General features: G+C 60.6%; 54 protein-coding genes and 4 tRNA genes (1 of these 58 cut by a window edge). 54 read left to right on the top strand and 4 right to left on the bottom strand.

Annotated elements, in window-relative coordinates:
- Positions 1 to 193 precede the first annotated feature (193 nt).
- From AWB66_RS24005 to dsbD, 49 genes are all read left to right on the top strand, one after another.
- Positions 194 to 279 (top strand) — tRNA-Tyr (locus tag AWB66_RS24005).
- A gap of 30 nt (positions 280 to 309) precedes the next feature.
- Positions 310 to 383: transfer RNA gene (locus AWB66_RS24000), tRNA-Gly, on the top strand.
- Between the two features lie 14 nt (positions 384 to 397).
- Positions 398 to 472, top strand: a tRNA-Thr gene (locus AWB66_RS23995).
- 63 nt (positions 473 to 535) lie between these two features.
- Entirely contained in the window at positions 536 to 1,726 is a 1,191-nt protein-coding gene (gene tuf, locus AWB66_RS23990) for an elongation factor Tu (RefSeq protein ID WP_087632573.1), read from the top strand.
- A gap of 67 nt (positions 1,727 to 1,793) precedes the next feature.
- Positions 1,794 to 1,869 (top strand) — tRNA-Trp (locus tag AWB66_RS23985).
- A gap of 34 nt (positions 1,870 to 1,903) precedes the next feature.
- The gene (secE, locus tag AWB66_RS23980) at positions 1,904 to 2,284 is read left to right on the top strand and encodes a preprotein translocase subunit SecE (RefSeq protein WP_087632582.1); all 381 of its coding nucleotides are present in this window, start codon (positions 1,904 to 1,906) and stop codon (positions 2,282 to 2,284) included.
- Between the two features lies 1 nt (position 2,285).
- Positions 2,286 to 2,843, top strand: coding sequence for a transcription termination/antitermination protein NusG (gene nusG / locus AWB66_RS23975; RefSeq protein WP_035935568.1), 558 nt, complete (start codon positions 2,286 to 2,288; stop codon positions 2,841 to 2,843).
- 148 nt (positions 2,844 to 2,991) lie between these two features.
- A complete protein-coding gene (gene rplK / locus AWB66_RS23970; RefSeq protein WP_087632581.1) occupies positions 2,992 to 3,423 on the top strand; it encodes a 50S ribosomal protein L11 in 432 nt (143 codons plus the stop codon).
- On the top strand, positions 3,424 to 4,119 hold the full coding sequence (rplA, locus tag AWB66_RS23965) for a 50S ribosomal protein L1 (protein ID WP_087632580.1): 696 nt from the start codon (positions 3,424 to 3,426) through the stop codon (positions 4,117 to 4,119).
- Positions 4,120 to 4,411: 292 nt separating this feature from the next.
- A complete protein-coding gene (rplJ, locus tag AWB66_RS23960) occupies positions 4,412 to 4,909 on the top strand; it encodes a 50S ribosomal protein L10 (protein ID WP_087632579.1) in 498 nt (165 codons plus the stop codon).
- Positions 4,910 to 4,992: 83 nt separating this feature from the next.
- The gene (rplL, locus tag AWB66_RS23955) at positions 4,993 to 5,364 is read left to right on the top strand and encodes a 50S ribosomal protein L7/L12 (RefSeq protein ID WP_087632578.1); all 372 of its coding nucleotides are present in this window, start codon (positions 4,993 to 4,995) and stop codon (positions 5,362 to 5,364) included.
- 366 nt (positions 5,365 to 5,730) lie between these two features.
- Positions 5,731 to 9,837 (top strand): DNA-directed RNA polymerase subunit beta, encoded by a 4,107-nt coding sequence (gene rpoB / locus AWB66_RS23950; protein WP_087632577.1) that lies wholly within the window; start codon positions 5,731 to 5,733, stop codon positions 9,835 to 9,837.
- Positions 9,838 to 9,858: 21 nt separating this feature from the next.
- On the top strand, positions 9,859 to 14,097 hold the full coding sequence (rpoC, locus tag AWB66_RS23945; protein ID WP_087632576.1) for a DNA-directed RNA polymerase subunit beta': 4,239 nt from the start codon (positions 9,859 to 9,861) through the stop codon (positions 14,095 to 14,097).
- A gap of 187 nt (positions 14,098 to 14,284) precedes the next feature.
- Positions 14,285 to 16,132: a DNA helicase RecQ gene (gene recQ / locus AWB66_RS23940; RefSeq protein WP_087632575.1), complete on the top strand. Its 1,848-nt coding sequence runs from the start codon at positions 14,285 to 14,287 to the stop codon at positions 16,130 to 16,132.
- A gap of 221 nt (positions 16,133 to 16,353) precedes the next feature.
- Positions 16,354 to 16,734 carry a 30S ribosomal protein S12 gene (rpsL, locus tag AWB66_RS23935; RefSeq protein ID WP_006998493.1) on the top strand — a complete coding sequence of 127 codons (381 nt, stop codon included), beginning with the start codon at positions 16,354 to 16,356 and terminating at the stop codon, positions 16,732 to 16,734.
- A gap of 176 nt (positions 16,735 to 16,910) precedes the next feature.
- Complete coding sequence (rpsG, locus tag AWB66_RS23930; RefSeq protein WP_006053291.1) at positions 16,911 to 17,381, top strand: 30S ribosomal protein S7; 471 nt, start codon at positions 16,911 to 16,913, stop codon at positions 17,379 to 17,381.
- A gap of 121 nt (positions 17,382 to 17,502) precedes the next feature.
- On the top strand, positions 17,503 to 19,605 hold the full coding sequence (gene fusA / locus AWB66_RS23925) for an elongation factor G (RefSeq protein ID WP_087632574.1): 2,103 nt from the start codon (positions 17,503 to 17,505) through the stop codon (positions 19,603 to 19,605).
- A 51-nt stretch (positions 19,606 to 19,656) separates the two neighbouring features.
- Positions 19,657 to 20,847 (top strand): elongation factor Tu, encoded by a 1,191-nt coding sequence (tuf, locus tag AWB66_RS23920; RefSeq protein ID WP_087632573.1) that lies wholly within the window; start codon positions 19,657 to 19,659, stop codon positions 20,845 to 20,847.
- 139 nt (positions 20,848 to 20,986) lie between these two features.
- Positions 20,987 to 21,298, top strand: coding sequence for a 30S ribosomal protein S10 (rpsJ, locus tag AWB66_RS23915; RefSeq protein WP_006998489.1), 312 nt, complete (start codon positions 20,987 to 20,989; stop codon positions 21,296 to 21,298).
- 187 nt (positions 21,299 to 21,485) lie between these two features.
- Positions 21,486 to 22,145: a 50S ribosomal protein L3 gene (gene rplC / locus AWB66_RS23910; RefSeq protein WP_087632591.1), complete on the top strand. Its 660-nt coding sequence runs from the start codon at positions 21,486 to 21,488 to the stop codon at positions 22,143 to 22,145.
- Positions 22,145 to 22,765, top strand: a complete 621-nt coding sequence (rplD, locus tag AWB66_RS23905; RefSeq protein WP_087632572.1) for a 50S ribosomal protein L4 — start codon at positions 22,145 to 22,147, stop codon at positions 22,763 to 22,765. Before rplC ends, rplD begins: the two co-directional genes overlap by 1 nt.
- Complete coding sequence (gene rplW, locus AWB66_RS23900) at positions 22,762 to 23,076, top strand: 50S ribosomal protein L23 (protein WP_060858186.1); 315 nt, start codon at positions 22,762 to 22,764, stop codon at positions 23,074 to 23,076. Before rplD ends, rplW begins: the two co-directional genes overlap by 4 nt.
- A 2-nt stretch (positions 23,077 to 23,078) precedes the next feature.
- On the top strand, positions 23,079 to 23,906 hold the full coding sequence (rplB, locus tag AWB66_RS23895; RefSeq protein WP_087632571.1) for a 50S ribosomal protein L2: 828 nt from the start codon (positions 23,079 to 23,081) through the stop codon (positions 23,904 to 23,906).
- 10 nt (positions 23,907 to 23,916) lie between these two features.
- A complete protein-coding gene (gene rpsS, locus AWB66_RS23890; protein WP_035554748.1) occupies positions 23,917 to 24,192 on the top strand; it encodes a 30S ribosomal protein S19 in 276 nt (91 codons plus the stop codon).
- Positions 24,193 to 24,204: 12 nt separating this feature from the next.
- Positions 24,205 to 24,534: a 50S ribosomal protein L22 gene (gene rplV, locus AWB66_RS23885; RefSeq protein WP_087632570.1), complete on the top strand. Its 330-nt coding sequence runs from the start codon at positions 24,205 to 24,207 to the stop codon at positions 24,532 to 24,534.
- Between the two features lie 11 nt (positions 24,535 to 24,545).
- Entirely contained in the window at positions 24,546 to 25,349 is an 804-nt protein-coding gene (rpsC, locus tag AWB66_RS23880) for a 30S ribosomal protein S3 (protein WP_087632569.1), read from the top strand.
- Positions 25,350 to 25,351: 2 nt separating this feature from the next.
- A complete protein-coding gene (rplP, locus tag AWB66_RS23875) occupies positions 25,352 to 25,768 on the top strand; it encodes a 50S ribosomal protein L16 (RefSeq protein ID WP_031361576.1) in 417 nt (138 codons plus the stop codon).
- 10 nt (positions 25,769 to 25,778) lie between these two features.
- Positions 25,779 to 25,973, top strand: a complete 195-nt coding sequence (gene rpmC, locus AWB66_RS23870) for a 50S ribosomal protein L29 (RefSeq protein ID WP_087126354.1) — start codon at positions 25,779 to 25,781, stop codon at positions 25,971 to 25,973.
- Positions 25,970 to 26,242 carry a 30S ribosomal protein S17 gene (rpsQ, locus tag AWB66_RS23865; RefSeq protein WP_035933074.1) on the top strand — a complete coding sequence of 91 codons (273 nt, stop codon included), beginning with the start codon at positions 25,970 to 25,972 and terminating at the stop codon, positions 26,240 to 26,242. The genes rpmC and rpsQ overlap by 4 nt, the downstream gene beginning before the upstream one ends.
- A gap of 288 nt (positions 26,243 to 26,530) precedes the next feature.
- Positions 26,531 to 26,899, top strand: a complete 369-nt coding sequence (rplN, locus tag AWB66_RS23860) for a 50S ribosomal protein L14 (protein WP_006052212.1) — start codon at positions 26,531 to 26,533, stop codon at positions 26,897 to 26,899.
- A 9-nt stretch (positions 26,900 to 26,908) separates the two neighbouring features.
- Complete coding sequence (gene rplX, locus AWB66_RS23855) at positions 26,909 to 27,217, top strand: 50S ribosomal protein L24 (RefSeq protein ID WP_062638156.1); 309 nt, start codon at positions 26,909 to 26,911, stop codon at positions 27,215 to 27,217.
- 14 nt (positions 27,218 to 27,231) lie between these two features.
- Complete coding sequence (gene rplE, locus AWB66_RS23850) at positions 27,232 to 27,771, top strand: 50S ribosomal protein L5 (protein ID WP_035933066.1); 540 nt, start codon at positions 27,232 to 27,234, stop codon at positions 27,769 to 27,771.
- A 7-nt stretch (positions 27,772 to 27,778) separates the two neighbouring features.
- The gene (gene rpsN, locus AWB66_RS23845) at positions 27,779 to 28,084 is read left to right on the top strand and encodes a 30S ribosomal protein S14 (RefSeq protein ID WP_087632568.1); all 306 of its coding nucleotides are present in this window, start codon (positions 27,779 to 27,781) and stop codon (positions 28,082 to 28,084) included.
- Positions 28,085 to 28,098: 14 nt separating this feature from the next.
- Positions 28,099 to 28,494 (top strand): 30S ribosomal protein S8, encoded by a 396-nt coding sequence (rpsH, locus tag AWB66_RS23840; protein WP_087632567.1) that lies wholly within the window; start codon positions 28,099 to 28,101, stop codon positions 28,492 to 28,494.
- A gap of 18 nt (positions 28,495 to 28,512) precedes the next feature.
- Complete coding sequence (gene rplF, locus AWB66_RS23835) at positions 28,513 to 29,046, top strand: 50S ribosomal protein L6 (protein WP_087632566.1); 534 nt, start codon at positions 28,513 to 28,515, stop codon at positions 29,044 to 29,046.
- 12 nt (positions 29,047 to 29,058) lie between these two features.
- Complete coding sequence (gene rplR / locus AWB66_RS23830) at positions 29,059 to 29,424, top strand: 50S ribosomal protein L18 (RefSeq protein WP_087632565.1); 366 nt, start codon at positions 29,059 to 29,061, stop codon at positions 29,422 to 29,424.
- 14 nt (positions 29,425 to 29,438) lie between these two features.
- The gene (gene rpsE / locus AWB66_RS23825; protein WP_031361566.1) at positions 29,439 to 29,957 is read left to right on the top strand and encodes a 30S ribosomal protein S5; all 519 of its coding nucleotides are present in this window, start codon (positions 29,439 to 29,441) and stop codon (positions 29,955 to 29,957) included.
- Positions 29,958 to 29,971: 14 nt separating this feature from the next.
- Positions 29,972 to 30,154, top strand: coding sequence for a 50S ribosomal protein L30 (rpmD, locus tag AWB66_RS23820; RefSeq protein WP_087632564.1), 183 nt, complete (start codon positions 29,972 to 29,974; stop codon positions 30,152 to 30,154).
- 30 nt (positions 30,155 to 30,184) lie between these two features.
- Positions 30,185 to 30,619 carry a 50S ribosomal protein L15 gene (gene rplO / locus AWB66_RS23815; protein ID WP_062638160.1) on the top strand — a complete coding sequence of 145 codons (435 nt, stop codon included), beginning with the start codon at positions 30,185 to 30,187 and terminating at the stop codon, positions 30,617 to 30,619.
- 41 nt (positions 30,620 to 30,660) lie between these two features.
- Positions 30,661 to 32,007: a preprotein translocase subunit SecY gene (gene secY / locus AWB66_RS23810; RefSeq protein WP_087632563.1), complete on the top strand. Its 1,347-nt coding sequence runs from the start codon at positions 30,661 to 30,663 to the stop codon at positions 32,005 to 32,007.
- 9 nt (positions 32,008 to 32,016) lie between these two features.
- On the top strand, positions 32,017 to 32,235 hold the full coding sequence (gene infA / locus AWB66_RS23805) for a translation initiation factor IF-1 (protein ID WP_004521905.1): 219 nt from the start codon (positions 32,017 to 32,019) through the stop codon (positions 32,233 to 32,235).
- Between the two features lie 20 nt (positions 32,236 to 32,255).
- Positions 32,256 to 32,372, top strand: coding sequence for a 50S ribosomal protein L36 (gene rpmJ, locus AWB66_RS23800; protein ID WP_004199844.1), 117 nt, complete (start codon positions 32,256 to 32,258; stop codon positions 32,370 to 32,372).
- Positions 32,373 to 32,413: 41 nt separating this feature from the next.
- A complete protein-coding gene (gene rpsM, locus AWB66_RS23795) occupies positions 32,414 to 32,779 on the top strand; it encodes a 30S ribosomal protein S13 (RefSeq protein WP_062638162.1) in 366 nt (121 codons plus the stop codon).
- 28 nt (positions 32,780 to 32,807) lie between these two features.
- Complete coding sequence (gene rpsK, locus AWB66_RS23790; protein WP_006052224.1) at positions 32,808 to 33,212, top strand: 30S ribosomal protein S11; 405 nt, start codon at positions 32,808 to 32,810, stop codon at positions 33,210 to 33,212.
- A gap of 144 nt (positions 33,213 to 33,356) precedes the next feature.
- The gene (gene rpsD, locus AWB66_RS23785; RefSeq protein ID WP_087632562.1) at positions 33,357 to 33,980 is read left to right on the top strand and encodes a 30S ribosomal protein S4; all 624 of its coding nucleotides are present in this window, start codon (positions 33,357 to 33,359) and stop codon (positions 33,978 to 33,980) included.
- Between the two features lie 124 nt (positions 33,981 to 34,104).
- A complete protein-coding gene (locus AWB66_RS23780; RefSeq protein ID WP_087632561.1) occupies positions 34,105 to 35,082 on the top strand; it encodes a DNA-directed RNA polymerase subunit alpha in 978 nt (325 codons plus the stop codon).
- Positions 35,083 to 35,233: 151 nt separating this feature from the next.
- Complete coding sequence (gene rplQ / locus AWB66_RS23775; protein WP_062638165.1) at positions 35,234 to 35,629, top strand: 50S ribosomal protein L17; 396 nt, start codon at positions 35,234 to 35,236, stop codon at positions 35,627 to 35,629.
- Between the two features lie 150 nt (positions 35,630 to 35,779).
- Positions 35,780 to 36,124, top strand: coding sequence for a divalent-cation tolerance protein CutA (cutA, locus tag AWB66_RS23770; protein ID WP_200819052.1), 345 nt, complete (start codon positions 35,780 to 35,782; stop codon positions 36,122 to 36,124).
- A complete protein-coding gene (dsbD, locus tag AWB66_RS23765) occupies positions 36,117 to 37,958 on the top strand; it encodes a protein-disulfide reductase DsbD (protein ID WP_087632560.1) in 1,842 nt (613 codons plus the stop codon). The genes cutA and dsbD overlap by 8 nt, the downstream gene beginning before the upstream one ends.
- A gap of 50 nt (positions 37,959 to 38,008) precedes the next feature.
- Here dsbD and hemB read toward each other — a convergent pair whose 3' ends face one another.
- Positions 38,009 to 39,007, bottom strand: coding sequence for a porphobilinogen synthase (hemB, locus tag AWB66_RS23760; protein ID WP_125469775.1), 999 nt, complete (start codon positions 39,005 to 39,007; stop codon positions 38,009 to 38,011).
- Positions 39,008 to 39,262: 255 nt separating this feature from the next.
- Positions 39,263 to 39,925, bottom strand: coding sequence for a ribosome biogenesis GTP-binding protein YihA/YsxC (yihA, locus tag AWB66_RS23755; RefSeq protein WP_087632559.1), 663 nt, complete (start codon positions 39,923 to 39,925; stop codon positions 39,263 to 39,265).
- A gap of 277 nt (positions 39,926 to 40,202) precedes the next feature.
- On the opposite strand from yihA, the gene AWB66_RS23750 reads away from it, so the two are divergent.
- The 5 genes from AWB66_RS23750 (at position 40,203) to msrQ (ending at position 46,293) form a co-directional block, all read left to right on the top strand.
- On the top strand, positions 40,203 to 40,859 hold the full coding sequence (locus tag AWB66_RS23750) for a c-type cytochrome (RefSeq protein ID WP_087632588.1): 657 nt from the start codon (positions 40,203 to 40,205) through the stop codon (positions 40,857 to 40,859).
- A 166-nt stretch (positions 40,860 to 41,025) separates the two neighbouring features.
- A complete protein-coding gene (locus AWB66_RS23745) occupies positions 41,026 to 43,275 on the top strand; it encodes a cytochrome c biogenesis protein ResB (RefSeq protein ID WP_087632558.1) in 2,250 nt (749 codons plus the stop codon).
- Positions 43,276 to 43,279: 4 nt separating this feature from the next.
- Entirely contained in the window at positions 43,280 to 44,482 is a 1,203-nt protein-coding gene (ccsB, locus tag AWB66_RS23740) for a c-type cytochrome biogenesis protein CcsB (protein ID WP_087632557.1), read from the top strand.
- Between the two features lie 164 nt (positions 44,483 to 44,646).
- The gene (gene msrP, locus AWB66_RS23735; protein ID WP_087632556.1) at positions 44,647 to 45,636 is read left to right on the top strand and encodes a protein-methionine-sulfoxide reductase catalytic subunit MsrP; all 990 of its coding nucleotides are present in this window, start codon (positions 44,647 to 44,649) and stop codon (positions 45,634 to 45,636) included.
- Positions 45,637 to 45,645: 9 nt separating this feature from the next.
- Positions 45,646 to 46,293: a protein-methionine-sulfoxide reductase heme-binding subunit MsrQ gene (msrQ, locus tag AWB66_RS23730; protein ID WP_087632587.1), complete on the top strand. Its 648-nt coding sequence runs from the start codon at positions 45,646 to 45,648 to the stop codon at positions 46,291 to 46,293.
- 46 nt (positions 46,294 to 46,339) lie between these two features.
- Here msrQ and lysA read toward each other — a convergent pair whose 3' ends face one another.
- Positions 46,340 to 47,602, bottom strand: coding sequence for a diaminopimelate decarboxylase (lysA, locus tag AWB66_RS23725; RefSeq protein ID WP_087632555.1), 1,263 nt, complete (start codon positions 47,600 to 47,602; stop codon positions 46,340 to 46,342).
- 59 nt (positions 47,603 to 47,661) lie between these two features.
- Positions 47,662 to 47,983, bottom strand: the 3' portion of a protein-coding gene (lptM, locus tag AWB66_RS23720; protein ID WP_087632554.1) for an LPS translocon maturation chaperone LptM. 5 nt of this gene lie beyond the right edge of the window; the window shows 322 of its 327 coding nt (coding positions 6-327); the start codon falls outside the window, past its right edge; its stop codon occupies positions 47,662 to 47,664.

The raw sequence follows: 47,983 nt of genomic DNA, 5'->3' as shown, positions 1-47,983 counted from the left end.
CGATGATAGTGCGGATCTCCCGTGTGAAAGTAGGTAATCGTCAGGCTCCTTATGCGACAAGCAAAGACCCCACCCCGAAAAGGTGGGGTTTTTTGCTTTGTGAAGCAGGTATAAGTGAGAGGATTAATCGAGACGGATCACGTGCTACGCTTGACAATGGTGCGATGAGCCCTCATAATTGATAGTTCTCTGCGGAGGGGTGCCCGAGTGGCTAAAGGGGGCAGACTGTAAATCTGTTGGCTTACGCCTACGTTGGTTCGAATCCAACCTCCTCCACCAGAATTTAAGCGGTAGGGAATCAAAGCCCGTGCGGGTGTAGCTCAATGGTAGAGCAGAAGCCTTCCAAGCTTATGACGAGGGTTCGATTCCCTTCACCCGCTCCAGTGTCAATGGTTGCGCCCATGTGGCTCAGTGGTAGAGCACTCCCTTGGTAAGGGAGAGGTCGGCAGTTCGATCCTGCCCATGGGCACCAGCAACGTCAGTCTAGAGTGTTTGCGCGCGGCGCAAGGTACGAAAATCCTGTTAGGAGTCGAAAATGGCCAAAGGTAAATTCGAGCGGACCAAGCCGCACGTGAACGTTGGAACGATTGGTCACGTTGACCACGGCAAGACCACGCTGACGGCAGCGATCACGACGGTGCTGACCAAGAAGTTCGGCGGCGAAGCAAAGGCGTACGACCAGATCGACGCGGCGCCGGAAGAAAAGGCGCGTGGTATCACGATCAACACCGCGCACGTCGAGTACGAAACGGCTAACCGCCACTACGCACACGTCGACTGCCCGGGCCACGCCGACTATGTGAAGAACATGATCACGGGCGCCGCGCAGATGGACGGCGCGATCCTGGTGTGCTCGGCCGCTGACGGCCCGATGCCGCAAACGCGTGAGCACATCCTGCTGGCTCGCCAGGTTGGCGTGCCTTACATCATCGTGTTCCTGAACAAGTGCGACATGGTCGACGACGCCGAGCTGCTCGAACTCGTCGAAATGGAAGTGCGCGAACTTCTGTCGAAGTACGACTTCCCGGGCGACGACACGCCGATCATCAAGGGTTCGGCCAAGCTGGCGCTGGAAGGCGACACGGGCGAGCTGGGCGAAGTGGCAATCATGAACCTGGCCGACGCACTGGACACGTACATCCCGACGCCGGAGCGCGCAGTGGACGGCGCGTTCCTGATGCCGGTGGAAGACGTGTTCTCGATCTCGGGTCGCGGCACGGTGGTGACGGGCCGTATCGAGCGTGGCGTGGTGAAGGTTGGCGAGGAAATCGAAATCGTCGGTATCAAGACGACGGTGAAGACGACCTGCACGGGCGTGGAAATGTTCCGCAAGCTGCTCGACCAGGGTCAGGCGGGCGACAACGTCGGTATCCTGCTGCGCGGCACGAAGCGTGAAGACGTCGAGCGCGGCCAGGTGTTGGCCAAGCCGGGTTCGATCACGCCGCACACGCACTTCACGGCCGAGGTGTATGTTCTGTCGAAGGACGAAGGCGGTCGTCACACGCCGTTCTTCAACAACTATCGCCCGCAGTTCTACTTCCGCACGACGGACGTGACCGGCTCGATCGAGTTGCCGAAGGACAAGGAAATGGTGATGCCGGGCGACAACGTGTCGATCACGGTGAAGCTGATCGCGCCGATCGCCATGGAAGAAGGTCTGCGTTTCGCCATCCGTGAAGGCGGTCGTACCGTCGGCGCAGGTGTCGTTGCCAAGATTATCGAGTAAGAGCCAGAAATCTTCTCGGTAGTCGATAGTTTCGGGGTCGGCGATAGCGTCGGCCCCAAAATGGTTTAGGGGTATAGCTCAACTGGCAGAGCGTCGGTCTCCAAAACCGAAGGTTGGGGGTTCGATTCCCTCTGCCCCTGCCAAATTCTCGCGCCAGATGGCGCTGCTTAAGGTGTTATGGCGAATCCTTCCGTCGAAACTGTAAATACTTCCGGCGACAAATTGATGGTGGCCGCGGGTGTATTGTTGGTCTTGGCCGGGTTCGTGGGATTCTTCTGGCTCTCAGGCCAAGAATGGTACGTTCGCGGCGCCGCGCTCGCAGTCGGCGTGATTGCGGGAGTCGCCGTTGGACTTCTGTCCGCGCCGGGGAAGGGTTTCATCGCCTTCGCCAAGGATTCGTACAAGGAAGTCCGCAAGGTAGTCTGGCCGACTCGCAAGGAAGCAACGCAGACGACATTGGTGGTTTTCGCCTTTGTATTGATCATGGCCATCCTTCTTTGGCTTAGCGATAAGTCGATCGAATGGGTGATTTTCTCGGTGATACTGGGTTGGAAATGATATGAGCGATACTCCGGCGTCCCCGAGCGGAAAGCGTTGGTACGTTGTGCACGCCTACTCCGGCATGGAGAAGAGCGTGCAGCGCGCGCTTCAGGAGCGCATCGAGCGCGCTGGAATGCAGGATCAGTTTGGTCAGATTCTCGTTCCGACTGAAGAGGTGGTGGAGGTCAAGGGCGGACACAAATCCGTTACCGAACGTCGTTTCTTCCCGGGATACGTCCTGGTTGAAATGGAAATGACAGACGAAACCTGGCATTTGGTAAAAAATACCGCTAAAGTGACCGGTTTTGTCGGCGGGGCACGGAACAGGCCCAGCCCGATTTCCCCGCGGGAAGTCGAAAAGATCATGTCCCAGATGCAGGAAGGCGTCGAAAAGCCGCGCCCGAAAACGTTGTTCGAAGTGGGCGAGATGGTGCGTGTGAAGGACGGCCCGTTCACGGACTTCAACGGAAACGTCGAGGAAGTGAACTACGAGAAATCCCGGGTTCGCGTGTCGGTGACGATCTTCGGGCGGTCGACTCCAGTGGAGCTCGAATTCGGCCAAGTCGAAAAGCTGTAGATTCATATTTGCGCGCGGCGTCCAACGCCGTCGCGCAGTTCGCGCTTACGGCCCGCGTTAAGGCCGTTGAGGAGCGCAAGTAGCCGATCACCGGCGAACGCGCGCTATCACTCACCGAACGCTGTCGCGTTCTGCAGAGGTTTTCCACATGGCAAAGAAAATCATCGGCTTTATCAAACTGCAGATTCCTGCAGGTAAAGCCAATCCGTCGCCGCCGGTCGGCCCGGCACTGGGCCAGCGTGGCCTGAACATCATGGAGTTCTGCAAGGCGTTCAACGCGCAGACTCAAGCGATGGAGCCGGGTCTGCCGGTGCCGGTCGTCATTACGGCATTCGCGGACAAGAGCTTCACGTTCATCATGAAGACGCCGCCGGCTACCGTTCTGATCAAGAAGGCAGCCAAGGTCGACAAGGGTTCGGCGAAGCCGCACACCGACAAGGTCGGCACGATCACCCGCGCGCAAGCGGAAGAAATCGCAAAGACCAAGCTGCCCGACCTCACCGCAGCTGATCTTGATGCTGCGGTCCGTACGATCGCCGGCAGCGCCCGTTCGATGGGCATCACCGTGGAGGGCGTATAAATGGCTAAGCTTTCTAAGCGCCTTCAGGCGTTCGCAAACAAGGTCGATGCTCAAAAGCTCTACCCGATCGAAGACGCGCTCGCGCTCGTGAAGGAATGCGCAAGCGCGAAGTTCGACGAGTCGATCGACGTGGCAGTGCAGCTCGGCATCGATGCGAAGAAGTCGGACCAAGTGGTTCGTGGTTCGGTCGTTCTGCCGGCCGGTACGGGTAAGTCGGTTCGCGTGGCTGTGTTCGCCCAAGGCGACAAGGCCGAGCAAGCTCGCGCTGCCGGTGCTGACATCGTCGGTATGGAAGACCTGGCGGAGCAAGTCAAGGCCGGCAATCTGAATTTCGACGTCGTGATCGCTTCGCCGGACACGATGCGTGTCGTCGGTACGCTGGGCCAGATTCTCGGCCCGCGCGGTTTGATGCCGAATCCGAAGGTCGGTACGGTGACGCCGGACGTCGCGCAGGCAGTGAAGAACGCCAAGGCGGGTCAGGTGCAATTCCGCGTCGACAAGGCCGGTATCATTCACGCAACGATCGGTCGTGCCTCGTTCGAGCAGGCATCGCTGCGTCAAAACCTGTCGGCACTGGTGGAAGCGCTTCAAAAGGCGAAGCCGGCGACGAGCAAGGGCGTGTACCTGCGGAAGATCGCGCTGTCGAGCACCATGGGTGTCGGCGTGCGCGTCGATCAAGGTACGCTCGCGCAGTAAAGAATCATGCGCATGGTCAAATTGACCGTGCGTTAAGGGCTTTGGGCGGCTGAGAGACGGTAGTAGGTCTCGCGGCCGGTTGTCAAAGACCGTTGGCGGTGACGCAGCAATCAGGCGTTGCCTTAATGCAAGCCAACGCAGATGGCGAACCCGAAACAGTTTTGTAGTGGTTGAAGTCGGTTGTCGTGCGCCAAAGCGGTGCACACCAGCCGATCGAAATGCTCCTAACAGGTCGGACGCCGTTGTTGAACGCGATGCGCCACGTCGGCGCATCGAATCTGGAGGTTTAACCGTGCCACTGAACAAAGAAGATAAGCAGGCAGTCGTCGCTGAAGTCGCCGCGCAAGTCGCGAAGGCTCAGACGATGGTGCTCGCTGAGTATCGTGGGATCACGGTTGGCGATCTGACCAAGCTGCGCGCGAAAGCGCGCGAGCAACAAGTGTATCTCCGCGTGTTGAAAAACACGCTGGCGCGTCGCGCCGTGGAGGGTACGCCGTTCGCTCCGCTGGCTGAGCAGATGACCGGTCCTCTGATCTACGGCATCTCGGAAGATGCCATTGCAGCAGCCAAGGTCGTGAACGACTTCGGCAAAAGCAATGACAAGTTGATCATCAAGGCCGGTTCCTACGAAGGCAACGTGATGGACAAGGTAGGCGTGCAAGCGCTGGCCAACATCCCGAGCCGCGAAGAACTGCTCTCCAAGCTGCTTTACGTCATGCAAGCTCCTGTTGCTGGCTTCGCGCGCGGCCTCGCCGCTCTCGCGGAGAAGAAGCAGGGCGAAGCTGCGTAACGCATGCACTTGGGCACCAGTTGCTCGGTTAGGCATTAGCTAGATCGCTAGCTCGATCCGAATTCAATTTAGGAGTATTTCAAATGGCAATCGCAAAAGAAGACATCCTCGAAGCAGTAGGCTCGATGTCGGTTCTGGAACTGAACGAGCTGGTCAAGGCGTTCGAAGAGAAGTTCGGCGTGTCGGCTGCAGCAGTTGCTGTCGCTGGCCCGGCAGGCGCTGCAGCTGCAGTCGCTGAAGAGCAAACCGAATTCACGGTCAACCTGACGGAAGTCGGCGCGAACAAGGTGTCGGTCATTAAGGCTGTTCGTGAACTGACGGGTCTCGGCCTGAAGGAAGCGAAGGACCTGGTCGACGGCGCACCGAAGCCTGTGAAGGAAGCGGTACCGAAGGCTGCTGCTGAAGAAGCGAAGAAGAAGCTGGAAGAAGCAGGCGCGAAGGCTGAAATCAAGTAAGTTTCGCTGCGCTCTGCGAAGGCTGGCGGTTTTGCACCGCCGGCCTTTTTGTGCTTTGTGGGGACCGAGGTTTTACGCCCGAATTTCGGGAAAACAGTCCGCATAGAGGTCAAAGAGAATCGTCGGTCGGGAAAGTTTGCCGGTCATTCTCTTTGTCTTCTGAAGCGACTGCAGAAGGCAAGTTTGGTCGGGTAGCGGGCAACACAGGCATCCGCTGCCGTCAGCCAGCGGTTGGTAGCGGCCAACCACCAAGCTTCTAGGCTCGTTCGTCCTCCCGGGACGATTCACGAGTCTCAGTCGGTGAACACCGGGTCGTGTCATCGAGGTATCCCGCCTCGGCAACGCCCGCCGTGATTCGGAGATCGTATGCAATATTCCTTCACCGAGAAGAAGCGTATTCGCAAGAGTTTCGCGAAGCGCCCCATCGTTCACCAAGTTCCATTCTTGCTGGCCACTCAGCTTGAATCATTCAGCACGTTTCTGCAAGCCGAGACCTCTGCTACGCAGCGGAAATCGGAAGGCCTGCAAGCCGCTTTTTCTTCGGTTTTCCCGATCGTTTCGCACAATGGATTTGCGCGACTCGAATTCGTCAGCTACATGCTTTCTCCGCCGGCGTTCAACATCAAGGAATGCCAGCAGCGCGGCCTGACCTATTGTTCCGCCCTGCGCGCCAAGGTGCGCCTCGTGCTGCTGGACAAGGAATCGCCGAGCAAGCCGGTCGTGAAGGAAGTCAAGGAGCAGGAAGTGTACATGGGCGAAATTCCGCTCATGACGCCGACCGGCTCGTTCGTCATCAACGGCACGGAACGCGTGATCGTGTCCCAGCTGCATCGCTCGCCGGGCGTGTTCTTCGAGCACGACAAGGGCAAGACGCACAGCTCGGGCAAGCTGCTGTTCTCCGCGCGGATCATTCCTTACCGCGGCTCGTGGCTCGACTTCGAATTCGACCCGAAGGACGTGCTGTATTTCCGCGTCGACCGTCGCCGGAAAATGCCGGTCACGATCCTGCTGAAGGCCATTGGCCTGACGCCGGAACAGATCCTGGCGAACTTCTTCGTGTTCGACAATTTCGCCCTGATGGACGAAGGCGCGCAAATGGAATTCGTGCCGGAGCGTCTGCGCGGTGAAGTCGCGCGCTTCGACATCCAGGATCGCGAAGGTAACGTCATCGTCACGAAGGACAAGCGGATCAACGCGAAGCACATCCGCGACCTCGAAACCGCGAAGACGAAGTTCATCTCGGTGCCGGAAGACTATCTGCTCGGCCGCGTGCTGGCGAAGAACGTCGTCGATCCGGACACGGGCGAAGTGATCGCGAACGCCAACGACGAAATCACGGAAACCGTCCTCGAAAAGCTGCGCGAGTCGAAGGTCAAGGACATCCAGACGCTCTACACGAACGACCTGGACCAGGGCCCGTACATCTCGTCGACGCTGCGTATCGACGAAACCGCCGACAAGATGGCCGCGCGCATCGCGATCTATCGCATGATGCGTCCGGGCGAGCCGCCGACCGAAGAAGCGGTCGAGGCGCTGTTCAACCGTCTGTTCTACAGCGAAGACGCGTACGACCTCTCGAAGGTCGGCCGCATGAAGTTCAATCGCCGCGTCGGTCGCGATGAAATCATCGGGCCGATGACGCTGCAGGACGACGACATCCTCGCGACGATCAAGATCCTCGTCGAGCTGCGCAACGGCAAGGGCGAAGTGGACGATATCGACCACTTGGGCAATCGTCGCGTGCGTTGCGTCGGCGAACTCGCGGAAAACCAGTTCCGCGCCGGTCTCGTGCGTGTCGAGCGCGCCGTGAAGGAACGTCTGGGCCAGGCTGAAAGCGAAAACCTGATGCCGCACGACCTGATCAACTCGAAGCCGATTTCGTCGGCGATTCGCGAGTTCTTCGGTTCGTCGCAGTTGTCGCAGTTCATGGACCAGACCAACCCGCTGTCGGAAATCACCCACAAGCGCCGCGTGTCGGCGCTTGGACCGGGCGGTTTGACGCGTGAGCGCGCGGGCTTCGAAGTCCGCGACGTGCACCCGACGCACTATGGCCGTGTGTGCCCGATCGAAACGCCGGAAGGTCCGAACATCGGCCTGATCAACTCGCTCGCGCTCTACGCGCACCTGAACGAATACGGCTTCCTCGAAACGCCGTATCGCAAGGTCGTGGATAGCAAGGTGACGGATCAGATCGACTATCTGTCGGCGATCGAAGAAGGCCGTTACGTGATCGCGCAGGCGAATGCGTCGCTGGGCGAAGGCGGCACGCTGACCGACGAACTGGTTTCGTCGCGTGAAGCCGGCGAAACGCTGATGGTCACGCCGGACCGCATCCAGTACATGGACGTGGCGCCGTCGCAGATCGTGTCGGTGGCGGCATCGCTGATTCCGTTCCTCGAGCACGACGACGCGAACCGCGCGTTGATGGGCTCGAACATGCAGCGTCAGGCGGTTCCTTGCCTGCGTCCTGAGAAGGCGGTGGTCGGTACGGGCATCGAGCGCACGGTCGCGGTCGACTCGGGCACGACGGTTCAGGCGTTCCGCGGTGGCGTGGTCGATTACGTCGATGCGGGCCGTATCGTGATTCGCGTGAACGACGACGAAGCGGTCGCAGGCGATGTCGGTGTCGACATCTACAACCTGATTAAGTACACGCGTTCGAACCAGAACACGAACATCAACCAGCGCCCGATCGTGAAGGTCGGCGACAAGGTGTCGCGCGGCGACGTGCTGGCCGATGGCGCATCGACCGACCTGGGCGAGCTCGCGCTCGGTCAGAACATGCTCGTCGCGTTCATGCCGTGGAACGGCTACAACTTCGAAGACTCGATCCTGATCTCGGAAAAAGTCGTGGCGGACGACCGTTACACGTCGATCCACATCGAAGAACTGAACGTCGTGGCTCGCGACACGAAGCTCGGACCGGAAGAAATCACGCGCGACATTTCGAACCTCGCGGAAGTGCAGCTTGGCCGTCTCGACGAGTCGGGCATCGTGTACATCGGCGCGGAAGTCGAAGCGGGTGACGTGCTGGTCGGCAAGGTGACGCCGAAGGGCGAAACCCAGCTGACGCCGGAAGAAAAGCTGCTGCGCGCGATCTTCGGCGAGAAAGCCTCGGACGTGAAGGACACGTCGCTGCGCGTGCCCTCGGGCATGAGCGGCACGGTGATCGACGTGCAGGTGTTCACGCGCGAAGGCATCACGCGTGACAAGCGCGCGCAACAGATCATCGACGACGAACTGAAGCGCTATCGCCTCGACTTGAACGACCAGTTGCGCATCGTGGAAGGCGACGCCTTCTCGCGTCTCGCGCGCATGCTGAACGGCAAGGTCGCGAACGGCGGTCCGAAGAAGCTGGCGAAGGGCACGAAGATCGACCTGCCGTACCTGGAAGATCTGGACCACTACCACTGGTTCGACATCCGCCTCGCAGACGAAGAAGCAGCGGCGCAGCTCGAAGCCATCAAGGATTCGATCGAACAGAAGCGTCACCAGTTCGACCTCGCGTTCGAAGAGAAGCGCAAGAAGCTCACGCAAGGCGACGAACTGCCGCCGGGCGTGTTGAAGATGGTCAAGGTGTATCTGGCGGTGAAGCGTCGTCTGCAGCCGGGCGACAAGATGGCCGGCCGTCACGGTAATAAGGGTGTCGTGTCGAAGATCGTGCCGATCGAAGACATGCCGTACATGGCCGACGGCCGTCCCGCCGACGTCGTGCTGAATCCGCTCGGCGTGCCGTCGCGGATGAACGTGGGCCAGATTCTCGAAGTGCATCTGGGTTGGGCCGCGAAGGGTCTCGGCTGGCGCATCGGCGAAATGCTGCAGGCGCAAGCGAAGATCGAGGAACTGCGCGCATTCCTGACGAAGATCTACAACGAGTCGGGCCGTGCCGAAGAGCTGGATGGTTTCAGCGACGACGAAATCGTCGAACTGGCGAAGAACCTGCGCGAAGGCGTGCCGTTCGCGACGCCGGTGTTCGACGGCGCGACGGAAGGCGAAATGCAACGCGCGCTGGATCTGGCGTTCCCGGACGACATCGCGAAGCAGCTCGGCATGACGAAGTCGAAGAACCAGGTGCAACTGAGCGACGGCCGCACGGGCGAGCCGTTCGAACGGACGGTGACGGTGGGCTACATGCACTACCTGAAGCTGCACCACTTGGTCGACGACAAGATGCACGCGCGCTCGACGGGCCCGTACTCGCTCGTCACGCAGCAGCCGCTCGGCGGTAAGGCGCAGTTCGGCGGCCAGCGTTTCGGTGAAATGGAAGTGTGGGCGCTCGAAGCGTATGGCGCGTCGTATGTGCTGCAGGAAATGCTGACGGTGAAGTCGGACGACGTGAACGGCCGGACCAAGGTTTATGAGAACCTGGTGAAGGGCGATCACGTAATCGATGCAGGCATGCCGGAATCCTTCAACGTGCTCGTGAAGGAAATCCGCTCGCTGGGTATCGACATCGACCTCGACCGCAACTAATCGGACTACGGAGAGAAGGCAATGAAAGCTCTGCTCGATCTATTCAAGCAAGTCCAGCAAGAAGAAGTATTCGACGCGATCAAGATCGGTCTGGCCTCGCCCGACAAGATCCGCTCGTGGTCGTTCGGCGAAGTGAAGAAGCCGGAAACCATCAACTACCGCACGTTCAAGCCGGAGCGGGATGGTCTGTTCTGCGCGAAGATCTTCGGGCCGATCAAGGACTACGAGTGCCTGTGCGGTAAGTACAAGCGCCTGAAGCACCGCGGCGTGATCTGCGAAAAGTGCGGCGTCGAAGTGACGCTCGCGAAGGTGCGTCGCGAACGCATGGGCCACATCGAACTGGCCTCGCCGGTTGCGCACATCTGGTTCCTGAAGTCGCTGCCGTCGCGTCTGGGCATGGTGCTCGACATGACGCTGCGCGACATCGAGCGCGTGCTGTATTTCGAGGCATACGTGGTGATCGATCCGGGCATGACGCCGCTGAAAGCGCGGCAGATCATGACGGAAGAGGATTACTACAACAAGGTCGAAGAGTACGGTGACGAATTCCGCGCCGAGATGGGCGCGGAAGGCGTGCGCGAACTGCTGCGCGCGATCAACATCGACGAGCAGGTCGAGATGCTGCGCACCGAACTCAAGAACACGGGTTCGGAAGCGAAGATCAAGAAGTACGCGAAGCGCCTGAAAGTGCTCGAGGCGTTCCAGCGTTCGGGTATTAAGCCCGACTGGATGGTGCTCGAAGTGCTGCCGGTGCTGCCGCCGGAACTGCGTCCGCTCGTGCCGCTCGACGGTGGCCGTTTCGCGACGTCGGACCTGAACGACCTGTATCGCCGCGTGATCAACCGTAACAACCGGTTGAAGCGTCTGCTCGAACTGAAGGCGCCTGAAATCATCGTCCGCAACGAAAAGCGGATGCTGCAGGAAGCCGTCGATTCGCTGCTCGACAACGGTCGTCGCGGCAAGGCGATGACGGGCGCGAACAAGCGTCCGCTGAAGTCGCTCGCCGACATGATCAAGGGCAAGGGCGGTCGTTTCCGTCAGAACTTGCTCGGTAAGCGCGTCGACTATTCGGGCCGTTCGGTCATCGTCGTCGGCCCGACACTCAAGCTGCATCAGTGCGGTCTGCCGAAGCTGATGGCGCTCGAACTGTTCAAGCCTTTCATCTTCAACAAGCTGGAAGTGATGGGCGTTGCCACGACCATCAAGGCCGCGAAGAAGGAAGTCGAGAACCAGACGCCGGTCGTGTGGGACATTCTCGAAGAAGTCATTCGCGAACATCCGGTCATGCTGAACCGCGCGCCGACGCTTCACCGACTCGGCATTCAGGCTTTCGAGCCGGTGCTGATCGAAGGCAAGGCGATTCAGCTTCACCCGCTCGTTTGCGCGGCGTTCAACGCCGACTTCGACGGCGACCAGATGGCCGTTCACGTTCCGCTGTCGCTCGAAGCGCAGATGGAAGCGCGCACGCTGATGCTGGCGTCGAACAACGTCCTGTTCCCGGCGAACGGCGATCCGTCGATCGTGCCGTCGCAGGATATCGTGCTGGGTCTTTACTACGCATCGCGTGAAGCGGTGAACGGCAAGGGCGAAGGCATGACGTTCACGGGCGTGTCGGAGGCGATCCGCGCGTACGAGAACAAGGAAGTCGAGCTGGCCTCGCGCGTCAACGTGCGCATCACCGAAATGGTGGCGAACGAAGACCAGAGCGAAGGCGCGCCGAAGTTCGTGCCGAAGATCACGCTGTACGCCACGACCGTCGGCCGTTCGATCCTGTCGGAGATTCTGCCGCCGGGCCTGCCGTTCTCGGTGCTGAACAAGCCGCTGAAGAAGAAGGAAATTTCGCGCCTGATCAACACGGCGTTCCGCAAGTGTGGTCTGCGCGAAACGGTGATCTTCGCCGACCAGCTGATGCAGATGGGTTTCCGTCTGGCGACGCGCGCCGGTATTTCGATTTGCGTCGACGACATGCTCGTGCCGCCGCAGAAAGAAACCATCGTCGGCGATGCCGCGAAGAAGGTGAAGGAATACGACCGTCAGTACATGTCGGGTCTCGTCACCGCGCAGGAACGCTACAACAACGTGGTCGACATCTGGTCGGCGACGTCGGAAGCGGTCGGCAAGGCGATGATGGAGCAGCTCGCGACCGAGCCGGTGGTCGATCGCGACGGCAACCAGACGAAGCAGGAATCGTTCAACTCGATCTACATGATGGCCGACTCGGGCGCGCGCGGTTCCGCGGTGCAGATTCGTCAGCTGGCCGGCATGCGCGGCCTGATGGCGAAGCCGGACGGCTCGATCATCGAGACGCCGATTACGGCGAACTTCCGCGAAGGCCTGAACGTGTTGCAGTACTTCATCTCGACCCACGGTGCACGTAAGGGTCTGGCGGATACGGCACTGAAGACGGCGAACTCGGGTTACCTGACGCGACGTCTCGTCGACGTGACGCAGGATCTGGTCGTGGTCGAAGACGATTGCGGCACGACCAACGGTGTGGCGATGAAGGCGTTGGTGGAAGGCGGTGAAGTCGTCGAAGCGCTACGTGACCGGATTCTCGGCCGCGTCGCGGTGGCGGACGTCGTCAATCCGGAAACGCAAGAGACGCTGTACGCATCGGGCGATCTGCTCGATGAAGACGCGGTGGAAGAGATCGAGCGCCTCGGCATCGACGAAGTGCGCGTGCGCACGCCGTTGACCTGCGAAACGCGCTACGGCCTGTGCGCAGCCTGCTACGGCCGCGACCTGGGCCGCGGCTCGCGCGTGAACGTCGGCGAAGCAGTCGGCGTGATCGCGGCGCAGTCGATCGGCGAACCGGGCACGCAGCTCACGATGCGTACGTTCCACATCGGTGGCGCGGCATCGCGTGCGGCAGTGGCTTCGTCGGTCGAAGCGAAGAGCAACGGCACGGTGCGTTTCACCGCGACGATGCGCTATGTCACGAACGCGAAGGGCGAGCAGGTCGTCATTTCGCGCTCGGGCGAGGCGATCATCGCCGACGACCTCGGTCGCGAGCGTGAACGTCACAAGATCCCGTACGGCGCGACGCTCCTGCAACTCGACGGCGCGCAGATCAAGGCCGGTACGCAACTGGCCCAATGGGACCCGCTGACGCGTCCGATCATCACCGAGTGGGGCGGTACGGTGAAGTTCGAAAACGTCGAGGAAGGCGTGACGGTGGCGAAGCAGATCGACGACGTGACCGGTCTTTCGACCCTGGTCGTGATCGACGTGAAGCGCCGCGGCTCGCAGGCTTCGAAGAGCGTGCGTCCGCAGGTGAAGCTGCTCGACGCGACCGGCGAGGAAGTCAAGATCCCGAACACCGAGCATTCGGTGCAGATCGGCTTCCAGGTCGGCGCACTGATCACCGTGAAGGATGGTCAGCAAGTGCAGGTCGGTGAAGTGCTGGCACGTATCCCGGTTGAAGCGCAGAAGACGCGTGACATTACCGGTGGTCTGCCGCGCGTGGCCGAACTGTTCGAAGCGCGCTCGCCGAAGGACGCCGGCATTCTGGCGGAAGTCACGGGCACGACGTCGTTCGGTAAGGACACGAAGGGCAAGCAGCGTCTCGTGATCACGGACCTCGAAGGCAATCAGCACGAGTTCCTGATCGCGAAGGAAAAGCAGGTTCTGGTGCACGATGGTCAGGTCGTCAACAAGGGCGAAATGATCGTCGACGGTCCGGCCGATCCGCACGACATTCTGCGTCTGCAGGGTATCGAGGCGCTGTCGCGTTACATCGTGGACGAAGTGCAGGACGTGTACCGTCTGCAGGGCGTGAAGATCAACGACAAGCACATCGAAGTGATCGTGCGTCAGATGCTGCGCCGCGTGCAGATCAGCGACAACGGCGATACGCGCTTCATTCCGGGCGAACAAGTGGAGCGGTCGGACATGCTCGACGAGAACGACCGCATGACGGCGGAAGACAAGCGTCCGGCGACGTACGAGAACGTGCTGCTCGGTATCACGAAGGCTTCGCTCTCGACCGATTCGTTCATCTCGGCGGCATCGTTCCAGGAAACGACCCGCGTGCTGACCGAAGCGGCGATCATGGGCAAGCGCGACGATCTGCGCGGTCTGAAGGAAAACGTGATCGTTGGCCGCCTGATTCCGGCGGGTACGGGTCTCGCTTTCCACAAGGCGCGCAAGAGCAAGGAGATGTCGGATCGCGAACGCTTCGACCAGATCGCAGCGGAAGAATCGTTCGAATTCGGCACGCCCGAAGCCGCACCTGCAGAACAGCAGCATCCTGCGGAGTAAGTCGCGGGGCCTGGGTCTCAGGACCCGGACTTCACGAACTCTCTGGCAGCTTAAAGCCGCCCGGTTTCGACCGGGCGGTTTTTTTTTGCCCATCGTCCGATCGGATAATCCGCGTGCAAAGCTCGGGATGCGGGCTGCTTCGTTGGTAAAATCGGTGCATCCACGCCACGACGTCCCCGTCCTTTCAATGTCCCGATCGCTCGAAATCCTCAACGAAGTATTTGGCTACCCCGCATTTCGCGGACAGCAGGGCGATATCGTCGAACACGTGGCCGCAGGCGGCGATTCTCTCGTGCTCATGCCAACGGGCGGCGGCAAGTCGCTGTGTTATCAGATTCCCTCACTGGTACGGCGCGAAGCCGGTTTCGGCGCGGGCATCGTCGTCTCGCCGCTGATCGCGCTGATGCAGGACCAGGTGGCGGCGCTGCTCGAAGTCGGCGTGCGCGCCGCATACCTGAATTCCACGCTGTCGGGCGCCGAAGCTGCCGCGACCGAGCGCGCGTTGCGTACCGGCGAAATCGACCTGCTCTACGTCGCGCCCGAGCGCCTGATGACGGCGCGCTTCCTCGATTTGCTCGAAAGCGCGCCGATCGGTCTCTTCGCCATCGACGAGGCTCATTGCGTATCGCAATGGGGGCACGACTTTCGGCCCGAATACATCCAGTTGTCGGTGCTCCATGAGCGTTTTCCATCGGTGCCGCGTATCGCCCTTACGGCGACCGCCGATGCGATCACGCGCGACGAAATCGTTCACCGCCTCGCACTCGACGACGCGCGCATCTTCGTGTCGAGCTTCGATCGGCCGAACATCCGTTACCGGATCGTCGAGAAGGACAATGCGCGTGCGCAGCTGCTCGATTTCATCCGCGCCGAGCACACGAACAAGGACGGCACGACCGATGCGGGCGTGATCTATTGCCTGTCGCGCCGCAAGGTCGAGGAAACGGCCGACTGGCTCAAGGGCCAGGGCGTTCGCGCGCTGCCGTACCACGCCGGCATGGAGTTCGAGACGCGTCAGAAACACCAGGAAATGTTCCAGCGCGAGGAGGGCATCGTGATGTGCGCGACGATCGCCTTCGGCATGGGTATCGACAAGCCAGATGTGCGGTTCGTCGCGCATCTGGATTTGCCGAAGAGCGTCGAAGGCTACTATCAGGAGACGGGGCGCGCGGGCCGCGACGGCATGCCGGCGAATGCATGGATGGCCTACGGTCTCGGCGACGTCGTGCAGCAGCGCAAGATGATCGACGAATCCGACGCCGATGACGTACACAAGCGCGTTCAGGGCGGCAAGCTCGACGCGTTGCTCGGGCTTTGCGAGGCCGCGTCCTGCCGGCGCGTGCGGCTGCTCGGGTACTTCGGCGAAACGAGCCAGCCGTGCGGCAATTGCGACACCTGCATCGAGCCGCCGGCTTCGTGGAACGCCACGCGCGAGGCGCAAATGGCGCTGTCCTGCGTGTACCGCGCGTTCAAGGCGAGCGGGTTTCACTTTGGCGCCGGTCATCTGATCGATATCCTGCGCGGCAATCGCACGGAGAAAATCCTGCAGCGCGGGCACGAAAAGTTGTCGACGTTCGGCGTCGGCGCAGAACTGTCGGAGCCGGAGTGGCGCGCTGTTTTCCGGCAACTGGTCGCGTTCGGCTACCTGGCGGTCGATCACGACGGGTTCGGTGCCCTCGTGCTGACCGACGCAAGCAAGCCCGTCCTCAAGGGCGAGCAAAACGTGACACTGCGCAAATACGTGAAACCGACGCGCACGCGTCAGTCGTCGGCGCGCACGGGCGAGCGTGCGGACCCGGCCGCGGGGATGTCGCCGCGCGAGAAGGCTCGCTGGGAACGCCTGCGCTTGTGGCGGTCCGAAACGGCGAAGAGCGACGGCGTGCCGGCCTACGTGATTTTCCACGACGCGACGCTCGCCGAGATCGCTCGCAACGACCCTAATTCGATCGACGATTTGCGTCATATCCCGGGAATCGGCGCACGAAAACTCGACCGTTTTGGCGACGAATTGCTCGAAGTCGTCGCAGCGGACTAGCCTTGCGCTCACCGGGGTAGCCGGAAAGCGGTGCAAGCTATTGACCGAATTAGCAATCTCGGACTATCATGCTAGGTTCTCGTTCTTGGCTCGTTCGCGCGCGCTCGAAAATCGATTCGACGCGGGCTGGACGCAGTTGAGGATGAGAAGTTCGATACGCGCTTCGATTCGCTTTGCCCGAAAAAGGGCGCGTCGATTTTGATCAATTTCAGGAATAGACAATGCCAACCATCAATCAATTGGTTCGCAAAGGCCGCGCTTCGGAAACAACGAAGAGCAAGTCGCCGGCTTTGCAGGACTGCCCGCAGCGTCGCGGCGTGTGCACTCGCGTGTACACGACGACGCCGAAGAAGCCGAACTCGGCACTTCGTAAAGTTGCCAAGGTTCGTCTGACGAACGGCTTCGAAGTCATTTCGTACATCGGTGGTGAAGGCCACAACCTGCAGGAACACTCGGTCGTGCTGATTCGCGGCGGTCGTGTGAAGGACTTGCCGGGTGTGCGTTACCACATGGTTCGCGGCTCGCTGGATACCCAGGGCGTCAAGGACCGTAAGCAGGCTCGCTCGAAGTACGGTGCGAAGCGTGCCAAGGCTGGCAAGTAATTCGCCGGTTCGTAGTTTCAGGTTGCCGCAAGGCGTTCAAGGCGGTGGTGCCGGAAGTGCCGGTGCTGTCGAGTAAGTGGTCACCCGGCCAAGCTGGTTAATCAAGTGAGATGGATCGGGTTTGTTGGTGGCCGCGGGGCTCATCGAGCTCCAACTGAAAAGTTAAAGGAAGAAACATGCCGCGTCGTCGCGAAGTCCCCAAGCGGGAAGTGTTGCCGGATCCGAAGTTCGGCAACGTTGATGTAGCTAAGTTCATGAACGTACTGATGCTCTCCGGCAAGAAGTCGGTTGCCGAGCGTATCGTGTACGGCGCTTTTGAACAGATCCAGACGAAGGGTGGCAAGGACCCGCTGGAAGTGTTCACGGTTGCGCTCAACAACGTGAAGCCGGTCGTCGAAGTGAAGAGCCGTCGCGTTGGTGGTGCGAACTATCAAGTTCCGGTCGAAGTGCGCCCGTCGCGTCGTATGGCATTGGCGATGCGTTGGCTGCGTGAGGCTGCGAAGAAGCGCAGCGAGAAGTCGATGGCCCTGCGTCTGGCAGGTGAGCTTTCGGAAGCGGCCGAAGGCCGTGGCGGCGCAATGAAGAAGCGCGACGAAGTTCACCGGATGGCAGAAGCCAACAAGGCGTTCTCGCATTTCCGTTTCTAAGTCCCCCGACTTAGGTCGAACGGAAAAATTCCGGGCGGGTGCGCTTCCAAAGCGCCTCGCCCGTTTGTGTTAGGACGCGGCCGGCCACAAGCCGCCGCGTCGACCCAATAAAGGATTTAAAGTGGCTCGCAAGACACCTATCGAGCGCTACCGTAACATCGGTATCAGCGCTCACATCGACGCCGGCAAGACGACGACGACCGAGCGCATCCTGTTCTATACGGGCGTGAACCACAAGATCGGTGAAGTTCACGACGGCGCGGCAACGATGGACTGGATGGAGCAAGAGCAGGAGCGCGGCATCACCATCACGTCGGCAGCTACCACGGCGTTCTGGAAGGGCATGGCCGGCGACCGCGCCGAGCACCGCATCAACATCATCGACACCCCGGGTCACGTCGACTTCACGATTGAAGTCGAGCGCTCGATGCGCGTGCTCGACGGTGCGTGCATGGTTTACTGTGCCGTGGGCGGCGTGCAGCCGCAGTCGGAAACCGTTTGGCGTCAGGCCAACAAGTACGGCGTGCCCCGTCTCGCGTTCATCAACAAGATGGACCGTACCGGCGCGAACTTCTTCAAGGTTTACGACCAGCTGAAGCTTCGCCTGAAGGCGAACCCGGTTCCCGTCGTCGTGCCGATCGGCGCTGAAGAGTCGTTCACGGGCGTGGTCGACCTGCTGAAGATGAAGGCGATCATTTGGGACGAAGCGTCGCAAGGCACGAAGTTCTCGTACGAAGACATCCCGGCAAACCTCGTCGAAACGTGCAATGAGTGGCGCGAGAAGATGGTCGAGGCGGCGGCGGAGTCGACCGAGGACTTGATGAACAAGTACCTCGAGACGGGCGAATTGACCGAGGCGGAAATCCTCAAGGGTCTGCGCGACCGCACGATCGCTTGCGAAATTCAGCCGATGCTGTGCGGTACGGCGTTCAAGAACAAGGGCGTGCAGCGTATGCTGGACGCGGTTCTGGACTTCCTGCCGTCGCCGGTCGACATTCCGCCGGTCACGGGCGAACTCGAAAACGGTGAGAAGGCCGAGCGTCGCGCGGCCGACGACGAGAAGTTCTCATCGCTGGCATTCAAGATCATGACCGACCCGTTCGTCGGCCAATTGATCTTTTTCCGTGTGTATTCCGGCACGACGAAGTCGGGCGACACGCTGCTGAACGCGACCAAAGACAAGAAGGAACGTCTCGGCCGTATTCTGCTGATGCACGCAAACCAGCGCGAAGAAATCAAGGAAGTCCATGCGGGCGACATCGCCGCGGCAGTCGGCCTGAAGGAAGCGACCACGGGCGACACGCTGTGCGATCCGCAGCATCCGATCGTCCTTGAACGCATGATTTTCCCGGAGCCGGTGATTTCGCAGGCCGTCGAGCCGAAGACGAAGGTCGACCAGGAAAAGATGGGCCTCGCGCTCAACCGCCTGGCGCAAGAAGATCCGTCGTTCCGCGTTCAGACCGACGAGGAATCGGGCCAGACCATCATTTCGGGCATGGGCGAACTGCACCTCGAAATTCTGGTCGACCGGATGAAGCGCGAATTCAACGTCGAAGCGACGGTTGGCAAGCCGCAAGTTGCGTATCGCGAAACGATCCGCAGCAAGGCTGAAGACGTCGACGGCAAGTTCGTCAAGCAGTCGGGTGGTCGCGGCCAGTACGGTCACGCGGTCATCACGCTGGAGCCGAACGAGCAGGGCAAGGGTTACGAGTTCCTCGACGAAATCAAGGGCGGCGTGATTCCGCGTGAATACATTCCGGCGGTCGACAAGGGTATTCAGGAAACGCTGAAGGCGGGCGTGCTTGCTGGTTTCCCGGTGGTCGATGTGAAGGTTCACTTGACCTTCGGTTCGTACCACGACGTCGACTCGAACGAAAATGCGTTCCGCATGGCCGGTTCGATGGCGTTCAAGGAAGCAATGCGCCGTGCGAGCCCGGTGATTCTCGAACCGATGATGGCTGTCGAAGTCGAAACGCCGGAAGACTACATGGGCAACGTGATGGGCGATCTGTCGAGCCGTCGCGGTATCGTGCAGGGCATGGAAGACATGGTTGGCGGCGGCAAGATCGTGCGCGCTGAAGTCCCGCTGTCGGAGATGTTCGGCTATTCGACGTCGCTGCGTTCGGCGACGCAAGGCCGCGCAACGTACACGATGGAATTCAAGCACTATTCCGAAGCGCCGCGTAACGTGTCTGACGCGATCATCAACGCGAAATCCAAGTAATTCGGCAAGCTGAAAGTCTTAACCGATCAACATTTTTGAAAGAAGGCAATCATGGCAAAAGGTAAATTCGAGCGGACCAAGCCGCACGTGAACGTTGGAACGATTGGTCACGTTGACCACGGCAAGACGACGCTGACGGCAGCGATCACGACGGTGCTGACCAAGAAGTTCGGCGGCGAAGCAAAGGCATACGACCAGATCGACGCGGCGCCGGAAGAAAAGGCGCGTGGTATCACGATCAACACCGCGCACGTCGAGTACGAAACGGCTAACCGCCACTACGCACACGTCGACTGCCCGGGCCACGCCGACTATGTGAAGAACATGATCACGGGCGCCGCGCAGATGGACGGTGCAATCCTGGTGTGCTCGGCCGCTGACGGCCCGATGCCGCAAACGCGTGAGCACATCCTGCTGGCTCGCCAGGTTGGCGTGCCTTACATCATCGTGTTCCTGAACAAGTGCGACATGGTCGACGACGCCGAGCTGCTCGAACTCGTCGAAATGGAAGTGCGCGAGCTTCTGTCGAAGTACGACTTCCCGGGCGACGACACGCCGATCATCAAGGGTTCGGCCAAGCTGGCGCTGGAAGGCGACACGGGCGAGCTGGGCGAAGTGGCAATCATGAACCTGGCCGACGCACTGGACACGTACATCCCGACGCCGGAGCGCGCAGTGGACGGCGCGTTCCTGATGCCGGTGGAAGACGTGTTCTCGATCTCGGGTCGCGGCACGGTGGTGACGGGCCGTATCGAGCGTGGCGTGGTGAAGGTTGGCGAGGAAATCGAAATCGTCGGTATCAAGACGACGGTGAAGACGACCTGCACGGGCGTGGAAATGTTCCGCAAGCTGCTCGACCAGGGTCAAGCGGGCGACAACGTCGGTATCCTGCTGCGCGGCACGAAGCGTGAAGACGTCGAGCGCGGCCAGGTGCTGGCCAAGCCGGGTTCGATCACGCCGCACACGCACTTCACGGCTGAGGTGTATGTTCTGTCGAAGGACGAAGGCGGTCGTCACACGCCGTTCTTCAACAACTATCGCCCGCAGTTCTACTTCCGCACGACGGACGTGACCGGCTCGATCGAGTTGCCGAAGGACAAGGAAATGGTGATGCCGGGCGACAACGTGTCGATCACGGTGAAGCTGATCGCGCCGATCGCCATGGAAGAAGGTCTGCGTTTCGCCATCCGTGAAGGCGGTCGTACCGTCGGCGCAGGTGTCGTGGCCAAGATTATCGAGTAAAATCGAAATCTTACCTGCAGTTGCTGTACTGAAGTAATGTGCCCGGGGCCGGGCGTCCTCCCTCAGTGGAGGCCCGGCCTCACGCTCTTTTACCAAATCGGCGGCGCAATACCGCCTCGCTCTTTTTCAAGGAATTGTCATGCAGAACCAGAAAATCCGCATTCGCCTGAAGGCTTTCGACTATCGTCTGATCGATCAATCGGCAGCCGAAATCGTCGACACCGCGAAGCGGACTGGCGCAATCGTTCGTGGTCCGGTGCCGCTGCCGACCCGCATCCAACGCTTTGACATCCTGCGTTCGCCGCACGTCAACAAGACGTCGCGCGATCAGCTCGAAATTCGCACGCACCAACGCCTGATGGACATCGTCGATCCGACGGACAAGACGGTCGACGCGCTGATGAAGCTCGACCTGCCGGCTGGCGTCGATGTCGAAATCAAGCTGCAGTAAGGTTGTACCCGCCGCCGGGCGCGCCTGGCGGTGCTAAGTCTTTGATTGCTTGCAGAAAACGAAAAGCCTTGTTATACTTCAAGGCTTTTCGCGCATTTGCGCAAAAAAGCTGGCTCAAATCTCTGCGAGGCGAGCCGGCATTTTGTAAATCAGCCCCGACCAATCGCAGTTGGGAATGGAGAAAACGATGAGCCTTGGACTCGTAGGTCGCAAGGTTGGCATGACCCGTATCTTTACGCCTGAGGGGGATTCGATTCCCGTCACCGTACTGGACGTGTCGGACAACCGCGTGACGCAGATCAAGACCGTTGAAACGGATGGTTATACCGCCGTTCAGGTTGCATTCGGTACTCGCCGCGCATCGCGCGTGACGAAGCCGTTGGCAGGTCACCTTGCCAAAGCCGGTGTTCAAGCCGGTGAAGTCCTCAAAGAATTTCAAATCGATGTCGCGAAGGCTGCCGAGCTGTCGAACGGCGCAGTGATCGGTACGGATCTCTTCGAAGTGGGCCAGAAAGTCGACGTGCAAGGCGTGTCGATCGGTAAGGGCTACGCCGGTACCATCAAGCGCTACAACTTCGCATCGGGTCGCGCATCGCACGGTAACTCGCGTTCGCACAACGTTCCGGGTTCGATCGGTATGGCGCAGGATCCGGGTCGTGTTTTCCCGGGTAAGCGCATGACGGGTCACATGGGCGACGATACCGTGACGGTTCAGAACCTCGTGATCGCTCGCATCGACGCCGACCGCAATCTGCTGCTGGTTCGCGGCGCCGTTCCGGGTGCCAAGGGCGGCAAGGTTTTCGTGACGCCGGCTGTCAAGACGCGCGCTGTGAAAGGAGCGAAATAATGGAACTTAAGCTCCTGAATGCCAATGGTCAGGAAGGCGCAGGCGTGAACGCATCGGACGTCGTGTTCGGTCGCGATTACAACGAAGCCCTGATCCATCAGATCGTCGTGGCTTACCAGGCCAACGCACGTAGCGGCAACCGCGCGCAGAAAGACCGTGAGCAAGTCAAGCACACGACCAAGAAGCCGTGGCGTCAAAAGGGCACGGGCCGCGCTCGTGCCGGTATGTCGTCGAGCCCGTTGTGGCGCGGCGGTGGCCGTATCTTCCCGAATTCACCGGAAGAAAACTTTTCGCACAAGGTCAACAAGAAGATGCATCGCGCAGGTCTCTGCTCGATCTTCTCGCAGCTGGCCCGTGAAGGCCGTATCTCGGTGGTCGACGAGCTGACGCTCGAAGCGCCGAAGACCAAGCTGCTGGCCGAAAAATTCAAGGCAATGGGTCTCGACTCCGTGTTGGTGATTACGGATACGGTCGACGAAAACCTGTACCTCGCGTCGCGCAACCTCGCCCATGTGGCAGTTGTCGAGCCGCGTTACGCCGACCCGCTCTCGTTGATCTACTTCAAGAAGATCCTGATTACGAAGGCTGCGGTCGCCCAGATCGAGGAGTTGCTGTCATGAGCGAGATTCGCAAGAACGATCATCGTTTGATGCAGGTCCTGCTCGCGCCGGTGGTCTCCGAAAAGGCGACGCTGGTGGCCGACAAGAACGAGCAAGTCGTGTTCGAAGTCGCGCCCGATGCCACGAAGCAGGAAGTGAAGGCCGCTGTCGAGCTGCTGTTCAAGGTGGAAGTCAATTCCGTCAATGTGCTGGTCACGAAGGGTAAAGCCAAGCGCTTTGGCCGCTTCATGGGCAAGCGCAAGGACGTGAAGAAGGCGTATGTCTGCTTGAAGCCCGGCCAGGAAATCAACTTTGAAGCGGAGGCCAAGTAATCATGGCAATCGTAAAAGTTAAGCCGACTTCGCCGGGCCGCCGCGCGATGGTCAAGGTGGTCAACAAGGATCTGTACAAGGGCAAGCCGCACGCAGCGCTGCTCGACGCGCAGTCCACGACCGCCGGCCGTAACAACAATGGCCGCATCACGACCCGTCACAAGGGTGGTGGTCACAAGCAGCATTACCGCCTGGTCGATTTCCGTCGCAACAAGGACGGCATTCCGGCAAAGGTCGAGCGTCTCGAGTACGACCCGAACCGTAGCGCGAATATCGCGCTGGTTCTGTACGCAGACGGCGAGCGCAAGTACATCATCGCTCCGAAGGGTTTGACGGTGGGTCAGCAATTGATCTCGGGTTCGGAAGCTCCGATCCGCGCAGGCAACACGCTGCCGATCCGCAACATCCCGGTCGGTACGACGATCCACTGCATCGAAATGCTGCCGGGCAAGGGCGCGCAGATCGCGCGTTCGGCTGGCACGTCGGCGATGCTGCTGGCTCGCGAAGGCACCTACGCGCAGGTTCGTCTGCGCTCGGGCGAAATTCGCCGCGTGCACATCGAGTGCCGCGCGACGATCGGTGAAGTGGGCAACGAAGAGCATAGCCTCCGTCAAATCGGTAAGGCTGGCGCGAACCGCTGGCGCGGTATCCGCCCGACGGTGCGTGGCGTTGCAATGAACCCGGTCGATCACCCGCACGGTGGTGGTGAAGGTAAGACGGCAGCAGGTCGCGATCCGGTGAGCCCGTGGGGCACGCCGACGAAGGGTTATCGCACCCGCAGCAACAAGCGCACGACGACGATGATCGTTCAGCGCCGTCACAAGCGCTAAGGAGTAAGCAATGGCACGTTCTGTTAAAAAAGGTCCGTTCTGCGACGCCCATTTGCTGAAGAAAGTTGAGGCGGCTGCAGCTTCGCGTGATAAGAAGCCGATCAAAACCTGGTCGCGTCGTTCGACGATTCTGCCGGATTTCATCGGTCTGACGATTGCCGTGCACAACGGCCGTCAACACGTTCCGGTGTATGTGTCGGAAAACATGGTCGGCCACAAGCTTGGCGAGTTTGCATTGACCCGTACGTTCAAGGGTCATGCAGCCGACAAGAAGGCCAAGAAATAAGGGGCTATCAAGATGGAAGTAAAAGCTATTCATCGCGGTGCCCGCATCTCGGCGCAGAAGACGCGCCTTGTGGCTGACCAGATCCGTGGTTTGCCGGTCGACAAGGCGTTGAACGTTCTGACGTTCTCGCCGAAGAAGGCGGCGGGTATCGTCAAGAAGGTCGTGCTGTCTGCGATCGCCAATGCGGAGCACAACGAAGGCGCCGATATCGACGAGCTCAAGATCACGAGCATCATGGTCGACAAGGCTGCATCGCTGAAGCGTTTCACCGCGCGCGCAAAAGGCCGTGGTAACCGCATCGAGAAGCAATCCTGTCACATCACTGTGACGGTCGGGAATTAAGGAGCCATACGATGGGACAGAAAATTCATCCGACAGGCTTCCGCTTGGCCGTCAGCCGGAATTGGGCGTCGCGTTGGTACGCGAACAACAACAATTTCGCGTCGATGCTGCAGGAAGACATCGGTGTTCGTGAATACCTGAAGAAGAAGCTGAAGAACGCTTCGGTTGGTCGGGTGGTCATCGAGCGTCCGGCGAAGAACGCCCGCATCACGATTTACAGCTCGCGTCCGGGTGTCGTCATCGGCAAGAAGGGCGAGGATATCGAACTGTTGAAGTCGGAACTCCAGAAGCGCATGGGCGTTCCGGTTCACGTCAACATCGAAGAAATCCGCAAGCCGGAAACCGATGCTCAACTGATCGCCGATTCGATCACGCAACAGCTCGAGCGCCGGATCATGTTCCGCCGCGCGATGAAGCGTGCGATGCAAAACGCGATGCGTCTGGGTGCTCAAGGCATCAAGATCATGAGCGCCGGCCGTCTGAACGGTATCGAAATCGCTCGTACCGAGTGGTATCGCGAAGGTCGCGTGCCGCTTCATACGCTGCGTGCCGATATCGACTACGCAACGTCGGAAGCGAAAACCACGTACGGCATCATCGGCGTGAAGGTGTGGGTCTACAAGGGCGACACGCTGGGCCGCAACGATGCACCGGTGGTCGAAGAAGTGACCGAAGACAAGCGTCCGCGCCGCAACGCACGTCCGGGTGGCGATCGCCGTCCGCGTCGCGATGGTGAAGGTGGTGGCCCGGCAGGTGCACGCCGTGGCGCTCCTCGTCGTACCGGCGGCGCCGGTGACGGGAAGACTGGAGAATAACGATGCTGCAACCGAAACGCAGAAAGTATCGCAAAGAGCAAAAGGGTCGCAACACCGGCAAGGCGACGCGCGGCAACGCGGTGTCGTTCGGTGAATACGGTCTGAAGGCGATCGGTCGCGGCCGTTTGACCGCGCGTCAAATCGAAGCGGCGCGTCGTGCAATGACGCGTCACATCAAGCGCGGCGGCCGTATCTGGATTCGCATTTTCCCGGACAAGCCGATCTCGCAAAAGCCGGCTGAAGTACGGATGGGTAACGGTAAGGGTAACCCTGAGTACTACGTCGCAGAGATTCAACCGGGCAAGATGCTGTACGAAATGGACGGTGTTACCGAAGAACTGGCACGCGAAGCGTTCCGTCTGGCTGCAGCCAAGCTGCCGCTGAAGACGTACTTCGTTTCACGCCAGCTCGGCGCCTAAGGAGTGAATGATGAAGGCTTCTGAACTTCACCAGAAAGACCAGGCCGCGCTCAACCAAGAGCTGACGGACCTGCTGAAGGCGCAATTCGGCCTGCGCATGCAACTCGCGACGCAGCAGCTCACGAATACGAGCCAGCTGAAGAAGGTTCGTCGCGACATCGCACGTGTGCGGACCGTCCTGACTGAGAAGGCGAACCAGAAATGAACGATAGCGTAAAAACCTCGCTCAAGCGGACGCTGGTCGGCAAGGTCGTCAGCAACAAGATGGACAAGACGGTCACCGTGCTGGTCGAGCACCGTGTGAAGCATCCGATCTACGGCAAGTACGTCGTGCGTTCGAAGAAGTACCACGCGCATGACGACGCGAACACGTACAACGAAGGCGATCTCGTCGAGATCCAGGAAACGCGTCCGATTTCGAAGACGAAAGCCTGGGTTGTGTCGAAGTTGCTCGAAGCGGCTCGCGTGATCTAAGCGCCAAATGCGGTAAAAGTAGTATCGCAGTAACTTTCGCTTGCAAGACCGAGATTATGCGTTATAATCTCGGTCTTCCCTCTTTGTGGGAGCCCCGTCGCGGGCGAAGTTGGTGGGGGAAGCCGGTTCGGGCGCCATGCCTGTATCGACAGATTCACCGGATTGCGATGGCGGGTTTCGTCTGCCCTCGCTGCCTGTTCTAACCCAAGCAGCCGATTGGCTGACGGGACCAAGACTGACCGGATGCGCCATGGTGGTGCAATCGGATTAAGTTGGGAAAGATAAACCATGATCCAGACCGAAACTCGGCTTGAAGTGGCCGACAACACGGGTGCGCGTGAAGTCATGTGCATCAAGGTGCTCGGCGGCTCGAAGCGTCGTTACGCTAGCATTGGCGACATCATCAAGGTGACCGTCAAGGAAGCAACGCCGCGCGGACGCGTGAAGAAGGGCGAAATCTACAACGCCGTGGTGGTTCGTACGGCCAAGGGCGTGCGCCGCCAGGACGGCTCGCTGATCAAGTTCGACGGCAATGCCGCCGTTCTTTTGAATGCGAAGCTGGAACCCATCGGCACGCGTATTTTCGGGCCGGTCACGCGTGAACTGCGTAGCGAACGATTCATGAAGATCGTTTCGCTCGCGCCGGAAGTGCTGTAAGGAGTCGCGATGAACAAGATTCGCAAGGGTGACGAAGTGATCGTCATCACCGGCAAGGACAAAGGCAAGCGCGGTGTCGTGCTGGCCGTTGGGGAAGATCGTGTGACGGTCGAGGGCATCAACCTCGTCAAGAAACACGTGAAGCCGAACCCGATGAAGGGTACGACGGGCGGTGTGGAAGCCAAAACGATGCCGCTGCATATTTCGAACGTCGCATTGGTCGACGCGAATGGCAAGGCGTCGCGAGTGGGCATCAAGGTCGAAGGCGACAAGAAGGTTCGCTTCTTGAAGTCGACGGGCGCCACGCTCAACGCCTGACGCGGAGTTAAAAAATGGCTCGTCTGCAAGAATTTTATAAAGAGAAGGTTGTACCCGGCCTCGTTGAGAAGTTCGGATACAAGTCCATCATGGAAGTGCCGCGCATCACCAAGATCACCCTGAACATGGGTCTTGGCGAAGCCGTCGCCGACAAGAAGATCATCGAAAACGCCGTTGGCGACCTGACGAAGATCGCGGGCCAAAAGCCGGTGATCACGAAGGCACGCAAGGCAATCGCTGGCTTCAAGATTCGTCAGGGCTATCCGATCGGCGCGATGGTTACGCTGCGCGGTCAGGCCATGTACGAATTCCTGGACCGTTTCGTGACGGTTGCGCTCCCGCGTGTGCGTGACTTCCGTGGCGTGTCGGGTCGTGCGTTCGATGGTCGCGGCAACTACAACATCGGTGTGAAAGAGCAGATCATTTTCCCCGAAATTGACTACGACAAGATCGACGCGCTGCGTGGGCTGAACATCAGCATCACGACAACTGCGAAGACTGACGATGAAGCAAAGGCACTGCTCGCCAGCTTCAAGTTCCCGTTCAGAAACTGAGGTTACCGTGGCTAAACTGGCACTGATCGAACGTGAAAAGAAGCGTGCACGCCTCGCAGCCAAGTACGCTCCCAAGCGCGCTGAACTGAAAGCTGTGATCGACGACGCGAGCAAGTCGGATGAAGAGCGTTACCTCGCTCGCCTGGCTTTGCAACAACTGCCGCGTAATTCGAACCCGACTCGCAAGCGTAACCGCTGCGCGCTCACGGGTCGTCCGCGTGGCACGTTCCGTAAATTCGGACTGGCACGCAGCAAGATTCGTGAAATCGCTTTCCGCGGCGAAATCCCTGGCCTGACCAAGGCGAGCTGGTAATAGGAGAAACGTAAATGAGCATGAGTGATCCTATCGCCGATATGCTGACTCGCATCCGCAACGCGCAGATGGTCGAGAAGGTTTCGGTGACTATGCCCTCGTCGAAAGTCAAGGTTGCGATTGCGCAGGTTTTGAAGGACGAAGGTTATATCGACGATTTCGCAGTGAAGGCTGAAGGTGCGAAGTCGGAATTGAACATCGCGTTGAAGTACTACGCGGGCCGTCCAGTGATCGAGCGCATTGAGCGCGTTTCGAAGCCTGGCCTGCGTGTGTATCGCGGTCGCAACGACATTCCGGTGGTCATGAACGGCCTCGGTGTTGCAATCGTTTCGACGCCCCAAGGTGTGATGACTGATCGCAAGGCGCGCCAGACCGGCGTCGGCGGTGAAGTCCTCTGCTACGTCGCTTAACCGAAAAGGAGAAGAAACATGTCTCGAGTAGGTAAGAGCCCGATCGCGCTGCCGCAAGGCGCCGAAGTGGCCCTGAGCGGCGATGTCATCACCGTGAAGGGACCGCTGGGTACGATTTCGCGAGCGGCCAATCCGCTGGTGAAGGTGGAAAACGAGAACGGCACGCTCAATTTCGCGCCGGCTGATGAAAGCCGTGAAGCGAATGCGATGTCGGGCACGATGCGCGCACTGGTTGCGAACATGGTGAACGGCGTGACGAAGGGTTTCGAGCGCAAGCTGACGCTGGTTGGCGTCGGTTACCGCGCACAGGCGCAAGGCGACAAGTTGAACCTGTCGCTGGGTTTCTCGCACCCCGTGGTGCACCAGATGCCGGAAGGCGTTAAGGCTGAAACCCCGACGCAAACCGAAATCGTGATCAAGGGGATCGACAAGCAGCAAGTTGGCCAGGTCGCTGCGGAAGTTCGCGGTTACCGTCCGCCGGAGCCCTACAAGGGCAAGGGTGTGCGCTACGCTGGCGAAGTCGTTATCCTCAAAGAAACGAAGAAGAAGTAAGGGTGCGCAATCATGGATAAGACTCAATCTCGCCTGCGCCGCGCTCGTCAGACGCGTGTCAAGATCGCTGAACTGCAGGTCGCGCGTCTCGCCGTGCATCGCACGAACACGCATATCTATGCGCAAGTGTTCTCGCCGTGCGGCACGAAGGTGCTCGCAAGTGCATCGACGCTCGAAGCCGAAGTTCGCGCTGAGCTGGCTGACAAGTCGGGCAAGGGCGGCAACGTCAATGCTGCGACCGTGATCGGCAAGCGTATCGCTGAAAAGGCCAAGGCTGCCGGCGTCGAATCCGTCGCCTTCGACCGTTCGGGTTTCCGTTACCACGGCCGCGTGAAGGCGCTGGCTGATGCGGCGCGGGAAGCCGGACTCAAGTTCTAAGGGAAGAATTCGTCATGGCAAAGATGCAAGCGAACGTGAAGGCTGAAGAACGCGACGACGGCCTCCGCGAAAAGATGATCGCGGTCAACCGCGTGACCAAGGTGGTGAAGGGCGGCCGCATTCTCGGTTTTGCCGCACTGACCGTGGTCGGCGACGGTGATGGCCGCATCGGCATGGGCAAGGGCAAAGCGAAGGAAGTTCCGGTTGCTGTTCAAAAGGCAATGGAACAAGCCCGTCGCAACATGTTCAAGGTGCCGCTCAAGAACGGTACGCTGCAACACGAAGTGCACGGCAAGCACGGCGCATCCGCAGTCCTCCTCGCTCCGGCGAAGGATGGTACGGGCGTGATCGCTGGCGGTCCGATGCGCGCAGTGTTCGACGTAATGGGCGTGCAAAACGTGGTGGCGAAGAGCCACGGCTCGACGAACCCGTACAACCTCGTTCGTGCGACGCTCGACGGTCTGCGCAAGCAGTCGACCCCGGGCGACATCGCGGCGAAGCGGGGCAAGTCCGTCGAAGATATTTTGGGCTAAGCCTCGAGGTCACCATGTCTGATAAAACTGTCAAGGTTCAGCTCGTCAAGAGCCTGATTGGGACCCGCGAAACGCACCGTGCAACGGTGCGTGGCCTGGGCCTGCGCCGACTCAACTCGGTCAGCGAACTGCAGGATACGCCGGCAGTTCGTGGAATGATCAACAAGGTTTCGTACCTTGTTAAGGTCATCGACTGAACGGCTGACTAGGGATTCAAGGAGTTGAATATGGAATTGAATAACCTGAAGCCGGCAGAAGGCGCGAAGCACGCAAAGCGTCGCGTCGGTCGCGGTATCGGCTCCGGCCTCGGCAAGACCGCGGGTCGCGGTCACAAGGGTCAGAAGTCGCGTTCGGGCGGCTTCCACAAGGTCGGCTTCGAAGGCGGTCAAATGCCGCTGCAACGCCGTCTGCCGAAGCGTGGCTTCACCTCGCTGACGAAGGAATTCGTCGGTGAAGTGCGCCTGTCGGACTTGGAAGCACTGCCGGTCGACGAAATCGATTTGTTGGCACTGAAGCAAGCGGGTCTGGTCGGCGAGCTCATCAAGAGCGCGAAGATCATCAAGACCGGCGAACTGAAGCGCAAGATCACGGTGAAGGGCCTCGGTGCTACCAAGGGCGCCCGTGCAGCAATCGAAGCCGCTGGCGGCTCGTTCGCCGAGTAACGCGCTTTTGCCGTTACTAGCAATAGCATCGGAGAAGGTTCTTGGCTAACAGCCCGAGTCTCGCAAAACCCGGTCGAAGCGCGGCGAAGTTTGGCGATTTGCGTCGGCGTGCAGTGTTCCTGCTGCTGGCGCTGGTCGTCTACCGTGTCGGCGCGCATATTCCGGTGCCGGGTATCGACCCGGACCAACTGGCCAAGTTGTTCCAGAGCCAGTCGGGCGGCATCCTAGGCATGTTCAACATGTTCTCGGGTGGCGCGTTGTCGCGGTTCACGATTTTTGCGCTGGGCATCATGCCCTACATTTCGGCGTCGATCATCATGCAGTTGCTGTCGATCGTGTCGCCGCAAATGGAGGCGCTGAAGAAGGAAGGACAAGCGGGGCAACGCAAGATCACGCAGTACACGCGAATCTTCACGGTGGTCCTCGCGACGTTCCAGGCTTTCGGTATCGCAGTCGCGCTGGAGAATCAGCCGGCTCTCGTGCTCGATCCTGGCATGGTCTTTCGTCTGACGACGGTCGTCACGCTGGTGACGGGCACGATGTTCCTGATGTGGCTGGGTGAGCAGATCACGGAACGCGGTCTCGGCAACGGCATCTCGATCATCATCTTCGGCGGTATCGCGGCGGGTTTCCCGAATGCGATCGGTGGGCTGTTCGAGCTGGTTCGCACCGGTTCGATGAGCATCATCTCGGCGATCATCATCGTGGTGTTGATTGCGGCGGTCACGTATCTGGTTGTGTTCATCGAACGCGGTCAGCGCAAGATCCTCGTCAATTATGCAAAGCGCCAGGTCGGTAACAAGATTTACGGCGGCCAGTCTTCGCATTTGCCGCTGAAGCTGAACATGTCGGGTGTGATTCCGCCGATTTTCGCATCGTCGATCATCCTCTTCCCGGCAACCATCCTGAACTGGTTCAGTTCGGGTACGCGGACCGGCTGGTTCGCAAACACGCTGCACAACGTGGCCGAGGCTTTGAAGCCGGGTCAGCCCGTGTACGTGTTGCTGTACGCGTTGGCGATCGTGTTCTTCTGCTTCTTCTACACCGCGCTGGTGTTCAACAGCAGAGAGACGGCCGACAACTTGAAGAAGAGCGGTGCATTCGTTCCTGGGATCCGCCCGGGCGACCAGACCGCACGGTATATCGACCGCATCCTCACGCGTCTGACGCTGGCCGGTGCGATCTACATCGTGTTTGTGTGCTTGCTGCCTGAGTTCCTGGTATTGCGCTGGAACGTACCGTTTTATTTTGGTGGAACGTCGCTGCTGATCATTGTCGTCGTCACGATGGACTTCATGGCGCAGGTGCAGTCGTACGTTATGTCGCAACAGTATGAGTCACTGCTTAAGAAGGCCAACTTCAAGGGCGGCAACGTCCCGATGCGCTAATTAAGGACTATGGCCAAAGACGATGTAATCCAGATGCAGGGCGAGGTGATTGAAAACCTCCCCAATGCTACTTTCCGGGTGAAGTTGGAAAATGGCCATGTGGTGCTGGGGCATATTTCCGGGAAAATGCGGATGCACTACATCCGCATTCTGCCGGGCGACAAAGTTACGGTTGAATTGACGCCTTACGATCTGTCTCGTGCAAGGATCGTGTTCCGGGCGAAGTGATTTGAAAAAAGGGTAATATCATGAAAGTGATGGCATCGGTTAAGCGCATTTGCCGCAATTGCAAGATCATCAAGCGCAAGGGCGTTGTGCGCGTGATTTGCAGCTCTGATCCGCGCCACAAACAGCGTCAAGGCTGAACGCCGCGCTTTTGCTTGCGCTTTTTGTTTGAGGAAAAACAATGGCTCGTATCGCAGGGGTTAACATCCCGAATCACCAGCATACCGAAATCGGCCTGACGGCTATTTTCGGTGTCGGACGCACGCGTGCTCGCGGCATCTGTGTCGCTTCTGGTGTGGAATTTTCGAAGAAGGTCAAGGACCTCACCGACGCAGACCTCGAAAAGCTGCGTGACGAAGTGGGCAAGTTCATCGTCGAAGGCGACCTCCGTCGCGAAGTGACGATGAACATCAAGCGCCTGATGGATCTGGGCTGCTACCGCGGCGTGCGCCATCGCAAGGGTCTGCCCATGCGCGGCCAGCGTACGCGTACCAATGCCCGTACGCGCAAGGGTCCGCGTCGTGCAGCGCAATCGCTGAAGAAGTAAGCGGAATTGACAGTTACAGGAAAACGTAATGGCTAAGGCTTCGAACAACTCCGCGGCGCAACGCGTTCGCAAGAAGGTCAAGAAGAACGTCGCCGAGGGCGTGGTTCACGTTCACGCGTCGTTCAACAACACCATCATCACGATCACCGATCGTCAAGGCAACGCGCTTGCCTGGGCAACGTCGGGTGGCCAAGGCTTCAAGGGCTCGCGCAAGTCGACGCCGTTTGCAGCTCAGGTCGCAGCGGAATCGGCTGGTCGCGTGGCGATGGAATACGGCGTGAAGAACCTCGAAGTGCGGATCAAGGGCCCTGGCCCTGGTCGCGAATCGGCGGTGCGCGCGCTGCATGGTCTTGGCATCAAGATCACCGCGATCTCCGACGTGACGCCGGTCCCGCACAACGGCTGCCGTCCGCCGAAGCGTCGTCGTATCTAAGACGCCGCTGTCGCAAACCTCCTGCTGGTGCTAGCGCGCCGGCGGGATGCTTGCGTTATGAATTTGACTAAGCCCACCGTTCGGCCCAGAGGGTTCGAACTAGCGCGGACGACAGTCTGCGTGATCAATTTTTAAGGATGCAAAGTGGCACGCTATACCGGTCCTAAAGCCAAGCTGTCCCGCCGTGAAGGCACTGACCTCTTCCTGAAGAGCGCGCGTCGTTCGCTCGCTGACAAGTGCAAGCTCGATAGCAAGCCTGGTCAGCATGGCCGCACGTCGGGCGCTCGTACGTCCGACTACGGCACGCAGTTGCGCGAAAAGCAAAAAGTCAAGCGCATCTACGGCGTGCTCGAGCGCCAGTTCCGCCGTTACTTCGCCGAAGCCGATCGCCGCAAGGGCCCGACGGGTGAAAACCTGCTGCAATTGCTCGAATCGCGTCTCGACAACGTCGTGTATCGCATGGGCTTCGGCTCGACGCGCGCAGAAGCACGTCAGCTCGTGAGCCACAAGTCGATCACGGTGAACGGCCAGGTCGCGAACATCCCGTCGCTGCAAGTGAAGGCGGGCGACGTGGTTGCCGTGCGTGAACAGTCGCGCAAGCAGGCTCGTATCGTCGAAGCGCTTTCGCTGGCTGAACAAGGCGGCATGGCGAGCTGGGTTTCGGTCGATGCCAAGAAGTTCGAAGGCACGTTCAAGGCAATGCCGGAACGCAGTGACATCGCTGGCGACATCAACGAAAGCCTGATCGTCGAATTGTATTCGCGGTAATCGGATTAGCGGCCGGGGGACCCTGATTGCCGAGGGCAAGGGGTGGCCTCGGCTGTTTATTTTCAGGTTGTTACCGGTCAGCCTTATCGGTGTAACGAGCCGAGGGTATTGAAAAGGAAAACCTATGCAAACCAGTTTGTTGAAGCCCAAGATTATTGCAGTTGAATCGCTTGGCGACAGCCACGCGAAAGTGGTCATGGAGCCGTTCGAACGCGGTTACGGCCACACCTTGGGTAACGCGCTTCGGCGCGTGCTGCTGTCGTCGATGGTGGGCTACGCGCCGACGGAAGTGACGATCGCAGGCGTCGTGCATGAATATTCGACGCTCGACGGTGTGCAAGAGGATGTGGTCAACCTGCTGTTGAACCTGAAGGGCGTCGTTTTCAAGCTGCACAACCGTGACGAAGTGACCGTCACGCTGCGCAAGGAAGGCGAAGGGCTCGTCACGGCCGGCGATATCGAACTCGCGCATGATTGCGAGGTCATCAATCCCGAGCACGTGATTGCGCATCTGTCGAAGGGCGGCAAGCTCGACGTTCAGATCAAGATCGAAAAGGGCCGCGGCTACGTGCCGGGCAACGTGCGTCGCTATGGCGAAGAGTCGGCCAAGATCATCGGTCGTATCGTGCTGGACGCGTCGTTCTCGCCGGTTCGCCGCGTGAGCTATGCCGTCGAAAGTGCGCGTGTCGAACAGCGTACCGACCTCGACAAGCTCGTGATGAACATCGAAACCAACGGCGTGATTTCGCCCGAGGAAGCGATTCGCCAGTCCGCGCGTATCCTGGTCGATCAGTTGTCGGTCTTCGCTGCACTGGAAGGCACCGAAGCAGCGGCGGAAGCACCGTCGCGCGCGCCGCAGATCGATCCGATCCTGCTGCGTCCGGTGGATGATCTGGAACTCACGGTTCGCTCGGCGAACTGCCTGAAGGCCGAGAACATCTACTACATCGGCGATCTGATCCAGCGCACGGAAAACGAACTGCTGAAGACGCCGAATCTGGGTCGCAAGTCGCTGAACGAAATCAAGGAAGTCTTGGCTTCGCGCGGTCTGACGCTCGGCATGAAGCTCGAAAACTGGCCGCCGGCTGGTCTCGACAAGTAAGACAACGCTGTACGCGTAACTGGTCAAGACGCGGATTTTCCTTTAAAATCCGCGTCTTGCCTTTTTTCTCGACCGGCCCGTGCGTTTTTCGGATGCAATACGCCGACGCAATAGAAGAGCTGGATCAAAACTCAAGTGATAGGAACTGAAAATGCGCCATAAGCATGGTTTGCGGAAACTGAACCGCACGAGCAGCCACCGTCTGGCAATGCTCCGTAACATGTCGAATTCGCTGATCGAGCACGAAGTCATCAAGACGACGCTGCCGAAGGCGAAGGAACTCCGTAAAGTCGTCGAGCCGTTGATCACGCTCGGCAAGAAGCCGTCGCTGGCAAATCGTCGTCTGGCGTTCAACCGCCTGCGCGATCGCGATTCCGTCGCGAAGCTGTTCGACGTGCTCGGCCCGCGCTACGCGAGCCGTCCGGGTGGCTACCTGAGCATCCTGAAGTTCGGCTTCCGCGTTGGCGATAATGCGCCGATGGCACTCGTCCAGTTGATGGACCGTCCGGAAGTCGCAGACGCCGACGAAGTGCAAGAAGCTGAATAAGCGCGCTTGCGCAGGAATCGAAAAGGTCAGGCTTTGCCTGGCCTTTTTTTGTTTGGCGCGCCGTGTGATGCGCGCGGTCGTCGCATCGGATGGACGTGGGGCGTCGGTGCTACGATACGTGCGTACCTTTTCCGACCGCTCCCGCACGCGATGAACCCCGAAGTGAATCCACCGGTTGTCCTGATCCTCACGACGCTTCCCGACGCCGCTACCGCCAGCGCGCTCGCGCAAAAGGCGCTTGACGCCCGGCTCGCCGCATGTGTGACGGATTACGGCGCAGTGCGCTCTCGTTATCACTGGCAAGGGCAGGTGGAAACGGCGGACGAAATCCAAGTACTGTTCAAAACCTCGATCGCCCGCAGCGACGAATTGCGGCGCTTCATTGCTTCGAATCATCCCTACGAAACACCCGAAATTCTCTCGTGGCAGGCGGAATCAGCGCTCGGTTACGGGCGGTGGGTCATCGCGGAAACTTCACGTCCTCTTCATGTTTAAGTCTTCTGGCGCCTTTGCGCGTCGCGTGTTCGCGGCCGTCGCCTATTTGCTCTCGTGTTGCGTCCTGTTGCTCGGGGCGTCGAACGTCGCGCGCGCGGCGGACGATTTCCTCGATCCCGCTGTCGCGTTCAAGTTCAGCGCGACTGAACGTCCCGGTGAGATCGAGGTGCGGTACAAGATCGCGGATGGCTACTACATGTATCGCGAGCGGTTTGCATTCGCGGCGAAAAGCGGCGCGGCGACGCTCGGCGACCCGCAATTGCCCGCGGGCAAAGTGCACTTCGATCAGACGTTCAACAAGGACGTCGAAACCTATCGCGGCGACCTCGTCATTCGCATCCCGGTCAAGCAGGCGAGCGGCCCGTTCGATATCGCCGTGACGTCGCAGGGCTGTGCCGACCAGGGCATCTGCTATCCGCCGATGGAGCGCGTGTACCGTGTCAGCGGCGCGGCGCTTCAGGTCGCCGGTGCCACCGCCACCGCTCCGCCGGACCGCGCCGACCCGCCTTGGTACGACCGAGCCACAAGCGCCGATTACGCGCAATCGCTGCTCGAAGGCGGCGGCTTTTTCGCGGTCATCGGGCTGTATTTCGTCGCGGGCGTCGTCCTGAGTCTCTTGCCGTGCTCGTATCCGATGATTCCGATCCTCTCGGCGATCATCATCGGTGAGGGCGCGCGCGTCACGCGGGCGCGCGGGTTTGCGCTGTCGTCGGCTTATGTCTTCGGGATGGCGCTCGTCTATACCGCGCTGGGAATCGCGGCTGCGCTCGTCGGGCAGAGTCTCGGCGCGTGGCTCCAGAATCCGTGGGTGCTCGGCGCGTTCGGCGTCCTGCTGACGGTTTTCGCGCTGACGCTCATCGCGGGCTTCGACTTCGCGCTGCCCGAGCGCTGGCAAAGCGGCGTCAACGCGGCGTCGCAGAAGCGCTCCGGCGGGAAGTTCGCCGCCGTGATGGCGATGGGCGCGCTGTCGGCGCTGGTCGTGGGCGCCTGTATGACGGCGCCGCTGTTCGCCGTGCTCGCGTTCATTGCGCATACCGGCAGCGCGGTGCTGGGAGCCGCCGCGTTGTTCTCGATGGGCGTCGGGCTCGGTGTGCCGCTGCTCATCATCGGACTGGGCGCCGGCACCCTGCTGCCGCGCGCGGGTTCGTGGATGGACGGCGTAAAGGTCTTTTTTGGCGTGGTGCTGCTCGGGGCGGCCTTGTGGATCGTCTGGCCCGTGCTGGGCGGCGTCGGGCAAATGCTGCTCGCCGCGCTGTGGCTGCTGATCTCGGCGGCGGCGCTCGGCCTTTTCGCGGCGGGCGCGGCGACCCTGACGATCTGGCGACGTCTCGGCCGCGGCCTCGGCGCCGCGCTCGCGATCTGGGCCGCGACGCTGCTCGTGGGCCTCGCCGCCGGTTCGACCGATCCGTTGCGTCCGCTTGCCGTGTTCGCCGCGCGCGGTAGCGGCGGCGGTGTCACGCAACAGGCGCAGAGCCCGACATTCGCGCCGGTGCGTTCATCGACGGAACTGGACCTCGCCGTGAAAGCAGCGGCGCGACCGGCGATGCTGGATTTCTATGCCGACTGGTGCGTGTCCTGCAAGGAAATGGAGCACCTGACGTTCAGCGATCCGCGCGTGCGGGCGCGCCTTGCGCAGTTGAACCTGCTGCGCGCCGACGTCACCGCGAACAATGCCGACGACCAGGCTTTGCTCAAGCGCTTCAAACTATTCGGCCCGCCCGGGATCATCTTTTTCGACGCTCAAGGCAACGAAAAGGCGCGCGTCGTGGGGTACGAATCGCCGGAGAAATTCCTGAAGAGCATGGAAAAACTCGGCACCGCGCCGACCACATAAAAAAAGGGGCGATGCCAACGGCATCGCCCCTTTTTCCAATGCAGAAACGCTTACTTCGATGCCCGCAAGATGCGCGCGGCGTCGAGCGCGAAATACGTCAGCACGCCATCCGCGCCCGCGCGCTTGAACGCGAGCAGTGATTCCATCATCGCCTTGTCGTGATCGAGCCAGCCGTTCTGCGTGGCCGCCTTGATCATCGCGTATTCGCCGCTCACCTGATACACGTAGGTCGGGAAGCGGAATTCCTCCTTCACGCGATAGACGATGTCGAGATACGGCATGCCGGGCTTCACCATCACCATGTCGGCGCCTTCCTCGATGTCCATGCGCACCTCGCGCAGCGCTTCGTCGGAATTCGCCGGGTCCATCTGATACGTCATCTTGTTGCCCTTGCCGAGATTCGCAGCCGAGCCGACCGCATCGCGGAAAGGCCCGTAGAACGCCGACGCGAACTTCGCGGCGTAGGCCATGATGCGCGTATGGATGTGGCCCTCGCTTTCCAGCATCTCGCGAATCGCGCCGATACGGCCGTCCATCATGTCCGACGGTGCGACGATGTCGACGCCCGCTTCAGCCTGCGTTCGCGCCTGCTCGACCAGGATTTCGCTCGTTTCGTCGTTCTTCACGTAGCCATCTTCGTCGAGCACGCCGTCCTGGCCGTGGCTCGTGTACGGGTCGAGCGCGACATCGGTCAGCACGCCCAGCTCCGGGAAGTGCTTCTTCAGCTCGCGCACGGCACGCGGAATCAGGCCCTCGGCGTTGGTCGCCTCGCGACCGTCGGGCGTCTTCAGCGAAGGCTCGATGGCCGGGAAAAGCGACAGCACCGGCACGCCGAGTTCGACGCATTGTTCGGCCACTTTCATCAGCAGATCGACGGAGGTGCGCTCGACGCCGGGCATCGACGGCACGGCCTGCCGCACGTTCGTTCCTTCGACGATGAAAACCGGGTAGATCAGATCGTTCGTGGTGAGGAGGTTTTCGCGCATCAGGCGGCGCGTGAAGTCGTCGCGGCGCATGCGGCGCGGACGGTGATGCGGATAGAAACTCATGATGTCGTCGACGTGGGGGATTCGATTGATCGCGGGCGCGGGCTGGCTCGAAGCCTCGCTGGCTGTGCCGCGCGGGCCCGTCCAGAAACTTTTCAAGACAATGGTATATCATACCGATCGAGCTAGGCGCTTTGCGCTGAACTCCCCGCTTCTCCTCCCTGAGCGGGTGCCTGTCGTTATTCGATTAGGCTGTTTGACCCGCCGTCATGCGGCGGGTTTTTTTATGCGCGGCCGCTTTTCACATGAAAAGCCGGTTCACTGCGACGCGTCTTCGGCTTCGCTCTCGCCCGCCGCTTCAGGGATCAGCCAGCTTTCCACGAGTTCGTGCGCCTCTTCGATGCCGGTGCGTTTGAGCGCCGAAAAAAGCTGCACCGTCAGTTCCCCGCGATACCCCGCCGCCTTGTAATCCGCGAACGATTTCTTCGTCGCGCGCAGGGCGTTGGTCATCTCCTGTCGCGTCAATTTGTCGCATTTGGTGAGGAGCGCGTGGATCGGCTTACCCGTCGGCGCGAACCAGTCGATCATGATCTGATCGAGTTCGGTCAGCGGCCGGCGCGAGTCCATCATCAGGATCATCCCGCAAAGCTGGGCGCGGCTTTGCAGGTAAGTGGAGAGCAGTTGCTGCCAGTGCGCCTTCGCGGCGCCCGGCACTTCGGCGTAGCCGTAACCCGGCAAATCGACGAGATGCGCGACGGGCGCGTCGGCCGGACCGACCGAGAAGTAATTGATATGCTGTGTGCGTCCCGGTGTCTTGCTCGCGAAAGCCAGCCGTTTCTGATTGCACAGGATGTTGATCGCGGTCGACTTGCCCGCGTTCGAGCGTCCGGCGAACGCGATTTCGGGCTGCGGCGTGGGCGGCAAATCGCGCAGATGATTGACCGTCGTGAAGAAACGGGCTTGATGGAGCAGGAATGACATTGGCGGGCCGATTGAGAAAGCTGTGAGAACCCAAGCCTTGAGAACCCCGTAAATACTGGGCTCGCCCCGACTGGCGTCTTTGCGATTAGCGGGTTATTGTACAATACGGCGGTTTTCGAAAAGACCAGCAAGGGCGCGCAAGACCCAAGCCAGATAAGGAGCGGGACGGATTTTCGGGCATTTTTCGAGCCCTTCGTTCGGGTATCTTGTGGCGAAAAAGGTCGCCGTCGTTTTGCAGAACCTCACATTCTCACAAGACGAAAAACAGGGTACGCGAATGAACCGACTGTACAAGTCTCTGATGGTGCTTCAAGTTGCAGCAACGTTCGGTGGATTGGCAGTGTCAGGACAAGCGGCGGAGCCCGCCCAGCCTGCGAAACCGGATCTGAACCGGGGACAGGCAATCGCAACCCAGGTATGTGCCGCGTGTCACGCGGCGGACGGCAACAGCGCCGGCGCGGCGTTTCCGAAGCTCGCGGGCCAGCATGCCGAATACATCGTCAAGCAGTTGAAGGATTACAAGACGCAACCCGGCGCAAAGGCGCCGGCGCGCAACAATCCGATCATGGCGGGCATCGCGAGCGCGCTGTCGGATCAGGATGCGGTCAACGTCGCGGCTTACTTCGCGTCGCAGAAGACCAAACCGGGCTTCGCGCGCGACAAGAACACCGTCGCGCTCGGCCAGAAGATCTACCGCGGCGGCATCGCGGACAAGGGCGTGCCGGCGTGCGCGGCCTGTCACGGCGCCACCGGCATGGGTATTCCGGTGCAGTATCCGCGGCTCTCGTGGCAGTGGGGCGACTACACGGCGGCGCAGTTGACCGCGTTCGCCCAGGGCACGCGTAACAACAGCGAGCCGATGCACACGATCTCGCTGCGCCTCACCGATGCGGAGATCAAGGCGGTGTCGGATTACATCGCGGGATTGCATTAAGCTTCACGCGTCAAAGAGCGTGGCAGCCGCGCATGGCGTCGCCACGCAGCAGTCGCCCATATTACGAAGCCGGTCCGACGAGACCGGCGCAAACAAGAAAAGGGTGGGACGTCGGTCAATGACCGCTGGCGTCTCCACCCTTTTTTGCTGTCCAGTCGGAGTTTGAATGAGCGTCACCACCTCGGGAATGCAGTCGAAGTCGAGTCGTCGGGCTGTCAGGCATTTCGTCGAACTCGTCAGTTCGATGCGGTTCGCGATCGCCTTGCTCGTCGTGCTTGCGATCGCGAGCATCATCGGCACGGTTCTCACGCAGGAAGATCCGTATCCGAATTACGTCAACCAGTTCGGACCGTTCTGGGCCGACATCTTCCGTGGCTTGAGCCTCTACACCGTGTACAGCGCGTGGTGGTTCATGGTCATCATGATCTTTCTGGTGATCTCGGTGTCGCTATGCGTGATCCGCAACGGCCCGAAGATGATCGCCGACATGAAGAGCTGGAAGGACCGCGTGCGCGAAGGCAGCCTGCGCGCGTTCCATCACAAGGGCGAGTACGCGGTGACGACGAACCGCGCCGAAACCGCCGCGACCTTGCAGCGCCTTTCGACGAAACTCGGCTACAAGCTCGTCACGCGCGAAACCGAAAGCGGCGCGACGCTGATCGCGGCCAAGCGCGGCGCGCTCACGAAACTCGGCTATATCTCGGCGCATCTGGCGATCGTCGTGATTTGCCTCGGCGGCTTGATCGACAGCAACCTGCCGATCAAGCTGCAGATGTGGCTCTTCAACAAGACGCCGGTCAGCACGAACGCCGTCATCAACGACATCCCGCGTGAGCATCGCCTTTCGTCGACCAATCCGACGTTTCGCGGTTACGCGTGGGTGCCCGAGGGACAGTACGTCGGCACGGCGATCCTGAACCAGCAGGACGGCTCGCTGATCCAGGACCTGCCGTTCTCCATTCAACTCGACAAGTTCATCGTCGATTACTACTCGACCGGCATGCCGAAGCTCTTCGCGAGCGACATCGTTGTGACGGACCACGCGACCGGCAAGCGCATTCCGGCGCGCATCGAAGTGAACAAGCCGTTCACCTACGACGGCATCTCGATCTACCAGTCGAGTTTCCAGGACGGCGGCTCGAAGCTCGAAATGACCGCGTGGCCGATGGCCGGCGACAGCCCCAAAACGATGCCGTTTAACGGCGCGATCGGCGGGACGGCGCCGATCAGTTCGCAGATGATCGGCGCAAAAGGCGACACGGTCGAATTCACCGATTTCCGCGCGATCAACGTCGAGAACGTGACGAACGGCAGCGGGCAGGTCGATGCGCGCGGCGTCGGCCAGACGCATTCGCTCAAGCAGGCTTTCGACGAACGCCTGGGTTCGGGCGCGAAGACCTCGAAGCCGAACGACCTGCGCAACGTCGGGCCGTCGGTGCAGTACAAGGTGCGCGGCACGGACGGCCAGGCGCGCGAATACAACAACTACATGCTGCCGGTCGATGTCGGCGGCCAGCAGATGTTCCTCGCCGGCATGCGCGCAAGCCCGAACGACCCGTTCCGCTACCTGCGCATTCCCGCCGACGAACAGAACTCGGTCAAGCAGTGGATGCTGCTGCGCGCGGCGCTCGCGACGCCGGCGACACGCATCGAGGCGGCGCGTCGCTTCGCGCAGCGCTCGGTGCCGCAATCGAGCGGCGAGTTGCAGAAGCATCTGGAAGAGAGCGCCGTTCGGGTGCTGAATCTCTTCGCGGGCGCCGACGAATCCGGCGCAATGCAGGCGAACGGCACGCAAAACGGCCAGGTGAACGGCGGCTTCCAGGCGATCGCGAGCTTCATCGACCGCTCGGTGCCGAAGGGCGAGCAGGAAAAGGCGGCGGGGCTCCTGCTGCGCATGCTGGAAGGCGCGACGTGGGACGTGTGGCAGATCGCACGCGTGCAGAACGGCCTGCCGGAAGCCAAGGTCGACGAAAAAACGACCGCGTTCGTACAATCGTCGATCAACGCGCTTTCCGACAGCTTTCTGTACGGATCGCCGGTTTTCCTGCAACTGGACTCGTTCAAGCAGATCCAGGCGTCGGTGTTCCAGCTCACGCGCGCGCCGGGTAAAAAACTGGTGTATCTTGGCAGCCTCCTGCTCGTACTCGGCATTTTCGCGATGTTCTACGTCCGCGAACGCCGGCTCTGGTTCTGGCTCAAAGATAAAGACGGGGGCGGCGCGACCGTGCTGATGGCAATGTCCACCGCGCGCAGAACGCTCGACTTCGAAAAGGAATTCCGGGAGACGCGCGATACCGTTGCCGCCGCGCTCGGCGGCCGGCCGGTCGAAGCCAGCGAGGCGGCCGAAGCCGTCCCGGCGTCGCAACCCGCCGCCGCGCACTCCGAATCCGTCGGCTCGCACGAATCAACTCGGTAAGATCATGGCTCTCACTCAAGCTTCCTCCCGTTCGACTCCGGCCGCGCAGACGCCCGCACCGAGCCCCGCCGATGCGTCCCTGTTCGACGACCGTCCGTTCCTGAAGAAACTCGGCGCGCTCGACTGGCTGTTCGCGCTAGCGATGGTGGCGGGCGCGGGTTTCGCGCTGAACCGCTACTACCCGTTCATGGATTATTACGACAAGGCGGTGCTGATCGCAGCCGTGCCGACCTTCGTCGTGCTCGGCTGGCGCTGGAAGCCGGTGCGGCTCCTGATCGCGATGATCGCGTTGCTGTCGCTCACGGCAATCCAGCTTTATCACGCCGACCTCGCCCGCGCCGACACCACCTTCTTCCTGAAGTATTTCCTGTCGAGCCAGTCCGCGATTCTGTGGATGAGCGCGCTTTTCGTGCTCGCGACGGTGTTCTACTGGATCGGTCTTCTGTCACGCTCGGCGACGGGCGGCGCGATCGGCTCGCGCATGACGTGGGTCGCGGTGCTGATGGGCTTCGTCGGCCTGATGGTGCGCTGGTACGAGTCGTATCTGATCGGGACGGACGTCGGGCACATTCCGATTTCGAATCTGTATGAAGTCTTCGTGCTGTTCTGCCTGATCACGTCGCTGTTCTATCTCTACTACGAGCAGCATTACGCGACGCGCGCGATGGGCGCGTTCGTGCTGCTCGTGATCGGCGCGGCGGTAGGCTTCCTGATGTGGTACTCGATCGCCCGCGACGCCCAGCAGATCCAGCCGCTCGTCCCGGCGCTGCAAAGCTGGTGGATGAAGATCCACGTTCCGGCGAATTTCATCGGTTATGGCAGCTTCGCGCTGTCGGCGATGGTGTCGGTCGCGTATCTGGCGAAGCAACGTGGTGTGCTCGCCGACCGTCTGCCGTCGCTCGAAGTGCTCGACGACGTCATGTACAAGTCGATCGCGGTGGGCTTCGCGTTCTTCACCATCGCGACGATCCTCGGCGCGCTGTGGGCCGCCGAAGCGTGGGGCGGCTACTGGAGCTGGGACCCGAAGGAAACGTGGGCGCTGATCGTCTGGCTGAACTACGCGGCGTGGCTTCACATGCGCCTGATGAAGGGCCTGCGCGGCGCCGCCGCCGCGTGGTGGGCGCTGACGGGACTGATCGTCACGACCTTCGCGTTCCTCGGCGTCAACATGTTCCTTTCGGGGCTGCATAGCTACGGCAAGCTGTAATCCGGCGAGCCGTCGCCCGACTAAAAACCGTCACGCAAATTCTGCTGGCGGTTTTTTTTCGCCATGCGCGGAATAGGCGCACCCGAAAGCCTGTTCGACCTTTATTACTGTCGGGAATGCGCGCGCCGGTCCGGCGCGGCGGCGTAACGGGAAGGGACTGCAAAATGTGGATCAAACGAGATCGTCAGCTTTACGGCGACGATATTGCGCGAAGCGAGATCACGCCGCGCGAAGTGTTCGAGAACCGCCGCCGCGTGCTGCGGGCGATGGGCGCGGTTGCTGCAACGGGACTGGTCGGCGCAAGCGGCGAAGCGTTCGCCGCCATGACCTCGCCGGACGCGAAGGGCCAGAAACTCGCGGCGACGATGAATTCGAAGTTCGTCGTCACCGATAAAGTCACGCCGTTCAAGGACATCACGTCGTACAACAACTACTACGAGTTCGGCACCGACAAGGGCGATCCCGTGCAGAACGCCCATTCGCTGCGGCCGAAGCCCTGGAAAATTTCCGTCGAGGGCGCGATCAAGAACCCGAAGGTGTACGACATCGACGAAATCCTGAAGCTCGCGCCGCTCGAGGAGCGCGTGTACCGGCTGCGTTGCGTTGAAGGCTGGTCGATGGTGATTCCGTGGATCGGCGTGTCGCTCTCGGAACTCATCCGGCGCGTCGAGCCGACGAGCAACGCGAAGTACGTGCAGTTCGTCACGCTCGCCGATCCGTCGCAGATGCCGGGGCTGTCCACGCCGATTCTCGACTGGCCGTATTCCGAAGGCCTGCGCATGGACGAAGCGATGAATCCGCTGACGTTGCTTACCGTCGGCCTGTACGGACAGGTTCTGCCGAACCAGAACGGCGCGCCGGTTCGCGTGATCGTGCCGTGGAAGTACGGTTTCAAGAGCGCGAAATCGCTGGTGAAAATCCGCTTCGTCGAAAAGCAGCCGCCGACGAGCTGGAACACCTACGCTCCGTCCGAATACGGCTTTTATTCGAACGTGAATCCGACCGTCGATCACCCGCGCTGGAGCCAGGCAACGGAGCGGCGCATCGGCGAGGACGGTTTTTTCCGGCCGAAGCGCAAGACGCTGATGTTCAACGGTTACGCCGATCAGGTCGCGTCGCTCTATCAGGGCATGGATCTGAAGAAGAATTTCTGAGTGGACCGCATGCCAACCGTATCCGATATCAAGCGGCCTGCTTCAAGGACCGCGAGCGGCGGCTGGGTCGCGCCGATGAAGGCGATCGTGTTCCTGGCGGCGTTCTATCCGCTCGCGCGCCTCGTGTTCCTCGGCGTGACGGACGGCCTCGGCGCCAATCCGATCGAATTCATCACGCGCTCGACGGGCCTCTGGACGCTCGTCTACCTGTGCACCACGCTCGCGATCACGCCCGCGCGGCGGCTGACCGGCGTGAATGGGCTCGTGCGCTTTCGCCGGATGCTCGGGCTCTTTGCGTTCTGCTATGCCGTGCTGCATTTCACGACGTACCTGTGGTTCGACAAATGGTTCGACGTCGCCGAAATCGTGAAGGACATCGGCAAGCGGCCGTTCATCACAGTGGGATTCGCGGCGTTCGTGCTGCTGATCCCGCTGGCGGCGACGTCGCCGAAAGCGATGGTGAAGAAGCTCGGCCGCCGCTGGCAGACGTTGCACCGGGCCATCTATGCAATCGCGACGCTCGCGATCCTGCATTTCTGGTGGATGAAGGCGGGCAAGCACGATCTGGTTCTGCCGAAGATTTACGGCGCGATCGTCGTGGCGCTGCTGGGCTGGCGGCTGATCGTATGGCTTCGGAGCAAGCGCGCGCGCGGATAAAAAAAGCGATGCCGAGGCATCGCTTTTTCATGAGCGCTCAGGAAGCTCAGTCCGGCAGGATCGATTCCCCGGCGAACAGTTGCTTCACGTCCTCGCGCTCGCGCACGAGGCGCGCGCGTTCGTGGTCGACCATCACCTCGGCGGCGCGCGCACGCGTGTTGTAGTTCGAGCTCATCACGAAGCCGTAGGCGCCGGCCGAGCAGATCGCAAGCAGGTCGCCCGGTTCGACGGCCAGTTCGCGCTCGCGTCCGAGCCAGTCGCCGCTTTCGCACACCGGTCCGACGACGTCATAGACGTGTGCCGCCACCGCGCGCTTCACGACCGGTACGATGCGATGGAACGCCTCGTACATCGCCGGGCGCGCGAGGTCGTTAATCGCGGCATCGACGATGGCGAAGTTCTTTTCCTCACCCGGCTTCAGATACTCGACGCGGGTCAGCAGCACGCCCGCGTTGCCGACGAGCGAGCGCCCCGGCTCGAAATACACTTCGCGCTGGCCGTGGCCGCGCTTCTCGATATGCGAGAGCATCGCGCGCACGAAATCGCCGATGTCGGGCGGCGTCTCGTCGTCGTACGTAATGCCGAGGCCGCCGCCGACGTCGACGTGACGAATCTGCGCGCCGTCCGCCTCGACTTGCTCGACGAGTTCGAGCAATTTGTCGACGGCATCGAGGTACGGACTGATTTCGGTGATCTGCGAGCCGATATGGCAGTCGATCCCGATCACATCCAGGTTCGACATCGCGGCGGCTTCGCGGTAAGTCGCGCGTGCGTCCGCGAACGCGACGCCGAACTTGTTCGACTTCAGACCGGTGGAAATATACGGATGCGTTTTCGCATCGACGTCCGGATTCACGCGCAGCGACACGGGCGCTTTCTTGCCCGCCGCCTTCGCCACGTCGTTCAGCGCGTGCAGTTCCGGAATCGATTCGACGTTGAAGCACTTGACGCCCGCGTCGAGCGCCTCGCGCATTTCGGCCGCCGTTTTACCGACGCCCGAGAACACCGTGTCTTCGGCTTTGCCGCCCGCGGCCAGCACGCGCGCCAGTTCGCCCGACGAGACGATGTCGAAGCCCGCGCCCAGTCGCGCGAACACGTTGAGCACCGCGAGATTGCTGTTCGCCTTCACGGCGACGTGGATTTTGGCGCGACGGCCATCGCAGGCATCCGCGTAGGCGCGATAGGCGGCGGTTAGCGCGCTGCGCGAATAGACGTAAAGCGGCGTGCCGAACTGGTCGGCGAGCGAAGCGGCGGATACCCCTTCGGCGTGCAATACGTCGTCGACGTAGGAGAATGCGGATTGAGTCATGCGAAACCTGGGGAACGGTGAAGCGTCGGAATCAATGGGCCGGAATCAACAGGCCAGATTCAATTGGACGACGATGCGGCTTTGGGTGCCGAAGCACCGGATTTCAGATCCGTGTCCGGTGAAAGCGTGAGCGGCTCTCCCGAGGTATCGGGCACGGAGTCGTCGTCGGATGCGCCGGGCGCCTTGCGGTTTCTCGACGCCGTTTCACCGGTCGGCGTGACATCGGACGGCGGCGCTTCCTGGAGATCGCCCGGACGTTGGGGCAATGGCGGCGTGGTCGGAAGATAGAGCGGACCGCGCTGACCACACCCGCCGAGCGCGCCCGCCGTGACGGCGGAAACGGCCAAAGCCGTTACAATCGCGCTCATCCTGAAAACGACT

The sequence above is a fragment of the Caballeronia telluris genome (genome assembly GCF_001544495.1).
Classification (GTDB): domain Bacteria; phylum Pseudomonadota; class Gammaproteobacteria; order Burkholderiales; family Burkholderiaceae; genus Caballeronia; species Caballeronia telluris.
Note: the sequence above shows the minus strand (reverse complement) of the source record. Positions and strands in the feature narration are given on the sequence as shown.

Excerpts from the sequence above, each read along its gene's own strand:
- rpmC (WP_087126354.1), top strand. The coding sequence starts at position 25,779 with ATGAAGGCTTCTGAACTTCACCAGAAAGACCAGGCCGCGCTCAACCAA.
- rplW (WP_060858186.1), top strand. The coding sequence starts at position 22,762 with ATGAGCGAGATTCGCAAGAACGATCATCGTTTGATGCAGGTCCTGCTC.
- rplA (WP_087632580.1), top strand. The coding sequence starts at position 3,424 with ATGGCTAAGCTTTCTAAGCGCCTTCAGGCGTTCGCAAACAAGGTCGAT.
- rpsH (WP_087632567.1), top strand. The coding sequence starts at position 28,099 with ATGAGCATGAGTGATCCTATCGCCGATATGCTGACTCGCATCCGCAAC.
- rpsG (WP_006053291.1), top strand. The coding sequence starts at position 16,911 with ATGCCGCGTCGTCGCGAAGTCCCCAAGCGGGAAGTGTTGCCGGATCCG.
- tuf (WP_087632573.1), top strand. The coding sequence starts at position 19,657 with ATGGCAAAAGGTAAATTCGAGCGGACCAAGCCGCACGTGAACGTTGGA.
- rplQ (WP_062638165.1), top strand. The coding sequence starts at position 35,234 with ATGCGCCATAAGCATGGTTTGCGGAAACTGAACCGCACGAGCAGCCAC.
- rplC (WP_087632591.1), top strand. The coding sequence starts at position 21,486 with ATGAGCCTTGGACTCGTAGGTCGCAAGGTTGGCATGACCCGTATCTTT.
- rplK (WP_087632581.1), top strand. The coding sequence starts at position 2,992 with ATGGCAAAGAAAATCATCGGCTTTATCAAACTGCAGATTCCTGCAGGT.
- rplB (WP_087632571.1), top strand. The coding sequence starts at position 23,079 with ATGGCAATCGTAAAAGTTAAGCCGACTTCGCCGGGCCGCCGCGCGATG.
- rpoB (WP_087632577.1), top strand. The coding sequence starts at position 5,731 with ATGCAATATTCCTTCACCGAGAAGAAGCGTATTCGCAAGAGTTTCGCG.
- rplE (WP_035933066.1), top strand. The coding sequence starts at position 27,232 with ATGGCTCGTCTGCAAGAATTTTATAAAGAGAAGGTTGTACCCGGCCTC.
- recQ (WP_087632575.1), top strand. The coding sequence starts at position 14,285 with ATGTCCCGATCGCTCGAAATCCTCAACGAAGTATTTGGCTACCCCGCA.
- rplR (WP_087632565.1), top strand. The coding sequence starts at position 29,059 with ATGGATAAGACTCAATCTCGCCTGCGCCGCGCTCGTCAGACGCGTGTC.
- rpmD (WP_087632564.1), top strand. The coding sequence starts at position 29,972 with ATGTCTGATAAAACTGTCAAGGTTCAGCTCGTCAAGAGCCTGATTGGG.
- rpsK (WP_006052224.1), top strand. The coding sequence starts at position 32,808 with ATGGCTAAGGCTTCGAACAACTCCGCGGCGCAACGCGTTCGCAAGAAG.
- rpsQ (WP_035933074.1), top strand. The coding sequence starts at position 25,970 with ATGAACGATAGCGTAAAAACCTCGCTCAAGCGGACGCTGGTCGGCAAG.
- secE (WP_087632582.1), top strand. The coding sequence starts at position 1,904 with ATGGCGAATCCTTCCGTCGAAACTGTAAATACTTCCGGCGACAAATTG.
- rplL (WP_087632578.1), top strand. The coding sequence starts at position 4,993 with ATGGCAATCGCAAAAGAAGACATCCTCGAAGCAGTAGGCTCGATGTCG.
- AWB66_RS23750 (WP_087632588.1), top strand. The coding sequence starts at position 40,203 with ATGAACCGACTGTACAAGTCTCTGATGGTGCTTCAAGTTGCAGCAACG.
- rplD (WP_087632572.1), top strand. The coding sequence starts at position 22,145 with ATGGAACTTAAGCTCCTGAATGCCAATGGTCAGGAAGGCGCAGGCGTG.
- ccsB (WP_087632557.1), top strand. The coding sequence starts at position 43,280 with ATGGCTCTCACTCAAGCTTCCTCCCGTTCGACTCCGGCCGCGCAGACG.
- yihA (WP_087632559.1), bottom strand. The coding sequence starts at position 39,925 with ATGTCATTCCTGCTCCATCAAGCCCGTTTCTTCACGACGGTCAATCAT.
- AWB66_RS23780 (WP_087632561.1), top strand. The coding sequence starts at position 34,105 with ATGCAAACCAGTTTGTTGAAGCCCAAGATTATTGCAGTTGAATCGCTT.
- rpsS (WP_035554748.1), top strand. The coding sequence starts at position 23,917 with ATGGCACGTTCTGTTAAAAAAGGTCCGTTCTGCGACGCCCATTTGCTG.
- rpsC (WP_087632569.1), top strand. The coding sequence starts at position 24,546 with ATGGGACAGAAAATTCATCCGACAGGCTTCCGCTTGGCCGTCAGCCGG.
- cutA (WP_200819052.1), top strand. The coding sequence starts at position 35,780 with ATGAACCCCGAAGTGAATCCACCGGTTGTCCTGATCCTCACGACGCTT.
- hemB (WP_125469775.1), bottom strand. The coding sequence starts at position 39,007 with ATGAGTTTCTATCCGCATCACCGTCCGCGCCGCATGCGCCGCGACGAC.
- tuf (WP_087632573.1), top strand. The coding sequence starts at position 536 with ATGGCCAAAGGTAAATTCGAGCGGACCAAGCCGCACGTGAACGTTGGA.
- rplP (WP_031361576.1), top strand. The coding sequence starts at position 25,352 with ATGCTGCAACCGAAACGCAGAAAGTATCGCAAAGAGCAAAAGGGTCGC.
- AWB66_RS23745 (WP_087632558.1), top strand. The coding sequence starts at position 41,026 with ATGAGCGTCACCACCTCGGGAATGCAGTCGAAGTCGAGTCGTCGGGCT.
- dsbD (WP_087632560.1), top strand. The coding sequence starts at position 36,117 with ATGTTTAAGTCTTCTGGCGCCTTTGCGCGTCGCGTGTTCGCGGCCGTC.
- rpoC (WP_087632576.1), top strand. The coding sequence starts at position 9,859 with ATGAAAGCTCTGCTCGATCTATTCAAGCAAGTCCAGCAAGAAGAAGTA.
- rplX (WP_062638156.1), top strand. The coding sequence starts at position 26,909 with ATGAACAAGATTCGCAAGGGTGACGAAGTGATCGTCATCACCGGCAAG.
- rpmJ (WP_004199844.1), top strand. The coding sequence starts at position 32,256 with ATGAAAGTGATGGCATCGGTTAAGCGCATTTGCCGCAATTGCAAGATC.
- rpsL (WP_006998493.1), top strand. The coding sequence starts at position 16,354 with ATGCCAACCATCAATCAATTGGTTCGCAAAGGCCGCGCTTCGGAAACA.
- msrP (WP_087632556.1), top strand. The coding sequence starts at position 44,647 with ATGTGGATCAAACGAGATCGTCAGCTTTACGGCGACGATATTGCGCGA.
- infA (WP_004521905.1), top strand. The coding sequence starts at position 32,017 with ATGGCCAAAGACGATGTAATCCAGATGCAGGGCGAGGTGATTGAAAAC.
- rplF (WP_087632566.1), top strand. The coding sequence starts at position 28,513 with ATGTCTCGAGTAGGTAAGAGCCCGATCGCGCTGCCGCAAGGCGCCGAA.
- rpsE (WP_031361566.1), top strand. The coding sequence starts at position 29,439 with ATGGCAAAGATGCAAGCGAACGTGAAGGCTGAAGAACGCGACGACGGC.
- rpsM (WP_062638162.1), top strand. The coding sequence starts at position 32,414 with ATGGCTCGTATCGCAGGGGTTAACATCCCGAATCACCAGCATACCGAA.
- rplV (WP_087632570.1), top strand. The coding sequence starts at position 24,205 with ATGGAAGTAAAAGCTATTCATCGCGGTGCCCGCATCTCGGCGCAGAAG.
- msrQ (WP_087632587.1), top strand. The coding sequence starts at position 45,646 with ATGCCAACCGTATCCGATATCAAGCGGCCTGCTTCAAGGACCGCGAGC.
- nusG (WP_035935568.1), top strand. The coding sequence starts at position 2,286 with ATGAGCGATACTCCGGCGTCCCCGAGCGGAAAGCGTTGGTACGTTGTG.
- rplO (WP_062638160.1), top strand. The coding sequence starts at position 30,185 with ATGGAATTGAATAACCTGAAGCCGGCAGAAGGCGCGAAGCACGCAAAG.
- lysA (WP_087632555.1), bottom strand. The coding sequence starts at position 47,602 with ATGACTCAATCCGCATTCTCCTACGTCGACGACGTATTGCACGCCGAA.
- rpsJ (WP_006998489.1), top strand. The coding sequence starts at position 20,987 with ATGCAGAACCAGAAAATCCGCATTCGCCTGAAGGCTTTCGACTATCGT.
- rplN (WP_006052212.1), top strand. The coding sequence starts at position 26,531 with ATGATCCAGACCGAAACTCGGCTTGAAGTGGCCGACAACACGGGTGCG.